The sequence below is a fragment of the Planococcus sp. TJ-301 genome, from assembly GCF_058268475.1.
In genome coordinates, this window is sequence record NZ_JBZDOH010000001.1 from 1,497,618 (window position 1) to 1,555,288 (window position 57,671).

Here is a 57,671-nt window from a genome sequence, read left to right on the forward strand (position 1 = left end):
TGGCGGGCGCAGCCGAGCAGCCAGCTGAAAATGCTGGCGGAAAAACGCTCACCGGCGCAATGGACGCAGATCATCAAAAGCGTCTGGCGCGATCCGATTCCTGATTACACGACGCGCAATTACTTCTATTTTGAGCAGATGTTCGAAGGGCGTTTGAAAAATGCCTTGTCGTTCGTGCCTCTTGAACGGGAATGGAAAGTGTTTTACCGCACTTATGCCCATTTGATTTCCTTGATGGAAGTCTGGGATACGTTTATTTCCGGCACCGAAGAAGTCCATCATTCGTTTTTCAAAACTTGGTTCGAAGACGAATTACACGCCTTGCGCGATTTGCTCGATCAATTGCGCGTTCAGCACCGGACATTTGAGGCGGATGCCTTTTTGGACCATTTAAGAAAACTCGTTCGTTCATTCATTGAAACCAAAAACGGGTCGTTTTCACAACGTTTTACCGTGTACCGGCTTTTCTGGACTGCATTGTTCACTTCGGATAAATTGCGCAGCACCGAAGCGGCCGCTTTTGCGAAGCCCGACCACCGCATCACCGCGTTTTTTGCCATCTTGTCCGGTGATGACGTTGTTGTCCAAAAAACCGCACCCGGTGAGACTGCAGATTGGGTGCAGCTCGCGATCCAGGCGGAGACCGAGCAGCATCAACAAGCACTGACTGCTATTTTAATGGCAATCAAACCACATGTGAAAACCTATTTGTTCGAAGGCCTCTATACCCAGTATCGCCACCAATATGTGCGCATACTGAGCCGCCTTTTCTCACAGATCCATTTGAGCGAAGAGGATTGGGAAGACCTGTTCAAGCAATTCGGCCATTATGGGTTGCCGGCCTATTCAACTTACCTGATTGAAAAACAATTATATAAACAATGGGCAGAGCTTCATCATCTCCATAATTCGCCGCTCTATTTCGTCGAGGAATGCGGCTTGAAAAACGTGCAGGACGCCGCACCTGACTTTGTTCTTCCGCTATACCACCGTTTTGCGATGGATTTTCTGGAAGAGCGCAACCGCCCCGGCTATAAACAAGCCGTGCGGATTTGGAAAAAGATGAAAGCCGCCTGCAAGAAAAGCGGTCAACTGGAGTTCTGGAACGCTTACATGACCGAAGTGCGTACACAGAACAAGCGCCTGCGGGCACTGCAGGAAGAGATCGAGAAAGGACATCTTTTATGAATCAGTTTCAGACAGAAGGAAGCAAAACCTATTATTTAAAGATCAGCCGCGCTGAAGAGTTCCGCATTCAGGCGACCAACGAAGCGGGGAACCGCATTCCTCCTGAAATCTGGAAACCTTATCTCTATTTTTTAGACAAGGCGAGTTTTTACGGTTTGACGTCGCGTATCGACGGACTGGACTTGCTCCTTACACCAGCTGATTTCGTGCGCTTATTTCAGCAGAAACCTCATCATTACGTGTCGTTTCTCGGGCAAAGCCCTGCAGATGATGTCTGGCTCAGCCTTGCTTCACGGGTCTCCGATTCACTAAACGATCCCGAATTATGGAATCACGTCGAAGTCGATGGCGATGACATCGTCATCCGAGATTCTTACGGCGACGCGGAAATTCTGTCGTTCCTAGCAGATACCATCCGCCATCAGCTGCGCCAAAAAGGCTTGTCGCCGGCTCAATTGCCGTTCATCAGCCATTTCGTCCAGCAAGTTGGCTGGGACGGATTGCCTGCTGCCGACGATTATGTGCTGGCCGCTCAATTGAGCGAACCTGATGAAGACGCGTTTTGGTCCTTTAAAGTCGTACTGCGCACGAAACGCGGAGCCGTTTATTGGTCCCCTTCGAAGCGCCGCATGAACGAACCGTTCGAAAAAGTGCTGCCTGAAAAATGGCGCACCCATGCAAGCGAAATCCAGGAAAGGCAGTCTCTGCTTCTAAGCCTCTGCCCTGCTGTTGAATATTTTGAAAGCGACCGCTTTTATCAAGCCGAATGGACCGATGCGCAAGTGCTCGACTTTTTGCGCAACGATGCAGAGATTCTGCAATCGTTCGGCATCGAAGTATCAATCCCTTCGTGGCTGAAAGCAGTGCAGGAATCCAAAGTGCGTGTCAAAGCGAATGTCCATTCTCCGATCAAAAAAGCATCGGTTGTCGGACTCGACCAGATCATCCGCTTTGACTGGCAGTTTTCGTTGAATGGCCATGAGCTCAGCATGCAGGACTTTAACCAGCTCGTCTCCGAGAACAAGGAATTCATCCGGATCGGAAATGAATGGGTGCGCGTTGACTCCGCATTGCTCATGCAGCTCCGCAAGATGATCGAAGAAGCGGAGGACGCGGATTGGACCATCAAGGACATGCTGTTCCAGAACGTCCCTGAAATCATGCTGGAAGAAAATATCGAAGAAGACGATCCACTTGTCGAGTACCACCTGAACAAGTCGCTGCGTACACTACTCGATAAGCTGCTGGATAAGCGCGACTTGCCGCCGACTCCGGTTCCAGCCAATCTCCTTACTACGCTGCGCCCCTACCAAAAGACCGGTTTCGATTATTTGGTTTTCATGCGCGAGGAAGGCTTCGGCCTGTGCTTGGCCGACGATATGGGCCTTGGGAAAACGGTTCAGCTGATTGCATATTTGCTGCATGTCCACAGTAAAAATCCTGGACAGCCGTCGCTTATCATCTGCCCGACTTCGGTGCTCGGCAACTGGCAGAAAGAGCTCGAACGTTTTGCGCCTGACTTGAAAGTGGGTATGCATTACGGCAGTACCCGCCCGAAAGGCGAGCAATTCACGAATTACCTTGAAAGTGAGCGCCCCGATGTGCTGTTGTCCACTTACGGCATCGCCTCTTCGGATGCTGAAGAAATCCAAAGCATCAATTGGACCAGCATCACGCTTGATGAAGCACAGAATATCAAGAATATGTACACGAAACAATCGCGCACGATCCGTAAATTCAAAGGCGGCCATCACATCGCTTTGACTGGGACTCCGATTGAAAACCGCTTGTCTGAGCTATGGTCAATTTTTGATTTTATCAATAAAGGCTACCTCTATCGGATTAAGCAATTCCAGGAAAACTTCATGATTCCGATTGAACGGGATGATTCCGAAGAGCATAAAGAAAAATTGCGTCAGCGGATTCAACCGTTCCTGCTGCGCCGCACCAAGAAAGATCCGGATCTGCAGTTGAACCTGCCAGAAAAATTGGAGCAATTGGAGTATTGTCCGCTTACGCCTGAGCAAGCTGCGCTTTATGAAGGGCTTGTACAGGATACGGTGCAGAAAATGGAGACGCTCACAGGCTTCGAGAAAAAAGGGCTTGTGCTGAAGATGCTTAGCAAACTGAAGCAATTATGTAATCATCCGTCTTTATACTTGAAAGAGCCGTATACCAACGCGGATGAAATTCTGCCTCGTTCACAGAAGCTGGAGCGTATAGTGACTCTCGCCGGAGAAATAGCGGAACGCGGGGAACAATGTTTGATCTTCACTCAATATATCGGTATGGGGCATCTTCTGCAGCAGGCCATCAATGAGCTTTATGGCCACGAAGTGCCGTTCTTGACCGGCAGCATGCCAAAAAATCAGCGCGATTCGCTGGTGGCTGCTTTCCAAGCGGGTAAATTCCCAATCTTTATCTTGTCATTGAAGGCAGGTGGTACCGGCCTTAACTTGACCGCCGCAACGCATGTTCTTCACGCGGATAGATGGTGGAATCCAGCTGTCGAGAATCAGGCAACTGACCGGGCTTATCGCATCGGGCAGACGCAATTCGTGCATGTCCATAAATTTGTGACGATCGGGACCATCGAGGAAAAAATCGATTCACTTCTGACACAAAAACAATCGATGTCGGAACAGTTTATCCAGTCAAGCCAATGGATGACCGAGCTGTCTGACAACGAACTGAAGGAATTGTTCACTTATAATCTTTAAAATGATTCGGCCAGGCCCCCACCTGGCCGAATTTCCTTTTTAGACGGAAAAACCTTCACCCTTTTTCAGCGGAACGGAAAATCGCTTTCATTTCACTTAGTTCCCGTTCCGCCTCGCTCAATCGCTGATGAAGCAAGGCGGTCAGCCTGATCAACTGCTCCATATGCACTTCCAATTGCAATTGCACGTCTTTCGGCATCGCTAAGTGCCTCCCTTTTCATGTTATACGGTTACTTTATCCGTCGCTGGCGGCGGGAAGTCAAAATCTGCTGCAGATTCTGGTTCCCTTTGGACGGCCTCCGTTTTCTCCTTCTTTTTGTCGAGAAACCGGATCTGGTCCCCCAGTATTTCTGTGACATAGACGCGCGTGCCGTCTTCTTTGTCGTAAAAGCGGGATTGCAGCCTGCCGCTCACCGCAACAAGCGCACCTTTATGGCAGTATTTGTGGATATTAAGCGCTGGCCGTCCCCATGAGGAACACAGCACAAAATCCGTTTCCACTTCTCCTTTCTGATTTTTGTAATTCCGGGAAACTGCCACGACGAATGACGTATGTACGCGCCCTTCAGGCAATTCCCGCATCACCGGATCTTTTGTCAAACGCCCTACAATACCGACTTGGTTCATGTATTCACCTCCTTTGGATTACCCAAATCATAGATCGAACAGCGAATATTGCGCAAAAGGGCAAAAATAGGATTTGGGGGATATCTGGGCTCGATATTTTATTTTTCAATAAATGCAAAAGAATTCTACGTTTATTTTCACTAGAACTAGCGGGAAAAGCACTGATTTTCCTCTTTTTTAAAATTTCGAATTTTGCATAATGCGCATGAAAATTTCTAGTGTATGCACTGAAAAATAATGGCTGTGATATACTGGAAAAAAGTGATGTTTGGAGTGAGATTCGTGAAAACATTTAAAATGCTATCGCTCGGGGTTGTCGAAAATGATGTAGTGACAGATTACCCGCTTGAAGATGGAATCATCATCAATCAGGAAAATAGCCATCGTTCGTGGGTGATGGAAATGCTGATGGACATCCGCTATTTGGAGACATTCAAAAGAATGATGGAAACCGGCCATATCTACGACGTCAAAGTCGTCATCTCCTACCCGGAAAATGAACCGGCCACATTCGAAGTAGCCATATATGGAGTGAAAGTCATCGGAGAACAAATTTCCGTGCTACTGAAAGGCACCCTGAAACGGGCGCGCAGGAAGTACGCTGAGACGCTTCTATCAGAATTGCTGGAAGACGGCCTTGAAGGTGAAGAATTGCTCGAGCGTTTTGAACACGATATGCGTAAACGTCCAAGCTTGAGAAAAGACGAAGCAAAACAATAAAAAAAGCTGGAATCCAGGGATATTCCCCGGATTCCAGCTTTTTTGCTCCTTCATTTCGTTTCAGCAACCGGCCCTAGTGCGAAAAGGATATCGCATTCGCAGACAAGTTCGCCGTCAACAGTGGCAATGGCACGCCCTTTGCCCATAGAACCGCGCAATTTCGTCAATTCCACTTCCAGCTTCAATTGATCACCCGGTACAACTTGGCGCTTGAATCGGCAATTGTCGATGCCAGTGAAGAACGCCAGCCGTCCTTTGTTTACATCAAGCTGAAGAACCGCTGTTGCTCCGACCTGTGCCAAGGCTTCAACGATCAAAACGCCTGGCATTACCGGATAACCCGGGAAATGGCCGTTAAAAAACTCTTCGTTTGCTGTTACATTTTTAAGTCCGACCGCTCTTTTTCCCGCTTCGATTTCCAAAATGCGGTCCACCATTAGAAATGGATAGCGGTGCGGCAAGATTGCCTGAATCTGTTCTACTGTCAACATGGTTCCAACCCCTTTGAATTCTTTTCGCAGTTGAGCGGCTGCGGAATAAACTCATCTCCAGCAGCCTTCAACTAATCCTTGCAGCTAAAAAACAAGAGCGGAAATTATTTCTTTCCGCTCATGATATCGATAATATGCTGCCACGTTTCCCATTTCAGTGCATCTTTCGCGTTGCCGTCACCGATCACGCCATAACCAATCATTGATCCCAGCGCAGCTGCAATAACGATTAGTAGCAATACGATGATAATGCGGAGCCAAATCGGAAACATGCGGATTTGCACCCAGCGAGTCTTTTTCACTTCCTTTTTTGCCACAGCTGCATCTCGTTCCGGAGCTTTTCTTGTTTCTTTATGAAAAAGAATTTTCTTATTTGTTTCAGCCATTTACTCAGTCAACCTTTCCATTGATGCATCCGCCCTCCAAGCTTGGGCTGTTTGTCGCCGAAACTCTACTGTTATGTATATTTTCCGCGCGCATCTGCATTAGTTGTCATTATACTAAAAATATGCGGATTTGCCATATGCCATTCGTCATAAACCTTGCATACAGCCTAGCTTCCAGCAATCCACTTAACGGCGCTTCGACAAACGTCCCATATTGTCCAGCATGATGCCGGTTCCTAAAGCCACGCAATCCATTGGGGTTTCCGACACAGTTACAGGCACTTTCAACTCGTCAGCCAATAATTTCTCCATGCCATGCAGCATTGCACCGCCGCCTGTCAAAATGATCCCGCGGTCGATTATGTCTGCGGATAGCTCAGGCGGTGTTTTCTCCAGAACATTTTTTGCTGCTGTGACAATCATGCCGATTGATTCTTTTAAGGCCTCTTCTATTTCAGAAGAATGGACTTTGATGACGCGCGGCAAACCCGTCACCATATCACGGCCGCGCACTTCCATTTCTTCTTTTCGGTTGCCTGCTAAAACCGAACCGATCTGGATTTTGATGTTTTCTGAAGTGCGTTCACCGATCAATAATTTATATTGGCGTTTAATGTATTGAAGAATGTCGTTATCAAATACATCGCCTGCAACTTTGATCGATTCGCTCGTGACGATGTCACCCATTGACAGCACGGCTACATCTGTCGTACCTCCGCCGATATCGACTACCATATTACCGCTCGGCTGGTATATATCCATGCCCGCGCCAATGGCTGCGACTTTCGGTTCTTCTTCCAGATAAACTTTTTTGCCTCCTGATTTTTCCGCAGCTTCCCGAATTGCTTTTTGCTCGACACTTGTTACGTTTGTCGGACAGCAGATCAAGATTCTCGGCTTCGTCATAAAGCCTTTCACCTTCAAGCGGTTAAGAAAATATTTCAGCATGATTTCTGTGACATCGAAGTCCGCAATAACGCCATCTTTCAATGGGCGTACAGCGACGATGTGTTCCGGTGTGCGGCCGATCATTTTCCGTGCCGCTTCCCCTACCGCAAGCACTTGATTTGTTTTACGGTCCAGAGCTACAACAGATGGCTCATTCAATACGATGCCTTTGCCTTTCACATGAATCAGGACGTTAGCCGTCCCTAGGTCTATTCCTATATCTTTTGAAAACATTTAAACCGTTTCCCCTTCCAAATCTAGCACAACAATTATTGAGCCTGAAAAAGACTCTCCTAACTGAACATTTTATCATAGGTATGAGATAAAAGAAAAAGAATTTTCAAGGAATATAGTCCTCTTTTGGAAGAAGCCGTTCTCTTTTCCCGTTGCAACTGCTAAGTCTTTTAGTTTATTGGCATAATATTTTGCGCTGGCTTACCAAAGATTTCAGGCATATAAAAAGCCTGCCGGCATATAACCGGCAGACTTGAAATATAAATGAGATTAGACCATTTGCTCTTCTTTTACTTCTGTTTCCACAGTCGTAACACGTTCGATATCAGCACCTAATGCAGCTAATTTTTTATGGAAATTCACGTAGCCGCGATCCAAGTGATACAATTCGTTAACGCGAGTGATGCCCTCAGCAGCCAATCCTGCCAATACAAGCGCCGCTGCTGCTCTTAAGTCAGTTGCAGCCACTTCTGCTCCTTGAAGCTTAGAAGGCCCTTCCATGATCACTGAACGCCCTTCAATTTTAACAGACGCGTTCATGCGGCGGAATTCTTCAACGTGCATAAAACGGTTTTCGAAAACTGTCTCTGTCAGAATGCCGCTGCCTTGAGCTGTCAGCATCAATGACATCATCTGGGACTGCATGTCTGTCGGGAATCCCGGGTGAGGCATTGTCTTAATATCGATCGAACGAAGCGGACGGTTTGAACGGATGCGCAAACCTTCTTCTTCTTCTTTCACATCAACGCCCATTTCCTCCAATTTGGAGATTAAAGCCGCCATGTGTTCTGGAACTGCATTTTCAATGATGACGTCGCCTTCTGTGATAGCGGCCGCAACCATGAACGTTCCAGCTTCAACGCGGTCAGGGATGATGTAATGCTCTGTGCCACTCAATACTTCCACGCCTTCGATGCGCAATGTATCTGTGCCAGCGCCAATGACTTTGCCGCCCATTTCGTTGATGTAATTTGCCAAATCAACGATTTCTGGTTCTTTAGCCGCGTTTTCGATAATCGTTACGCCGTCAGCCAAAGCTGCTGCCGTCATGATGTTTTCAGTTGCGCCGACGCTTGGGAAATCTAAATAAATTTTAGCGCCGCGCAGACGGCCGTTAACGGTCGCTTCCACGAAACCATTGCCGAAAGTGATTTGTGCGCCCATCGCTTCAAACCCTTTTAAATGCAATTCAATCGGACGTGATCCGATTGCACAGCCGCCTGGAAGAGCAACTCGAGCGAATCCATTACGTGCAAGCAACGGCCCCATAACCAAAATTGAAGCGCGCATTTTACGAACGTATTCGAATTGCGCTTCGCTTGATAAGGTGTTTGATGCATCAATCACCATTTCATTTTTTTCCGGGAAGTATTCAACTGTTGCGTTCAAACTTTTCAAAACTTCTTGAATCGTGTAGACATCCGCCAAGTTTGGAACTTCTTTGATAACGCTTTTGCCATTCGAAGCCAGCAAAGATCCTGCCAATACTGGCAAAACTGCATTCTTCGCCCCTTCGACACGTACTTTCCCTTTAAGTTGTTGGCCGCCTTTTACAATAATTTGATCCACTGATATGCCCTCCATCTATAATGTGATTTATCTATATGTACACTCTGTACGTTAAAGTCCTATGTCATAATTTAGAAACAAAACCTTTCTCATAATACCTGTATTTTACTAAAATAACAAGTATCTATGGAAAGTTTTTAATAACAATTATGTTTTATGGCTATAATTTTCGCAAAACTGACAAATTTTCTGCCCTTCGCTAGAAAGAGTACTGCACTTTCATGACAATGTTATTTTTCCCTTTTATTTCTAAACTAAACCTTAATCCCTATTTTATTTCCCGGGAAATAAAAAATTTGCTTTGCTGCCATGAGAACATTTGTCCATGTGCAGCAAAGCAAACTTAGAAAAGATAGGGCAATTGCCTAGACCATACCGAGATATTCAAAAAGAAGGTCGATACGGCCAATCCGATTGATATGCTTAAAAAGATATATAAAATTTGCGCTTGCAGCACGTGTTCCTTGCGGATCCATTTTTCAAACATAACTGCCCGCATAGCGAAAAATGCTACACCCGTAAAAAAGATATGGCTGAATATCGAAATCAAGGCCTGCTGCCCAATCATAGTCTCCATTTTATTCACTCCTTTGCGCGAATGTAGGCTGTATAAGTAGAACTAAAGAAATTAAAGTTTACATACCGCTTCGGACGCTTTGGGCTTCGCGCTCGCCAACGGCAAGCCCAGATATTTTGCGGAATATGACAATAAAAAATTATTAGCTCCACTTATTTAGCTAATAAAAAAAGCGGACAAAAGTCAAAAGCCCTTCTGTCCGCTCATTTTCTTTTAGTCTAGCTTTAGCAGCTGAACAGCCGCTTACGCTTTTCTTATTGTCCAGCTTCAGCGACCAGATTCTTGGGTCATAAGCCACTCTGGCTGTGCGGCTGAAAACATGCCGCTTCGCCAGTGCGTCTTATGCCCGTCGAATCTACACGGTCGCTTACGCTTTTCTTTAAATGTTACCCTCATAAACGTTGATACGATTCATCGCACGTTTTAACGCTAATTCTGCTCGTTTAAAGTCGACTTCATCTTTATGCGCCTGAAGCATCGCTTCTGCACGTCTTGCAGATTCTTGTGCACGCGCCAGATCAATATCTGTCGCAAGCTCTGCGGATTGTGCAAGAATTGTTACTTTATCAGGGCGAACTTCCAAGAATCCACCGCTCACAGCTGCCAATTCAGTCGAGTTGTCTTTTTTCAATCGGACTGCGCCGATTCCAAGGGGGGCAACTGTCGGAATGTGGCCAGGCAAGATACCCATCTCACCGGTCGCTGTAACTGCTATTACCATAGAAACTTCTGAATCGTATACTGGGCCGTCGGGAGTGACAATATTGACTTTAATGGTCTGCATTTTTTTCCCTCCTGGTCCCTGGTTTTAGACTTGTACGCCCATGCCTTTGGCTTTTTCGATTACTTCTTCAATACGCCCTACCAAACGGAAAGCGTCTTCAGGCAAGTGATCGTATTTGCCGTCAAGAATTTCTCTGAATCCTTTGATCGTTTCCTGTACTGGCACGTACGAACCTTTTTGGCCCGTGAACTGCTCAGCTACGTGGAAGTTCTGAGATAGGAAGTTTTGAACGCGGCGCGCACGGTTAACCGTTAGCTTATCTTCGTCGCTCAACTCATCCATACCTAGGATTGCAATGATATCTTGAAGTTCACGGTAACGCTGAAGCGTTTCTTGAACTTCACGGGAAACTCCGTAATGCTCTACTCCAACAATTTCAGGCGACAATGCGCGAGAAGTCGAAGCCAAAGGATCCACGGCTGGGTAGATACCCATTTCAGAAAGTTTACGCTCAAGGTTCGTTGTTGCATCCAAGTGAGCGAAAGTTGTTGCAGGAGCTGGATCCGTATAGTCATCGGCTGGCACATAGATCGCTTGGATCGATGTTACTGAACCGGCGCTAGTTGTCGTGATACGCTCTTGCAATTGGCCCATTTCTGTAGCAAGTGTCGGCTGGTAACCAACCGCTGAAGGCATACGGCCTAAAAGGGCTGAAACCTCAGAACCGGCTTGTGTGAAACGGAAAATGTTATCGATGAAGAGAAGAACGTCAGCGCCCTGCTCGTCACGGAAGTATTCTGCCATTGTCAAACCACTTAAAGCTACACGCATACGTGCGCCAGGCGGCTCGTTCATCTGGCCGAAGACCATTGCTGTTTTCTTGATAACGCCGGATTCGCTCATCTCGTGGAATAAGTCATTTCCTTCGCGTGTACGCTCACCAACTCCAGCGAATACTGAAAGTCCGCCGTGCTCTTGAGCGATGTTGTTGATCAATTCCTGGATTAGAACTGTTTTACCTACACCAGCACCACCGAAGAGACCGATTTTACCGCCTTTGATGTAAGGGGCAAGCAAGTCAACAACTTTGATACCAGTTTCAAGGATTTCGATTTCAGTGGAAAGATGTTCGAAAGTCGGCGCTGAACGGTGAATCGGGTTACGCATTTCTGTAGCCGGAATTTCTTCGCCTAAATCGATAACTTCGCCAAGTACGTTGAATACACGGCCTAATGTTACATCTCCGACTGGAACAGTGATAGCGCTGCCCAAATCAGTTACTACTGAACCGCGTTGCAATCCATCAGTAGACTCCATTGCAATAGTACGTACAGTGTCGTCACCAAGGTGAAGAGCTACCTCCAACGTCAATTTTACTTGAGGTTGGTTTGGACGATTAATTAATACTGTTAGGGCGTTGTAGATCGCTGGAAGATGGCCATCGGCAAACTTAATGTCTACAACCGGTCCCATAACTTGAAGAACGTGTCCTGTGTTCATGCTGTTCCCTCCTGTCTTACTTTTTTCTTTATACAATTTAACGAACCGCATGACTCCCGCTTTGATGGCAGGAGCTTGGCTGATCGTTTGATGTTTTGTTTTATGTCTAGCTTCAGCGCCCAGCCCCTCGAGTCGCTTCAGCCTTACCAACAATGGCAGAGAACGCTATTACTGGCAAGGCTTCCAGCGCTTGTCGGTGCTAGACGGGCGCTTACACTTTTCTTTATTATTCTAAAGCCGCTGCTCCGCCGACGATTTCAGTGATTTCCTGAGTGATCGCAGCTTGTCTCGCACGGTTATATGAAAGTGTCAACCCATTGATCAAGTCAGTCGCATTATCTGTTGCGCTCTTCATTGCGGTCATGGACGCAGCGTGTTCACTTGCCTTGCCGTCAAGGACAGCACCAAAAATCAAGCTTTCTGCGTATTGCGGAAGAAGCACTTCTAAGATGGCTTCAGCTGATGGATCGAACTCGTAAGAAGCAGTTGCTCCAGTCGCTTGGATATCCGTAAGAGGCAGGACTTTCTTTTCAGTGACGTCTTGCTGAATTGCAGAGGCGAAGTGATTGTAGTACATATAAACTTCGTCATACGTACCGTCTGAGAACATACCAACAGCTTTGCGCGTAATTTCTTTGATGTCTGCAAAAGTCGGATGATCTGGAAGTGCGATTGCACTTTCAAGAATCGTCATTCCTTGTTTGGCAAAGAAATCCCGACCTTTACGGCCAACGCTTAGGATAACAAACTCATCATTGGATGTATGGCGTTCGTTGATTCTAGCCATTACTGTCCGCAGGATGTTGCTGTTATATCCGCCGACTAAGCCGCGATCCGATGTGATCACAAGGTAAGCCGTTTTCTGCACAGGGCGTGTCATCATCATTGCATGCGTCTCGTTTGAGCCAGCTGCAATTGATGCTACAACGTCCTGAATTTTCTCCATGTAAGGAACGAATGCTTTCGCATTCATTTCCGCACGGTTCAATTTCGAAGCAGAAACCATCTGCATTGCGCGGGTGATCTGGCTTGTTTTCTTGGTTGACGTAATTCGGTTCTTTATATCGCGTAAAGATGCCACTGGTATTTCACCACCTTATTATTTTTTGTTCTAATCCGGACTGGTCGGAAATTACTCTGATTTTGCGAATGTGCGTTTGAAATCGTTGATCGCTGCGCCAAATGCGTCGTCAGAAGGCAATCCTTGAGTCGTGCGAATAGTATCCAAAACTTCAGTGTGGTTCGTATCCAACCAGCTTGTCAATTCTGCTTCGAAACGAGTGATGTCTTGAACTGGGATATCGTCAAGGAATCCGCGTGTCAATGCATAGAAAATAACAACTTGTTTTTCAACTTTAATCGGGTTGTTCAAATCTTGCTTCAAGACTTCAACTGTGCGTTTACCACGCTCAAGTTTTGCTGCAGTAGCTGCATCAAGGTCTGAACCGAACTGGGAGAATGACTCCAATTCACGGTAAGCTGCCAAGTCAAGGCGCAAAGTACCAGCAACTTTTTTCATTGCTTTGATCTGAGCTGAACCACCAACACGTGATACAGAAAGACCGGCGTTGATCGCTGGGCGAACACCAGAGAAGAATAGATCAGACTGAAGGAAGATTTGTCCGTCAGTGATCGAAATTACGTTTGTTGGAATATAAGCAGAAATATCGCCAGCTTGTGTTTCAACGAATGGAAGGGCAGTGATTGATCCTGAACCTAATGTTTCGTTCAGTTTCGCAGCACGCTCCAACAACCGTGAATGCAAGTAGAAGACATCCCCTGGGTAAGCTTCTCGGCCTGGTGGACGGCGAAGCAATAGTGAAAGTTCGCGGTAAGCAGATGCTTGTTTCGTCAAATCATCATAAACGATCAAAACGTGTTTGCCGTCAAACATGAATTCTTCAGCCATTGTGATACCTGCGTAAGGAGCAAGGTACAATAATGGAGCCGGCTGTGAAGCTGAAGCCGTTACTACGATTGTGTAATCCAAAGCACCGTTTTTGCGGAACGTTTCAACTACGTTACGTACTGTAGATTCTTTTTGTCCGATTGCAACATAGATACAGATCATGTCTTGGTCAGCTTGGTTCAAGATCGTATCGATTGCTACAGACGTTTTACCTGTCTGGCGGTCACCGATGATCAATTCGCGCTGTCCGCGGCCGATTGGTACTAATGCGTCAATCGCTTTGATGCCTGTTTGAAGCGGTTCATGAACCGATTTACGGGCCATAACGCCTTGGGCAGGGCTTTCGATTGGGCGTGATTTAGTTGTGTTGATCGGTCCTAGACCGTCAACAGGCATGCCTAGTGGATTTACTACGCGTCCGATAAGTTCTGATCCTACCGGTACTTCCATAATGCGGCCAGTACGACGTACTTCATCGCCTTCTTTAATGTCTGCGAATGGGCCAAGGATAATAATACCAACATTGTTGGCTTCCAAGTTTTGCGCCATACCAAGGACACCAGTTGAGAACTCTACAAGTTCTCCAGCCATGACGTTGTCGAGGCCATGAACACGAGCGATACCGTCACCGACTGTGATTACTGTACCAATATCGTCAACTTGCATTTCAGATTGATAATTTTCAATCTGCTGTTTAATCAGGACACTGATTTCTTCAGCTTTGATGCTCATGTATGTCACCCTCTCTTAATTTCTTAGATTAACCGATCAATTGACGCTGCAGGCGCTCTAGTTTCGCGCTGACTGAGCTGTCGAAAATGCGGTTTCCGATTTGAAGACGCAGCCCGCCGATTAGGGACGGGTCAATGATGTTTTCAATTCGCAATGCTTCTTTGCCGATTTTTTTCGCAAATACAGAAGAGATGGATGCGCGCTGCTCGTCAGTCAATGGGCTGACCGAGTAGACTTTCGCGTCTTCAATTCCTTTGTCTGCGTTATCCAGACGGATATATTCGTCGACGATTGGAGAAATTTCTTTTAAACGTTTGCGGTCAGAAAGCAATTGCAATGTGTTTAGAACATATACATTCGCCTGTCCGAAAAGGTTGGAAATAACGGTTTTCTTTTCAGTTGCTTCCAATTTCGGGGAACTTAATAGTTCCAGCAGTTCTGGGTTTGCTACGAAAGCTTTTTGCACTTCGCGAAGATCCAGTTCCACTTCCACTGAAGCGCCGTGTTTTTTAGCGATTTCGAACAATGCTAGTGCGTAGCGTTCTGAAGCTTGGCTCATTGCACTTCGCCTGCCTTCGCAATCGTTTCGTTAATCAATTGGCGGTTGTCTTCTTCAGAAATTTCTTTGTTGAGAACTTTAGATGCTGCAAGCAATGACAATGCCACAACTTCTTCGCGCACTGCTGCCATCGCTTTATCTTTTTCGTTTGCAATTTCTTGAACTGCAGACTCTTTCATGCGGCCAGATTCAGCACGCGCAGTTGCGATCAGTTCCTGACGCGAAACTTCGCCTTGCTTTTTAGCATTTTCTACGATCTCTTGCGCTTGAACACGCGCTTCTTTTAACAAGCTGCGTTGTTCTTCAAGCAATTTAGCGGATTCTTGGCGGCTGTTTTCAGCCGTTTCGATTTCGCTGGCGATCAAATCTTCCCGCTGCTGCATGATGCCCATCAAAGGACCCCAAGCGAATTTCTTCAGCAAGAACAGCAATACTAGAAAGACGACAAGTGTCGCGATGATGTCTCCACCATTCAAAAATTCTGCATGTCCATCAGTTGCACCAAGTACAAGGTGATCAAAAAACACGATTGTTTCACTCCCTTCAAGAGCCTAAAATCCGGATTCTTCTATTTAGTAAAATCTATTGATTTCAAAGATGTTGTTTCAAGATCAAATGGTGTCATACAAACATAAATGGCGAAAAACATGCCGAAGCATTCCCGCCATTCTGCTTGATATTGACTAGATTGCTCACACCCCTTGAATTTAAACGGATGCTTGCGCTTTTCTTTGTCCAGCTGCAGTGCCCAGCCCCTCGAGACGCTTCAGTCTGACCAGCAATGGCAAAGTACGCCATTACCGATCAGACTTCCAGCGCTTGTCAGGGCTAACCAGGCACTTCCGCTTTTCTCTAATACTATTGGTTCATTACGATGAACGCGATTACTACAGCAATGATCGGCAATGCCTCAACCAAAGCTACCCCGATGAACATAGTTGTTTGAAGAACGCCGCGTGCTTCTGGCTGGCGAGCGATACCTTCTACTGTTTTTGAAACGATAAGTCCGTTACCAATACCTGCACCTAGTGCTGCTAAACCTACTGCGATTGCTGCTGCTAATAAACCTAATGAACCTGTCATTGTGATGTGTCCTCCTCAGGATAGTTGTTTTTTTGTTGCTCTGCTAGGAGCGTTTTATACTCAATGGTCTTCGCTGACTTTATGCGATAAATAAACCATCGTTAACATAACGAAAATGAATGCTTGGATTGCCCCAATAAAGATTGAGAATCCTTGCCATACCATCATCGGAAGGAATGCAGCGGCAAAACCGAATACACTTGCTCCGCCGAGTCCGGCCAATAGTGCAAGAAGAATTTCTCCTGCGTAAATGTTTCCGTAAAGACGCAGACCGAGTGTCAGCGTATTTGCGAATTCCTCAATGATCTTAAGCGGGAAAAGGAATGACATCGGTTTGAAGTAATCCGCACCGTACCCTTTCAGCCCTTTCAGCTTGATGCCATAATAATGGCTCAAGATGATAACCATTGCTGCCAGCGTCATTGTTACAATCGGGTCAGCTGTTGGTGATTTCCACCAAAGATTGCCGTTGACAATGATTGAGAAAGGGAGACCTAACATATTCGATACAAAGATGAACATGATTAGCGTTATTCCCAGCACATGGAACCTGCCGCCTGTTTTCCAGTCCATATTGCTTTTAATGATGCCCTTGACGAAATCCATGATCCATTCCATGAAGTTCTGCATGCCCGTAGGCTTCAGTTTCAAATTTCGTGTAGCGATAAAAGCAATGAGGAAAACGATAACAGCGGCTACAATTAGCATCAAAACATTCGACATGTTGAACCAGAGGCCGAATATCTCACGAGTTGGAGCGCCGTGATCCACGATAGTTTCACCTCTCTTTCACTTTTCTTAATGGTGTTTCACGTGATAGATAATCCGTTCTGCCAATAACAGAACATAAGGGATCATCAATCCAATTACTGTACTGACCAAGTGAACTTGCTCTGCGAAAAGAATAGCTATCGCAACAGCGGCAACACCTGATGCAAACCGTAATGCCGTTCCAAGCGAACGAACCTTCGAGCCTTCTGCCACCGCCCGGTCGAATTTTTCCATCCGGCGAACCAAAATCCACATATTATAAATGCCGAACAAGGATCCTATGATGAGGCCTGCAAAAATCGCTTGAAATGGGGTCAATCCCCAGCCTAAAACGAAAGCTGCCAGAATGAAATACATCATCTTTTTTAGCCGTTCATAAATTTCCCTAAGTCCATCCATTTTCTACTGGTCTCCTGATTCGAATTTTCGGACGGTCTGAAGCATTGCCCATACTCCGAGAGCTAATCCCGCAAGCAGGAAAATGATCAGAAATAGCGGGGCGGTTCCTAATTGTTCATCGAGCCACATACCTGTGAACAGACCGATGAGCACGGACCCGACAAGTTGTGAGAGGATGGCGCTATAAAGTGCCATCGCTTGTAAGGGACTTTTTGTTGGGCGCATGATAAACCCCTCGAGTTTCGTTTTGATTTGACTTAAACCCTTAAAAAAGAGCAGTCGCATCAGGCTTCCAGAACAACATCTTTATGTATGAAAACCCTCTCATGCATACCCTTTGTAAGCATACATTAGGGGTAAATTCATGTCAATTGGATGAAGTGAAAAACATCACAAGCGATTTAGAGCCGACATATTGTTGACAAATTTGAAAACAAATGTCCATAGCGTCTTCTAGTTCTTACTTCTTCTCAAAATACGCATGCAAAGCTTCCACAATCCGGCGGGACGCAAAACCGTCGCCATACGGGTTTGAAGCTTGCGACATGCGCTTATATGCTTCTTCGTCCGTCAGCAATTCTTTCGCCATGCGGTAGATGTCTTCTTCCTCCGTGCCGGCGAGCTTCAAAGTGCCCGCTTCAATTCCTTCTGGACGTTCAGTCGTGTCACGCAATACGAGAACCGGCTTGCCGAGCGATGGAGCTTCCTCCTGCACGCCGCCTGAATCTGTGAGAATGATGAACGAACGCGCTGCAAAGTTATGGAAATCCAATACTTCAAGCGGCGGGATCAAATGGATTCTCGGATCTTCGCCAAGCACTTCTTCCGCAACTTCACGGACAGCCGGATTCAAATGCACCGGATAAACCACTTGCACATCGTCATGTTCAGAAATGAGGCGTTTGATGGCGCGGAACATATTGCGCATCGGGTCTCCCAAATTCTCACGGCGGTGCGCAGTCAACAAAATCAGGCGGTCGCTGCCGATCTTATCAAGGATTGGATGGCTATACTGCTCTTGGACCGTCGTCTTCAATGCGTCGATTGCGGTATTGCCGGTGATATAGATCGATGCTTCTTTTTTGTTTTCCGACCGTAGATTCTGCGCGGACTTTTCAGTCGGCGCGAAATGGATATCCGTCAAGACACCCGTCAATTGGCGGTTCATCTCTTCTGGGTAAGGCGAATATTTATTGAACGTACGCAGCCCGGCTTCGACGTGGCCGACAGCGATCTGGTTATAGAACGCTGCAAGTCCAGCAACGAAAGTTGTGGTCGTATCGCCGTGGACAAGCACGATATCCGGTTTTGCCTCTTTCATGATGCTGTCCAAGCCTTCAAGGGCACGGGTTGTTACACCGCTTAGCGTCTGGCGGTCTTTCATAATATTCAAGTCGAAGTCCGGCGTAATCTTGAATGTCTCAAGGACTTGGTCAAGCATTTCCCGGTGCTGTGCAGTGACTGCCACTAACGGCTCGATTGTTTCAGGATGCTTTTGGAGTTCCAACACTAGAGGAGCCATTTTGATGGCTTCCGGCCGTGTGCCGAAAATCGTCATTACTTTCCACTTTTTCGTCAAGGTTTATCCCGCCTTTTCACTTCATTGTCCAGACTCGGGTGGCCAACCCCTCGAGGTCGCTTCGGTTTTGCCAACAATGGCAAAGTCCCCATTGCCAGCAAACCCTCCAGCGCTTGTCAGGGCTAAACGGCCACCTGCGCTTTTCTTGCTTACTTAGTTCCGAATAAACGGTCTCCGGCGTCTCCTAAACCCGGAACGATATAGCCATGGTCATTCAGCTTTTCATCAAGCGCCGCGATGTAAATATCGACATCCGGATGCGCTTGCTGCAATGCTTCCACGCCTTCAGGAGCGGCGATGATGCACATAAAACGGATTTTTTTCGCTCCGCGTTTTTTCAATGAATTAACAGCTTCAACTGCCGAACCGCCAGTAGCGAGCATCGGATCGACCACGATGAATTCACGTTCTTGCACGTCGGAAGGCAATTTCAAGTAGTATTCAACCGGCTGCAAAGTTTCTGGGTCACGGTACAAGCCGATATGCCCTACTTTTGCTGCTGGGATCAATTTTAAAATTCCATCGACCATGCCGATGCCGGCACGGAGAATCGGAACAACTCCTAGTTTTTTGCCTGACAACACATTGGACTTGGCCATTTGGACAGGAGTCTCGACTTCAATTTCCTCTAACGGAAGATCACGCGTGATTTCAAAAGCCATCAACGTAGCGATTTCATCGACAAGCTCGCGAAATTCTTTTGTGCCTGTTGATTTGTCACGGATGTAAGTCAATTTATGCTGGATTAACGGATGATCAAATACATGTACTTTTCCCACTGCAAACAGCTCCTTTTCAAACTTTATCCTATCTAGTATAACAGAATTTTTTTACAGCAACGCACTGCTCGGCGCATTGAGATTTTTCAGACTTTTTCTGGCCTAGGGCTTTAAGCTGCCTTTAAACTTTACCTTTCCCGGAACGGGAAGAGTTGCTGCTTGATAGACCCTGTTGCAAAACCGCAAAAAAACCGGAGCATGGATGCTCCGGCTTACAATAGATTCGCTTCATCGAGTGGCATTGGTCGATAGAAATAATAACCTTGCCCGACACGGCAGCCAAGAGCAATGAGCAGCTTCCGCTGTTCATCTGTTTCAATTCCTTCCGCCACTGCCATCATCTGAAGATTTTCTGCTAGCTGGATGATTGTACGGACAATTGCCATCGTTGCAGGCTCATGCATTTTGGATATGAACGAACGGTCGATCTTGATTTCGTGGACGGGCAGTTTCTGAAGATAACTCAGCGATGAATAGCCGGTTCCGAAATCATCGATGGAACTCGTAAAGCCGAAAACTTTCAAGCGGTTAAAGACTTTATAAGCGGTCTCGATATCGACAAATCCGATCCGCTCAGTAATTTCCAGCCGGATCCAGCTTGGTTCAATATCGTATTCAGTCGTGATGTCCACAAGGTATGGAATGAAAGAATGATGGAAGAAATGATCAGTCGAAATATTGACCGCCACTTGGCGCAACTCCATGCCAAGATCCCTCTGTTTTTGGAGCCAACTGAGCACTTTCTTCATTACAAACTGTTCCAGTTCACGGATTTTCCCGTTTTTTTCTGCCACCGGAATGAAGACTTCAGGCGATATTGTCCCCAGATCGGCGGAGAACCAGCGGGCAAGTGCTTCGAAACCAATGATTTTCCCGCTATCCAATTCCACTTTCGGCTGCAGGTGCACATCGATTTCCTCGCGTTTGATGGCGGCTGTCAGTTCATTTGCTATCCGCAAATCCCTCATCATGAATTCATCGTGTTCGTTTTCGTAATAGCAGATTGACTCTCCTGCCCGTAGCTTCGCTTTCGACAGCGCACTGTCCGCATGGCGGATCAACTCATCTGCATCGTGCTGTTTTTGGGTAACAATCGCGATGCCCATCTTCAGCGTCAGGAACAATTCCAGATCGTGCACTTTTACGGGCTCGGCAGCGCTTTGCGCCAGCACGCCCAGAATATCGGGTACTTTGGCAAGCGGCGTCAAGCAGAAAACAGCAATTGTGGAATCTGAAAAACGCGCCACTAAGCTTTCTAGCGGCAATGGCGGCAACAGGAATCGCTTACCGATTTCCTGGATTAAGGCGTCGCCTGCCCGGTGCCCATATTGGTCGACCACTTTGATGTACTCGTCTGCGGAAACGAAAGCCACAAAACCTTCTTTGTTTTCTTCCATCAGCGTTTGGGTTTCATTCATAAAATAATTGCGGTTCGGCAAATCCGTTTCTTTGTCCAGGAATGCCAAGCGCATCATTTCTTCCTGCTGGCGGAAATACTTAATCGTCAGCGACACAATCGGCGCAATCTGTTCAATGAACTCCCGATCTGCAGCTGCCAGCGCATTCTCTTCCTTGAAGTAGATTCCAAATGTGCCAATAGCGTCCCCGCCGGCATCCAGAATCGGTACTGACCAGCTCGAAAACAAACCGTAGCGCTCAACCAAATCCTGATGGTCCGACCATAACGGATCGGTCCGCATATTTTCCGCAACGACTGTCTCTTTCCGGAAATAGGCAGCGCCGCAAGTCCCAACTGTTGCTTCGACTTTGATTTCGCTGACAGCATCGTGGAAATGCTGAGGCATCGAATTGCCCGCGCCCGGTTTGAATTTCCCGTCTTCCCCAACTAATAAGACGGTGCATTTCGCGCCGTCCTGGAAGAACGATTCTACCGCCGTGCAAGCTTTTTGCAGCAGTGCACTAAGCATATAGCCTTTTTCCAAGTCATTATAGGTTTCCTGCTGCAGCTTGATGAGCGTCTCCGCCCGTTTTCTGTCCGTGATGTCCCGGTGCAGCATCAGCGTGAACTTCGCGTCAGTTTCATCGAGGGTAATCGGCTGTATTGTGATTTCGTTCCAGAAAGGCACACCGTCTTTGCGGTAATTGATGATTTCCTTAACGCAGGCTTTACCGGTGTCGATGCATTCGCGTATTTGCCGGCTGACTTCCCGATCCGTTTTCGAACCATGCATGAATTTGCCGTTTCTTCCGACCACTTCATTTACAGGGTACCCGCTCATTTCACAAAATGCCTCGTTGGCATAGATGATAGGATTATCTACTGCTTCAGGATTAGTAACGATAAAACCCGTTTGGAATTCTACTCCGAGACGCCGAAGCCAGTCGATAATTATGCGCGTTTCTTTATTTCTCTGATCGTTCTGCATATGCGGGTCCCCCATGTTATTCGGATGTATTTTTAGACAAAAAAACAGCTGCCTGTAATTAAACCTTTGGCAGCTGTATTCCCTTATTTGTACAACGGAAAACTTGCTGTCAGCTTTGCTGTGCGCTCCGCTGCTTCTTTTTTCACCGTTTCGTTTTCAGGGTCTTTCAACAAAGAAGCCATGATTGAAGCAATTTCTTTCATTTCAGGTTCTTTGAATCCTCTAGAAGTCACAGCAGGTGTTCCTAAACGGATACCTGAAGTAACAAATGGGCTTTCCGGATCGAATGGAATCGTATTTTTGTTTGTTGTGATGCCGACTTCGTCAAGTGCGTACTCAGCTACTTTTCCTGTCAAATTCAACGATCTCAAATCGAGCAGCAGCAAATGGTTTTCTGTGCCACCGGATACGATATTGACCCCTTCAGCCATCAGCGCTTCCGCTAATGCTTGCGCATTTTTGACTACTTGTTCGATATAAGTCTTGAATTCAGGCTGCTGTGCTTCTCCGAATGCCACCGCTTTAGCAGCGATTACATGCATCAAAGGTCCGCCTTGAATGCCAGGGAAGATGGTTTTGTCGATTTTTTTTGCGAATTCCTCTTTGCAGAGAATCAAACCGCCGCGCGGTCCCCGAAGTGTTTTATGGGTAGTTGACGTGACGAAATGTGCATGCGGAACTGGGTTCGGATGTGCACCCGTAGCCACTAAGCCTGCAATATGCGCCATGTCGACCATCAAGTATGCGCCTATTTCATCCGCAATTTCACGGAATTTAACAAAATCCAGTTGGCGGGAATATGCACTAGCGCCAGCTACGATCATTTTCGGCTTGTGTTCTAACGCCACTTCACGCACAACGTCGTAATCGATCAATTGCGTGTCTTTGTTGACGCCGTATTCCACGAAATTATACTGCATACCGCTAAAATTGACTTTGCTGCCGTGCGTTAAATGGCCGCCATGATTCAAGTTCATGCCGAGAATCGTGTCGCCTTTTTCCAAGACCGCCGTGTAAACTGCCATATTGGCCTGTGATCCTGAATGCGGCTGCACGTTTGCATGTTCTGCGCCGAAAATTTCTTTCAAGCGGTCGCGTGCAATATTTTCTACAATGTCCACAAATTCACAGCCACCGTAATAACGTTTGCCAGGATAGCCTTCCGCGTATTTGTTCGTTAAAACTGAACCTTGGGCTTCCATTACTGCTGGTGACACGAAGTTTTCAGAGGCGATCAGTTCAATGTTCGCTTCCTGACGCTGCTTTTCTGCTTCCATTGCTTCATAAACTGCCGGGTCTTGCGCTTTAATCAATTCCATCTCCATCTGTAAATCCCTCCTGTAAGTGAACAAGCTGACGATTGTAGCGCGCACGCTCCCCGCCGATCAATTTCGGCCGTGTTGTAGCGGCTGAGACAATCGCTTCTCCTATTAGTTTAACAGAAGTTCGGAGTGGAACGGCTACTCTTTTTAAATGCATGCCAATCATTGTTTGGCCGATATCGATTCCGGCATGTGCCTGAATCTCTTCAACAACGACCGGGTCGGTCATCGCGGTGAATGCGTATGCGCTCATCGAGCCCCCTGCTTTCGGCACAGGAATGACGGACACCGGTTCCAAACCGTATTTTTCCGCCGCCTGCCGCTCGATCGTGATTGCACGGTTAATATGCTCACAGCCTTGGAAAGCCAGAAAAATACGATGGCGCGCGGCGAATTTCTCCAGCGGCTGGAATAAACTTTCCGCGATATCGAGCCCGCCCCCTGTGCCGATGCGCTGACCGGCGACTTCAGATGTCGAACAGCCGATAACGAATACCTGTCCTTTCTTAAACTGGATCTGCTGCTCTAATTCACTGAGCACTTCTTCAAGCTGCAACTCCCATAAAGTCTGCATATCGCCCACCCCTTCGATTAGTTTTCGAGGTTAGAAATTTTCTGTATGCGGTTCTGGTGGCGTCCACCTTCAAATTCTTCCGCCAGCCATGTTTTGACGATTTCCCGTGCAAGGCCAGGTCCAACAACGCGTTCGCCCATGGCAAGAATATTGGAATCGTTATGCCCTCTTGTCGCTTTTGCACTAAAAACATCATGGACTAAAGCGGCGCGGATACCGTCCACTTTATTGGCTGCGATCGACATGCCGATTCCTGTACCGCAAATCAGGATACCGCGGTCGTATTCGCCACTCACAACTGCATCTGCCACTGGTTTGGCGTAATCCGGATAATCCACGGAATCATCTGTCTGTGGTCCGAAATCCTTGTATTCTATACCTGTTTCATCCAGTAAATTCATGATGTCTTTGCGCAGAACGTTGCCGCCGTGGTCTGAAGAAATAGCAATTTTCATGAAAAACCCTCTTTTCTGTTTTCTGTTTGAGCGGATCACCTAAAAACGCGGCTTCCACTTTTCTCTCATTCTAACATTATTGCGCTGAAAAACCTACAAAGCTGGCATGCAAGGAATATCGAGCAAGGCCAAATAAAAAAGCCATCCGCTTTTCGCAGATAGCCGGCTTTCAATATCCATTTAATTTATCCACAAGTTTATCAATCAGCTTTTTCAACTCGGTATATGTCTGTTGATAAGTATTCAAGGAACCGCCGTAAGGGTCGCTGACATCCGCCAGACGCCCTTCTGCAAATTCCTTCAGTGTGAAAATCTTGTCGCCTGCTTCTGGATGATTCTGCATCAAATATTGCTTATGGGTAGCGGTCATCGTCAATATTAGCGACGACCAGCGGATATCCCCCGGCAAAAGCTGCTTGGATATATGCTGAAAATCGATTCCGTCTTCCTCGAGTACGGTACGGGCATGGCTCGATAACGGTGCCTCGCCAGCAAAAATGCCAGCTGACCGCACTTCAATTCCAGGCAACTCTTTCGCAGCGAGCAAGGCCTGAGCCATCGGGCTACGGCACGTGTTTCCAGTACAAACAAAGAAAATTTTCATCCCATCCACCGCCTTGTCATTGGATTAGCAGAACCATTTGTGATCAGCCGCTTTTTCAAGCCTATTCATCATTGCATCGCCTTTTTCAACATTCGCCGATACTGCCGCCAAAATCATGTCGGCGTCCATTAAATCACATTTCCGCAAACTGGCATAAAGCGTTTCCGCAGTCAACGGAAAATGGAAGTCAGCGGTTTTAAATTCATGCTCACTTAAAACGGCCACTTTTTTACCGTTTTTCTGTACATACTCAATCGCTTTTTCAATCAACGCCGGGTCATTTTCAATCAAATAGACCGGAGCCTCCGGCGCGTAATGGATATACTTCATGCCAGGCGATTTCGGGGCATTTCCTTGGATTTCAGAAGACAGCCTCACTTTGCCGATCACGCTTTCGATCTGCTCTTGCGAAATGCGTCCCGGCCGAAGAATCACAGGCGGTTCCGACGTCATATCGAGCACCGTCGATTCCAGCCCGATAGCTGTCGCCCCACCATCCAGAATGAGTGGGATTTTCCCTTTCATGTCGTGATAGACGTGTTCCGCTAATGTCGGACTTGGTTTGCCGCTCGTATTAGCGCTCGGCGCTGCGAGCGGAAACGGCAGCCGTTTCAATAAATTCAACGCCACCGGATGGTCCGGCACGCGAATGCCTACTGTAGAAAGCCCGGCAGTAACATTATCTGCAAATTGGTCTGATTTCGCTTTGACAATCAAGGTCAAAGCGCCTGGCCAAAAAGCATCCATGCATTGGAGGGCCAACGGCGAAAGCTCTTCTGCATATTTTAAAGCACTGTCTTTTGAATCGACATGGACAATCAGTGGATTGTCCGCTGGTCGCCCTTTCGCTTCAAATATTTTAGCGACAGCATGTGGATTTGTGGCATCTGCGCCCAAACCGTAAACTGTTTCTGTCGGAAAAGCTACAATGCCTCCATCTTTCAATATTTCCACAGCCTGTGAGTAAGTTTCTTCTTTATTCACATTTTTATCCACAAGTATGGTTCCTGTCTGCATGTTAACAACTCCTATTTTAACAGGTTTTCTATCATTCTATCCACAAACAGTGGATAACTTCTTTGAATCTGCCTATAAAATGTTAGTAACTACGCGTTAATGCAAAAGACCATACGGTCATTTTTGTTGATATCTTTTTTGACGTATACTTCTGCCTGGGGATAAGCTTCTTTAAGCATGGTTTTTACTGCTTCTCCCTGTGCATGGCCGATTTCAAAACCGATAATGCCGGGTTTATTCAACAAAGCTGGCAATTCACGGGCCATTCGGCTGTATAAAGCAAGGCCTTTTTCGTCAGCAAATAAGGCAGTATGGGGTTCAAAATCACGTACCGTGTCGGACAGTTCCGCCTTTTCATCATACCCGATATAGGGCGGGTTGGATAAGACAATGTCCCATTTACGCCCACTGATCGGCTCTGTCAAATCGCCTAGCTTAAAATCAATTTTCGCTCCATGCTTCGTTGCATTGCGTTCCGCTGTAAAAAGCGCACTTTCTGAGATATCCACAGCGGCAACTTCTGAAGCCGGCAGTTCGCATTTCATCGTGATAGCGATGATTCCGCTTCCTGTACCAATATCAACAATCGAAGGATTGCCGGCAGGAAAATATCGCTGCACCAATTCGAGCGTTTCTTCTATTAGTTCTTCCGTTTCCGGGCGCGGGATCAGGACATCTTTATTAACTTCAAATTCGCGGCCATAAAATTCCTCAACGCCGGTCAAATGCTGTACCGGCACGCCTGCTGCATGCTGTTCGATATTGCGGCGGAAACGTTCATCCTGTTCCGGGTCCAATAGATCGCGAAGAGACGCAAGCAATCCGGCCTGCGACATCCCGAGTTCATGCTGCAGCAAGAGGCGCGCAGCATTTTCTTCGCGGCCTTTGTCTTTTAAAAAAGAAGAAGCCCAGTTAAGGGCCTCGTACACACGTCTCACATCAGTCATTATTCAATGCTTCCATTTTGGCAGACTGCTCTTCCACAATCAAAGCCTCCATGATTTCATCCATCTTGCCTTGCATGATTTGGTCCAATTTCTGGATGGTAAGGCCGATGCGATGGTCTGTTACACGGTTTTGCGGGAAATTATACGTACGGATCCGTTCAGAACGGTCGCCGGTCCCAACTGCCGATTTCCGGACAGCATCGTATTCAGCTTGCGCCTCCTGCTGGAACTTGTCGTAAACACGCGCACGAAGAACTTTCATCGCACTCGCTTTGTTTTTGATCTGGGATTTTTCATCCTGGCACGTTACGACTGTGTTTGTCGGAATGTGCGTCAAGCGTACCGCCGACATTGTCGTATTGACGGATTGTCCGCCTGCCCCTGAGGAAGCATAAGTGTCGGTGCGGATATCGTTGTCATGGATTTCCACTTCGACTTCTTCCACTTCCGGCAAGCAAGCTACAGTTGCAGTAGACGTATGGATACGGCCACCCGATTCTGTTTCTGGAACACGCTGAACGCGGTGTGCTCCGTTTTCATATTTCAACTTCGAATAAGCGCCTTTGCCGGAAATCATGAAGACGATTTCTTTGAAACCGCCGAGGCCTGTCGGGCTTGAATCCATGACCGTCACTTTCCAGCCATTCGACTCCGCAAAGCGGCTGTACATGCGGTAAAGGTCTCCAGCAAACAATGCCGCCTCGTCGCCGCCCGCAGCTCCGCGGATTTCCATGATGACGTTTTTGTCATCATTAGGGTCTTTGGGAATCAATAAAATATGAAGGCGCTCTTCAATCGTTTCTAATTGCTCTTCCAGTTCGGCCACTTCTTCTTTGACCATTTCGCGCATATCGGCGTCCAGCTTGTCGTCGAACATCGCTTTCGCGCCATCCAATTGCTCTTTGACGTCTTTATATTCACGGTAAGATTCCACCGTATCCTGCAAATCCGACTGCTCCTTGGAATACTCGCGGAGCTTGTTTGTATCGCTGACGATTTCCGGGTCGCTCAGCAATTCATTTAATCGGTCGTATCGATCTTCTACAGATTGTAATCGATCAAACATCCCGAATCACCTCTATTTCTATTTTCATTGTGTTATTATATAGGAAATTTTTTACCCAACGCTCCGGTCGCTCAGGGCATGACTCCCGCAAGAAGCCAGGCAAAGAACGCCTGTCTTCTTGCTTCGTCTAGCCAGTGTTCGCGCCTTCGCTTAGAGATTTAATTATCAATATGCGCCTTTTCTGCTTAGAAGACTAAGTTCAAAATTTCTCTTCTTATATAGAAGAGAAGCAAATGAACTTACTGTTATCTATTAACAGTAACGCCTGCTGGCACTTCGTGATGGTGGCGGCAGCGTGGTTCGTAGGCTTCGGACGCTCCGACTAAGATTGTCGGGTCATCTGAACCTGCCGGCCGGCCGTCGATGAGACGCTGTGTGCGGCTTGCGGGTGATCCGCATACGGTGCAGACTGCCTGTAATTTCGTTACTTGCTCTGCGACAGCTAAAAGATCCGGCATCGGGCCGAATGGACGCCCTCTGAAATCCTGATCAAGTCCCGCTACGATGACACGGAATCCGTGGTCTGCAAGTTTTTGGACATTATCAATAATTGCCCCATCGAAAAATTGGGCTTCGTCGATGGCAATGACGTCGAATTCGTCCGAAATGTAATTCCACAATTCCTCGGAATGTTCGATTGGCAATGCGATGACTGTTGTTCCATTATGCGATACGACCGCTTCTTCACTAAAGCGATTATCAATTTTCGGTTTAAATACGGCAATTTTTTGTTTTGCAAATTGTGCGCGGCGCACACGGCGGATCAATTCCTCCGATTTTCCTGAAAACATGCTCCCGCAAATCAGCTCTACCCAGCCTGACTGTTTCATGACGTACATATGTGAGACCCCTTTCAAACGCTTTTATCATTTATTATCATACCTAAAATTCAAGCTGATTACTGCTTTTTTATCTATATATTGCGTTCGGAATTGTATAAACCACCGCACTTAAAGGGTTTATAAACGAAAAAATACCTGCCTCGCGTTTTCGCGCTGGGCAGGTATATTTTGATCTTACTCGTTGATTTCTTCTTTGATGCCGTATTTTTTGTTGAAACGGTCTACGCGGCCGTCTGCAGCAGCAAATTTTTGGCGTCCAGTGTAGAATGGGTGGCACTCTGAGCAAAGCTCGACGTTGATGTTCTCTTTTACAGAACCTGTAGTGAAGCTGTTGCCGCAAGAGCAAGTTACTGTTGCTTGTTTGTAATCTGGATGAATACCTGTTTTCATGTGTTTTTCTCCTCTCGCCCTGAACCATCTGGAACAGAGTTCATAATCTATTTTGCTATTGCCTTACATGGCTCTTTAGGCCATATATGCAATAGTCATGTATTAATTCACTTTCATAATCATATCAAATGCTACTCGTTTTTGCAAGTAATTAAATCATCTTTTTGCTGCCGCGATGAGCTTTCATTTCGCTGTTCAGCTGTTCGAAAAATTCTTCATTAGTTTTTGTCTTGCTGAGCTTTTTCAGGAAACGTTCGCCGAAATCGGATGAATCCGAAAATGTCTTACGGATTGACCACAATCTTTCCAGCTGTTCCGGATCAAGCAGCAATTCCTCTTTGCGTGTGCCAGACCGGCGGATGTCGAGTGCTGGGAAAATACGGCGTTCTGCCAAGCTGCGGTCAAGATGCAGCTCCATATTGCCGGTGCCTTTGAATTCTTCGTAAATCACTTCGTCCATGCGTGAACCTGTATCGATCAACGCTGTCGCCAAAATCGTCAAGCTTCCGCCTTCTTCGATATTGCGTGCCGCTCCGAAAAATCGTTTTGGCCGGTGGAATGCCGCTGGGTCAATCCCTCCTGATAGTGTACGGCCGCTTGGCGGAATAACCAAATTATATGCTCGGGCCAGGCGTGTGATGGAATCCATCAAGATGATGACATCACGTTTGTGCTCAACAAGACGCATTGCGCGCTCAAGCACCAATTCCGCCACTTTGACGTGATTTTCCGGCACTTCATCAAACGTCGACGAAACAACGTCGGCATCGACGGAACGCTCGATATCGGTCACTTCCTCCGGACGTTCGTCGATCAGCAAGACGATCAATTCCGCTTCAGGATGGTTGGTCGTAATCGAATTCGCGATTTCCTTCAGCAGCATCGTCTTGCCGGCTTTCGGCGGAGCTACGATCAATCCGCGCTGGCCGAATCCGACAGGTGCAACAAGATCCATGATGCGCGTTGATAAATGGTCCGGCGTCGTTTCAAGCTTGATCTGGCGGTCCGGATAAAGCGGTGTTAAACCAGGGAAATGGACTCGCTCTTTTGCAACTTCCGGGTCTTCCCCGTTCACCGCTTCGACTTGCAATAAGCCGAAATAGCGTTCGTTTTCTTTCGGTGGACGCACTTTGCCGGAAACTTTATCGCCGTTCCGCAGATCGAATCTGCGAATTTGGGACGCGGAAATGTAAATGTCTTGCGAGCTCGGTGAATAGTTGATTGGGCGCAGGAAGCCGAACCCTTCCGACTGGATGATTTCAAGGACGCCTTCCATAAAGAAGAACCCCTCCTGTTCCGCCCGTGTTTTCAGAATCGCAAAAATCAATTCTTTTTTCGTCAATTTGCTGTAATTTGTCAGTTTGTATTCTTTCGCCAAATTATAAAGCTCTTTCAGCGTCATGTTTTCCAATGCGGAAATCGTAATCGTTGTCATTAATGGACACCACTCTTATTCATTTTTTAGGAAGCTATTTTGGGGATTGTTCGTTGAAAGTAAGGAAAGATTTTAAAGAAGGAGCCCGGCAATATGCCGGACTCATTTTGAAGTAGGGAAATTAATCGTTCATTACCAGGTTCGGTTTTTTCTTCAAGCTATGGCGACCCTCAACAAAGCGGACCGTGCCTGATTTCGCGCGCATAACCAGTGTGTGGCTTTCTGCAAAAGCGCCTTTCAACTGGACGCCGCGCAGCAATTCACCGTCTGTTACGCCAGTCGCCGCAAAAATTGCGTCGTCACCTTTAACAAGGTCTTCCATCATATAGACTTTGTTGACATCAAGTCCCATATCGATGCAGCGCTGCGCTTCTTCTTCGTTTTGCGGAAGAAGCTTCCCTTGGATTTCACCGCCAAGGCACTTCAAGCCTACCGCTGCGATGACGCCTTCAGGAGCACCACCGATGCCGAAAAGAATGTCAACGCCGGTTTTATCGAAAGCCGTATTGAGAGCTCCAGCCACATCGCCGTCAGTGATCAATTTGATGCGTGCGCCTGCGGCACGGATTTGGTCAATGACGTCTTTATGGCGCGGACGGTCAATGATTGTTGCAACCACGTCTTCAATATCCTTGTTTTTTGCTTTCGCGACAGCACGAAGATTATCAATAACCGATGCATTGATGTCGATCTTGCCGACAGATTCAGGGCCTACTGCAATTTTATCCATGTACATATCGGGAGCGTTCAGCAAGTTTCCGCGGTCAGCGATGGCCAGTACAGCAAGTGCGTTCCAGCCGCCAGCAGCTACGATATTCGTCCCTTCAAGAGGGTCAACCGCAACATCGACTTCCGGACCATTGCCCGTACCGAGTTCTTCGCCGATATAAAGCATTGGCGCTTCATCCATTTCGCCTTCGCCAATTACAACGACTCCACGCATCGGAATCGTATCGAATACGCTGCGCATCGCCGTTGTTGCAGCGTCGTCCGCTTCGTTTTTCAAGCCTCGTCCCATCCATTTCGCTGAAGCAATTGCAGCAGCTTCTGTAATCCGCACCAGTTCCATTGATAAACTTCGTTCCATAAGGTGAATTCCTCCTGTTTAGCTATAACTCAATTCCTTTAAGTGTAGCATAAATCGACAAGCTAAAAAGAAGTCAATTAGCGTTCTGGCTAAGGTCGGACTTTGCACTCGCGACCGGGTCAATCGTTTCTCTGCGGATATCTGCCCCAAGGCCCTGCAGCTTATCGATGATCTTCGAATAGCCACGTTCAATGTGATAGATTTCGCGGATTTCCGTTTCGCCTTCTGCCATCAAACCAGCAATGACAAGTGCAGCTCCTGCGCGCAAATCAGATGCTACGACAGTTGCAGCGGTCAGTGGCGTCGGCCCAGTGATAATAGCAGCACGCCCTTCGACACGTCCACTTGCGTTCATGCGGCGGAATTCGTCAATGTGTTTAAAGCGGGCAGAATAAATCGTATCTGTAATCATCGAGGAACCTGTTGCTTGCGTCATCAATGCCGAGAATGGCTGCTGCAAGTCTGTTGCGAAACCTGGATAAACTAAAGTCTTAACATCAATCGCCTTTAATTGCTCCGGTTTCGGGATATAAATCGATTCTTCGCCTTCCTGGACATCAACGCCCATTTCGCGGAGTTTCGCAGTCAAAGCTTCCATATGGAAAGGAATGACATTGTCGATTGTGATGCCGTCGCCGATGGCAGCCGCCATAATCATGAATGTACCCGCTTCAATGCGGTCAGGAATGATCGTATGATTGGTGCCGTGAAGCTCTTCGACGCCGTCGATGCGGATAACGTTCGTTCCTGCACCTTTGATTTTCGCACCCATATTCGTCAGCAAAGTAGCAACATCAATGATTTCCGGCTCTTTTGCCGCATTTTCAATGACTGTTTGCCCTGTTGCAAGAACTGCTGCAAGCATAATGTTGATCGTCGCCCCTACACTGACAACGTCCAAATAGATTTTCGCACCTTTTAGTTCGTCCGCGCGCAAGTAGATTGCACCGTGTTCGTTCGTCACTTTTGCACCCAACGCTTCAAATCCTTTGATGTGCTGGTCGATTGGCCGAGGGCCTAAGAAACATCCGCCGGGAAGCCCGATTGCAGCATGTTTAAAACGGCCAAGCATTGCGCCCATCATATAATAAGAAGCGCGCAATTTTTTGACGTTGCCGTTCGGCAATGGCATATCGATCATATTTGTCGGATCGATGTTCATTATGCCGTCTTCGAAAGACACTTCCCCGCCGATTTCTTCAAGAATATTTTTTAATGTCCAAACGTCTGAAATCTCCGGCAAGCCTTCAATTTGCACCGGTGAATTCGCTAAAATTGATGCGGGGATCAATGCTACCGCACTGTTCTTTGCCCCGTTTACTTTTATCGTGCCTGATAAGCGTTTACCGCCTTTTATTTTATAAACATCCATTAATTTAATTTCTCCTTTGTCATACTTCAGAAAGGCGGGCAGCTAAGTGTAGCCCTCCCCCTAAAAGTACGATTGGTTCTTCTAACATTCACAGGCTTAGAATTATTCGCTGAACGCAGATTCGCAATGCGCTGTTATTCAGCTGTACGCTTTTCCCAATCTGCAAGGAATGCTTCGATCCCCTTGTCCGTCAGTGGGTGTTTGAACATTTGTTTCATTACATTAATCGGCATCGTACCGATGTGTGCACCGTTCAATGCTGCATCCGTTACGTGTTGTGGATGACGAATCGATGCTGCAATGATTTCAGTCTTAATGTCGTGAATGTCAAAAATATCAGAAATTGTCGAGATTAAATCCATGCCGTTATGGCCGATATCATCAAGACGCCCAAGGAATGGCGATACGTATGCCGCTCCTGCACGTGCTGCAAGAAGAGCTTGGTTCGCACTGAAGATTAACGTTACGTTAACCTTTTTGCCTTCGCTGGCTAAAACTGCGCAAGCTTTCAAGCCATCCGGAGTCATCGGTAATTTAACCGTAATGTTCGGAGCAAGAGCCGCCAATTCGCGCCCTTCTTCGATCATGGCTTCTGCATCAAGTGCGATAACTTCGCCGCTGATTGAACCATCGACCAATGCCGCGATTTCTTTCAAGCGATCATGGAAAGAAACGTTCTTTTCTTTAGCCACTAGCGACGGGTTTGTTGTAACGCCTGAAAGAATCCCCCATGCGTGTGCTTCTTTAATTTCTTCAAAGTTTGCTGTATCGATAAAAAATTTCATCATTTATCCTCCTGGTTTATGGAAAAGAGAGAAGAGACCTATCGGACGCTTCCCTCTTTCATCCATCATGTATGATTTTATGCTTTGCCTGAACTTCCGAATTCGCGCATTTTGCCTGATACTGTCGCTTGGATTGCATCGCGTGCAGGTGTCATGTATTTGCGTGGATCGTACATTTCCGCATCTTTCGCCAATGCTTCGCGCACGGCTTTAGCAGAAGCGATTTGGCTTTCTGTGTTGACATTGATCTTCGCTGTGCCTAGAGAGACAGAGCGCTGAATATCTTTTGTCGGAATTCCAGTTCCTCCGTGAAGGACCAATGGAACGTCACATAGCTGAGAAATTTCTTCCATCTCTTTGAAGCCGAGGTTCGGTTCGCCTTTATAAGGTCCGTGTACAGAACCAAGTGCTGGCGCTAAGCAATCAATCCCAGTCGCGTCGACAAGGGCTTTGCATTCCTGCGGGTCTGCGTAGATGACGCCGTCAGCGATGACATCGTCTTCTTGCCCGCCGACGATCCCAAGTTCAGCTTCCACTGAAACATTGTTCTTGTGCGCGTATTCAACCACTTGCTTCGTGATTTCAATGTTTTCGTCAAATGAATGGTGCGATGCGTCGATCATCACTGAAGTGAAGCCAGCGTCAATTGCTTCTTTGCACTTTTCGAAGCTTGATCCGTGGTCAAGATGGATCGCGACAGGAACCGTGATTTTATAATCATGCATCAAGCCTTTTACCATGTGGACAACTGTCGTGAATCCGCCCATGTAGCGAGCCGCGCCTTCAGAGACACCTAAGATAACCGGTGAATTCTCTTCTTGTGCCGCTTTTAAGATCGCTTGAGTGAACTCAAGGTTGTTTAAGTTAAATTGGCCGATTGCATAGCCTTCTTTTTTACCTTTAATCATCATGTCTTTCATTGAAACCAATGCCATTGCATAATTCCTCCTCAGCTGTGACTCTAACCGAATATCCTTTTTACTATAACAAAAACCGCTTGCTTTCGCCACTTTCGTATATATCAATCTGTTAACAATTCCTTTACAGCGTCACGGATTTCGAAGACGTCAAACGGTTTTGTGTAATAACAGCATGCCCCGCTGACCATCGATTCCTTGATGAGATCTAGCTCGCCATAAGCAGTCATCATGATCACTTTGATATCCTGGTGCATCTTTTTCAGGTTCTTCAAGATCTCTATGCCGTCCATGCCAGGAATTTTCATATCCAGCAGTACAATATCCGGACAGTTTTCCTCCGCCTGCTTCAAAGCCTGCGGTCCATTTGCAGCCATCAAGGTATGAAACCCTTCTTTTTTGAATACTTCATTCAATAAAAGCCGGATACCCGTCTGGTCATCAACAATCAGTATCGTTTTCAAGAGTCTTCATTCCCTTCTGTACTTACTTTCCATTTTACTAAATTCAGGGAATTATTTCTACCATACTTCGTCTGCTATACTCAAATAAAGAGGTGAAACCATGAAAATGTTGGCAACTCAATTGGCCTGCCTGTTTCAGGAAATCGCTACACAGTCTGAAGCGATCGAAGATACCGCGCACCTGCTCGCCCAAGCAGCAGCTGGTGAAGGGACCATTTACCTGGCAGCCTTCGGAGAAATGAGCGCCGTGCTCACTGCTGCACTGGAAGGCGAAGAACCTCTGCGATGTGCAGCGAAATGGCATCCTGAGAGCATTGTTACGCATGCCGACCGCGTATGGATCCTAGCCGTGAACCGCGAAGGCGATGAATTGGCCGGACGCTTGAACGATGCGCAGCTGCCGTTCGCCATGCTCGCCGCACGAACGCGTGAACCGGTTGAAGCCGACGCGTTCATCTCGCTCCATATCGACAATGGCCTGTTGCTTCAGGACAACGGCAGCCGGACGGTGGTTCCCGATGCAATGGGGGCCTTATTCGCCTACTATGCAGTGAAGACAGCGATAGATGAAGTGCTGAAAGATTGAAACCTAAGACAAAAGCCTTCCCGAAAAAATCGGGAAGGCTTTTGGTTTGGCCATTATTATTCGCCGAGCGACGCGCGGATAAACTCTCTGAATAGAGGCTGTGGACGTGTCGGACGTGAAATGAATTCCGGGTGGAATTGGCAAGCCAGGAACCAAGGATGGTCTTCAAGCTCAATGATTTCCACTAGGCGGCCATCCGGGCTAGTTCCCGAGAACTTAAATCCGGCCGCTTCGAATTGCTCACGGTACTCGTTGTTGAACTCGTAGCGGTGGCGATGGCGTTCATACACTAATTCTTCGCCGTACGCTTCGTGGGCTTTCGAGCCTGGCTGCAATTTTGCAGGGTACAAGCCGAGGCGCAGCGTGCCGCCCAAGTCTTCAATGTCTTTCTGTTCAGGCAATAAGTCGATTACCGGATAAGGCGTTTTCGGATCAAGCTCCGAAGAATGCGCACCGTTCAAGTTCATGATGCTGCGTGCGAATTCGACAGAAGCCAGCTGCATGCCCAGGCAAATTCCGAAGAACGGCACTTTGTTTTCACGTGCATATTGCGTCGCGGCAATTTTGCCTTCTACGCCTCGGTCACCAAATCCGCCAGGGATCAAGATTCCGTCAACGTGCTGCAATTTCTCAGCAGCGTTTTCTGCGTTGATGTGCTCTGCATTGATCCATTCGACTTCAATTTCAGAATCAAATGCGAAACCTGCATGTTTCATCGCTTCCACTACAGAAATGTACGCGTCTTGAAGCTCTACATATTTCCCAACCAACCCGATGCGGACCGATTTAGTCAATGATTTCACTTTATCCACCAATTGGTTCCACTCTGTCATATCTGCAACCGGCGCTTCGATGCCGAAATGGTCAAGGACGATTTGGTCCATGTTCTGCTCCTGCAAACGAAGCGGCATTTCGTAAATTACATCTACATCACGGGATTCAATGACTTCTTCCGCTTTAATGTCGCAGAATAACGCGATTTTGTCTTTCATGTCCTGCGGCACTGGATGTTCCGTGCGGACAACAATCAAGTTTGGCTGAATGCCAAGGCTGCGCAGCTCTTTAACGCTATGCTGCGTCGGTTTTGTCTTCATTTCTTTAGCAGCGCCAAGATATGGAATCAATGTACAGTGGATGTACATGACTTCTTCGCGGCCTAGATCCGATTTCATTTGACGAATCGCTTCCAGGAATGGCAGCGATTCAATGTCGCCTACCGTCCCGCCAATTTCAGTGATGACTACATCCGCTTGAGCTGTTTTAGCAGCGCGCACCAAGCGGTCTTTAATTTCATTTGTAATATGCGGAATAACTTGGACTGTACCGCCCAGGTAATCGCCGCGGCGTTCTTTCTGAATTACTGTCGAATAGACTTTTCCCGTCGTCACATTCGAGTATTTGTTGAGGTTGATGTCGATGAAACGCTCGTAATGCCCCAAATCCAAGTCCGTTTCCGCGCCGTCGTCTGTTACATAAACTTCTCCGTGCTGATACGGGCTCATTGTACCCGGGTCAATGTTGATGTACGGATCGAATTTCTGGATTGTTACTTTCAAGCCTCTGTTTTTCAGCAAGCGGCCGAGTGAAGCGGCGGTAATCCCTTTACCAAGCGACGATACAACCCCGCCGGTTACAAATATATACTTTGTCATTCTGTTTTCCTCCTCTGATGATGAAAAATAAAAAGCGCTCCGCCTGCAAGGTGCAGGGGGAGCGCGTAGACTGTACGAATCATTTCTCCTATTTTAAGGAGCCCAATAAAATCTTATCCAGTCCAGCCTCATAAGTCAAGGTAAAAAAATGTTCAGACTACTTCAAATCCTCGTCGTCGTCTTCATCTTCGTCTTCTTCTTCATCGATGATATTGCCGTCCAAGTCTTCGACAAGCACGTCTACGTCTTCTTCATCATCGTCGACATCAAAATCGATAACTTCCACTTCAGGTGATTTCAATATATCATCTTCCGGTACAATATCGATATCGTCATCGTCGTCGTCTTCTTCAAAGTCATCGAACTCTAATTCGTCTTCCAGCTCGAGGTCCATATCATCAAAGCCATCATCCCCGGCAACTTTGGTCTTTTTCTTGCGGGCTTTTACAGTCGGCGCAGACTCTTCTTCGATTTGTTCAACCGGGTACCATTCACGCAGTCCCCAACGGTTTTCGCCAAGAATCAGAAAGCGGCCATCAATGTTCATGTCTGTATAGAACTGCACAAGGCGGGCTTTCATGTCCTCTTTCGTTAGTCCAAGCAAGTTCTCGATTTCTGCGATAAGCTCAGCATATGTTTTTGTTTCGTGCGTTTCTTCGAGCATTGCATATGTTAAGTCAACAAATGACTCTTCGATTAGTTCGTCTCTTGATAATTCGCGTAATTTCAATCTGTGCACGTCCCTTCTACTATCTTAACTTAATTCATTATATACAAAGTCGGTGCGCTCCGCTACCGTGTTTTCTTTTTTCTGTCCTTTAGCTGCATCCAACCGAAAAAAAACAAGTAAAACGACAAGATCAGAAATGGAATCGATCCAAGCGCTCTATTGTAAAGAAAGAAAATGAGCACGATGCAGAGGACCATTATGCTGTAGTGTACGTATTTCGGCATGGGCGTCCATCCTTTAGTGGCCAACATTGAATTTTCTCTCATTATACCGAAGTTCGGTGAGCAATGCGACACGCATCTTGCCGGAGAGCGGAATTCTACGTGCACGCTCGTAAATTCTCCCGAACGCGCATAAATCTCCGTCGCACCCTCTAATACTGAACTCTCCCGCTCCCTAACCTGCTGCACCGCTTGTTTTTCACATTTCGCCTGCGAAATGCATCCAATTTTCTTTTTTCACGCTGTCTTTCTCCAAAACTTATAGCGCTTACTCAAAAACTTTAAGTTCAAGAACGAAAAGCTTTTCATAAAAGATTTGGAGTTAATCTTTTTACAGAGAGTTATTATTAAATCTATTCTTCTATTTGGCACCGCGAGCGTAAATACTTCCGCACAAAAAACCGCTTGCGGATGTCGTCCGCAAGCGGTTTGCTTTGTTTGCTTACATGTTGCGGCGGTATTGCCCGCCTACTTCATATAAAGCCGTTGTGATCTGGCCGAGGCTCGCCACTTTGACGGTGTCCATCAATTCTTCAAAGATGTTGCCGCCTGATTTTGCGACTTGTTTCAGGTGCATCAATGCTTCTTCTGAAGCGTTGCGTTCCTGGAAAGTGCGCAAGTTGGCGATTTGCGTTTCTTTTTCTTCTGTTGTGGCACGAGCGATTTCCATTGCGTTGATTTCATCGTCTGTTTGCGGATTCGGATTCAAATACGTATTGACTCCGATAATCGGCAATTCGCCAGTGTGTTTCTTCATTTCGTAATGCATCGACTCTTCCTGGATTTTGCCGCGCTGGTATTGCGTTTCCATCGCGCCCAGGACGCCTCCGCGGTCGTTGATGCGGTCAAATTCAGAAAGCACCGCTTCTTCGACGAGCTGCGTCATTTCTTCGATGATGAACGCGCCTTGCAGCGGGTTTTCATTTTTGGACAAGCCGTGCTCTTTGGTGATGATCATTTGTATAGCCATCGCGCGGCGCACTGATTCTTCTGTCGGAGTCGTAATGGCTTCGTCATAAGCGTTCGTGTGCAGCGAGTTGCAGTTATCCTGAAGCGCCATCAATGCTTGCAATGTCGTGCGGATATCGTTGAAATCGATTTCCTGCGCGTGCAAGCTGCGCCCGGAAGTCTGAACGTGGTATTTCAGCTTCTGGCTGCGTTCGTTTGCGCCGTATTTATCGCGCATAACGACTGCCCAGATGCGGCGTGCCACGCGGCCGATGACCGTATATTCCGGATCCAAGCCGTTCGAGAAGAAGAACGACAGGTTCGGCGCAAAATCATCGATGTTCATGCCGCGGCTCAAGTAGTACTCAACGTACGTGAAGCCATTCGACAACGTGAACGCCAATTGTGAAATCGGGTTCGCTCCTGCTTCCGCGATGTGGTAGCCGGAAATCGATACCGAATAATAGTTGCGTACTTTATGGTCGATAAAGTATTGCTGGATGTCGCCCATCATGCGAAGCGCGAATTCCGTTGAGAAGATGCACGTGTTCTGCCCTTGATCTTCTTTCAGGATGTCGGCTTGCACCGTTCCACGGACGACTTGCAGCGTGCTTTCACGAACTTCAGTGAATTCTTCCAGCGTCAATGCACGGCCAAACTTCTCTTCGTTCAGCTTCACTTGCTGGTCGATTGCCGTGTTCATGAACATTGCCAGGATAATCGGCGCAGGTCCGTTGATCGTCATCGAGACCGAAGTGGACGGAGCGCATAAATCAAAGCCTTCGTATAATTTCTTCATGTCTTCAAGCGTACAGATCGACACCCCTGATTCGCCGACTTTTCCGTAGATGTCCGGGCGGTGGTCAGGGTCTTCACCGTATAGCGTCACTGAGTCGAATGCCGTCGACAAGCGTTTCGCGTCGTCGTCTTTCGACAGGTAATGGAAGCGGCGGTTTGTGCGTTCTGGAGTTCCTTCGCCCGCAAACTGGCGCTTTGGATCTTCGCCTTCACGTTTGAACGGGAATACTCCCGCTGTATAAGGGAATGAACCCGGTACGTTTTCTAAATAAACCCATTTCAAAATTTCACCGTAATCTTCGAATTTCGGCAGGACAACGCGTGGGATTTTCAAGCCTGCAAGGCTTTCTGTCCGCAGAATCGTGCGGATTTCCCGGTCGCGGACTGTCGTCACGAACTCGTCGCCGGCGTAGGCTTCTTTAATGGATTTCCAGTTTTCAAGAATTCGTTTGGATTCCGCTGTCAGCTCATCGCGCATGCCATCAGCAAGCGATTTGAGTGATGCCAAAAGTGCATCATCCGGCGCTTTTTCCTTCACAGTTTCCATGGCGCCTTCAAGCTGGTAGATCCGGCGCGCAAATGCAGCCTGTTCAATCGTTTTCGCATGGTAGCCACGGACCGTATCCGTAATCTCACGCAAATAATAACGGCGGTCGTTTGGAATGATCAAGTTCTCTTTTTGCGTTTTAGCGAATTGCTCGTAATCCGTTGTCCAGTCCGTGCCGCATTTTTCGTTGACGATGCCGACTAATGCCGCAAACAAGGAGTTTGTGCCTTTATCGTTGAACTGGCTGGCGATTGTACCGAATACCGGCATTTTTTCCAGCTCATCATCCCAGCGCAAGTGGCTGCGTTGGAATTGCTTCTGCACTTGGCGCAAAGCATCTTCCGAGCCTTTGCGCTCGAATTTATTGATCACGATCAGATCCGCGTAATCGATCATGTCGATTTTTTCCAACTGAGTCGGTGCACCGAACTCGCTTGTCATGACGTACATCGATACATCCGAGAAGTTCGCGATTTCCGCGTCTCCTTGACCGATGCCGCTCGTTTCAACGACAATCAGGTCGAAGCCGGCTGCTTTCACGACGTCAAGGACATCGCCGAGCGCGCGTGAAATTTCAGTGCGCGAGCCGCGAGTTGCTAAGCTTCTCATGAACACACGATTGTTGAAGATGGCGTTCATGCGGATGCGGTCGCCTAGAAGCGCGCCGCCCGTTTTCTGTTTGGTCGGGTCAATCGACAAAATGGCGATCTTTTTGTCCGGAAGTTCTGACAGGAAGCGGCGGATCAATTCATCCGTCAGCGAGCTTTTGCCCGCTCCGCCTGTACCTGTAATCCCGAGCACCGGTGTATTCTTCGATTTCGCGCGTACTGCCGCAAGCAGTGCATCCGTGTTGGTTTCACGCGTGTGTGCTTCTTCAGCTGCGGTGATGATGTGGGCCAAACCTACTGGATCCTCTGCAGATACAGCATCCGCTGGAAGATTTTCTTTCACTGTGGAGAAATCGCATTCTTCGACAATCTCCAGGATCATGCCTTGAAGGCCTTTTTTGCGGCCGTCTTCCGGTGAGAAAATGCCGGCGATGCCGTATTCTTCAAGTTCCTTGATTTCGCGCGGCAAGATTACGCCGCCCCCGCCTCCGTAGATGCGGATGGTGCCAGCGCCTTTTTCGGCCAGCAAATCGTGCATGTATTTGAAGTATTCCATGTGGCCGCCCTGATAAGAAGAAATGCAGATGCCCTGCACATCTTCCTGAATTGCCGCGTTGACTACTTCTTCTACGGAACGGTTATGCCCCAAATGGATGACTTCTGCTCCGCTCGCCTGCAAAATGCGGCGCATGATGTTGATTGACGCATCGTGGCCGTCAAATAGACTTGAAGCAGTGACGAAACGTACATGGTTCTTCGGCTTATAAGTCGATTGTTCTTGTATAGTTGCCATGTTTTATTTAACCCCCTGTATGTTGATTTTTTCCCCTGCCATCCCCTGCAACAGAAATTGAGTCTGTAATTCGATGAATTCTTCAATTGTGAAATCACGCAGCGCCCAGCGTCTGAATGCCCACATCTGTCCTTGGACGAATAAATGATGGGCCGCCAACGTGATTTCTTTCGGCGTCAACTTCAGCTCGCCGCTTGCCGCACAGTCTGCCAACAGGCCTTCGAATAAAGAAACCATTTCCATTTCTTTATTGAGGACATATTGCAGTGCATCTTTCGGCAGCGATTTCGATTCCTGGTACATGACCACAAACTCATCCTGCATATCGTCGATCAGCCCGTAATAATGGCCGATTGCCGTGACGAGCACTTCGAGCGATCCTTTGTCGATGTCGAGTGCGTCGAAGCGTGCATGCACTTCGTCGTAGATCGAGTCACAGACAAGATACAAGACGTCTTCTTTGGTCCGAATATATTCGTACAATGTCCCAATGCTAAAACCTGAAGCTTTTGCGATTTCTCTTGTTGTCGTCCGGTGAAAGCCCTTTTCTTTAAAAAGCGTGACAGCGCCCCGGATCATCTGTGCCCGGCGCTTAGCAATCAGGCTTTCGTCTTTCACGGAGGACTGGACTTCACGCTTTCTGTTCATGAGCGATCCCTCCGCTTACTTCGTGACCATACGGGAAATCACCAAACGTTGGATTTCCTGTGTGCCTTCGTAGATTTGCGTGATTTTCGCGTCACGCATGAAACGCTCAACCGGATAGTCTTTCGTGTAGCCGTAGCCACCGAATACTTGAACCGCTTCAACTGTGACTTTCATCGCTGTGTCGCCGGCCATCAATTTCGCCATTGCTGATTCTTTGCTGTAGGACATTTTGTTCGATTCAAGCCAAGCCGCCTGATACGTCAACAAACGTGAAGCTTCGATGGAAGTCGCCATGTCTGCCAATTTGAACGAGATGCCTTGGTTGGCTGCAATCGGTTTGCCGAATTGCTCGCGCTCTTTTGCATAAGTGATCGATGCGTCCATTGCGCCTTGTGCGATGCCGACTGCTTGTGCAGCGATACCGTTGCGTCCGCCGTCAAGCGTCTGCATAGCGATTTTGAAGCCTTGGCCAAGTTCGCCAAGCATATTCTCTTTTGGTACACGGCAATTGTCAAAAATGATTTCAGTTGTCGGGCTTGAACGGATCCCGAGTTTCTTTTCTTTTTTGCCGACAGAGAAGCCTTCAAAGTCTTTTTCGACGATGAACGCCGTCGTGCCTTTTTGCTTCGATTCCGGATCCGTTACCGCGAAGACGATGTAGATGTCCGCTATGCCGCCGTTTGTGATGAAGATTTTTGAACCGTTCAAGATGTAATGGTCGCCGTCTTCTTTTGCGTTCGTTTTCATGCCGCCAGCATCAGATCCTGAAGCTGGTTCTGTCAGGCCGTAAGCACCGATTTTCGTTCCTTCAGCCATCGGGCGCAAGTATTTCTGTTTCTGCTCTTCTGTGCCGAATGTATATACCGGCCATCCAGCAAGTGACGTATGCGCGGAAAGGGTTACGCCAGTAGATGCGCAGACGCGGGACAACTCTTCAACAGCGATGCAATAAGCCAAGTAATCCGAACCGATGCCACCGTATTCTTCTGGCCACGGAATGCCTGTCAGGCCAAGTTCCGCCATCTTGTCGAAAATTTCGCGGTCAAAACGCTCTTCTTCGTCGCGTTCTTCAGCAGTCGGCGCCACTTCTTTGTTCGCGAAGTCGCGTACCATTTTGCGGATCATTACATGTTCTTCACTCAATTGAAAATTCATTGTCAAATTCCTCCATTTTGTTGTTTTATAAGCTATTTATTTTACCAATTGTTTGCTGATGACCATTCGTTGGATCTCGCTTGTGCCTTCATAGATTTCCGTGATTTTTGCGTCGCGGAATAATCTTTCTACCGGATAATCTTCCGTGTAGCCGTAGCCGCCGAATACTTGAACCGCTTCGATTGCCACATCCATCGCCGCTTTTGAGGCGAAAAGCTTCGCAATTGATGCTTCTTTATTGCAATCTTTGCCGCGGGCATATAGGTCTGCTGCGTTGTAGACCAGCAATTTTGCCGCTTCGACTTGCGTCGCCATATCGGCCAATTTAAAGCCGATGCCTTGCTGCTGCGCAATCGGTTTGCCGAATTGGACGCGTTCTTTCGCGTAAGCCACTGAATGTTCATATGCCGCTTCCGCAATGCCGAGCGCCTGTGCTGCGATGCCGATGCGTCCGACGTTCAAGTTTGCCATGGCGATGCTGAAGCCTTTGTTTTCCTTGCCCAACAGGTTTTCAGCCGGCACTTTCATATTGTCGAACGTCAACTGGACGGTGCGTGAGCCGTGAAGGCCCATTTTCTTTTCGTCTTTCCCGACGATCAGGCCCGGGTAATCTTTTTCAACAATAAAAGCAGAAATGCCGCGTGAACCGGCTTCCGGTTTGGTCGATGCGAAAACGATGTATGTATCGGCTTCGCCCCCGTTTGTGATAAATACTTTTGAGCCATTTAAAACGTAATGATCGCCTTGGAACACGGCTTTGGTTTTCAAGCTTGCCGCATCCGAACCGGCTGACGGTTCAGTCAAAGCGAAAGCGCCCAGGTATTCGCCAGAAGCAAGCTTCGGCACGTATTTCTGAATTTGCTCTTCTGTGCCAAAGTTCAGGATCGGATTTGTGCCGACTGACGTATGGACAGAAAGAATGACACCGATAACGGCACTGACTTTTGATAATTCGTGGATGGCGATGATGTAAGACGTAAAGTCCATCTCAGAGCCGCCTACTTTTTCAGGAGCCGTGATGCCCATCAAGCCGAGTTCTGCCATTTTTTTTAGAATCTCTCTTGGGAAATGGCCTTCTTCCATTTTTTCGATATAAGGCGTGATTTCTTCTTTCGCGAAATCGCGTACCATGTTTCTCATCATCAATTGTTCTTCTGTAAATCGCAAATCCATTGCGGTTCCCCCTAAAGTTAGCTGTATTCGTAGAATCCGCGGCCAGTTTTCTTGCCGAGCCATCCGGCTTTAACGTATTGGCGCAACAACGGGCTTGGGCGGTATTTGCTATCGCCGAAACCTTCGTGCAGCACTTCCATGATGTAAAGGCATGTATCAAGGCCGATAAAATCAGCTAATTGCAGCGGTCCCATCGGGTGGTTCATGCCGAGGCGCATAATGTCGTCGATCGCTTCTTTTGAAGCGACGCCATCTTGCAGCGTGAATATCGCTTCATTGATCATCGGCATCAAGATGCGGTTGGAAACGAAACCAGGAAAGTCATTGCATTCCACTGGCGTTTTTGACAATTTCACTGTCATTTCTTCGACCGTTTTATAAACTTCATCCGTTGTCGCAAGTCCGCGAATGATTTCCACCAGCTTCATGACCGGTACCGGGTTCATGAAATGCATGCCGATTACTTGTTCCGGACGGTTCGTCGCTGCTGCGATTTCAGTGATTGGCAACGACGATGTATTCGATGCCAATATCGCATGTTTCGGAGCCACTTCATCAAGCGTTTTGAAGATGGTGTGCTTGATTGCCATGTTTTCGACTGCTGCTTCAATAACGATGTCTGCATCGTGTGCATCGTTCAAATCCAACGATGGCGTGATGCGCCTTAGAATTGCCGTTTTTTCTTCTTCAGACAAACGGCCCTTTTCGACGTTGCGCGCTAAGTTTTTAGTTATTGCCGCTATGCCGCGGTCAAATGCTTCTTGCTTCATATCATTCAATTTCACGTTGAATCCTGCTTGTGCACATACTTGAGCGATGCCGGAACCCATTTGTCCTGCCCCGATCACCATTACGATTTGAATCGACATTATTAGTTTGCCTCCTGTTTTGGAACTTCTATCATGATCGCATCGCCTTGTCCGCCGCCTGAGCAGATTGCTGCAATGCCGATGCCGCCTCCGCGGCGTCTCAATTCATATGCAAGCGTCAAAATGACGCGTGCTCCGCTAGCTCCAATTGGATGGCCAAGTGCGACAGAACCGCCATTGACGTTGACTTTCTCTGCATCCAATCCAGCAATTTTCGAACTTGCCAATGCAACTGCGGCAAACGCTTCGTTGATTTCGAATAAATCGATGTCTTCCAACGATTTGCCTGTTTTTTTCAGGATTTCGTTGATGACAATCCCAGGTGTTTCCGGGAAACGATGCGGCTCAACTGCCACTTCCGCGTGGGAAAGCACGTAAGCTAATGCCTTTTTGCCTTCTTTTTCAGCGCGTTCTTCGCTCATCAGCACAAGTGCGGCTGCCCCATCATTGATGCCAGGCGCGTTGCCGGCTGTGATCGTGCCGTCCTTGCCAAATGCTGGGCGCAATTTTGCCAAGGTTTCTGCTGTCGTGTCTTCGCGCGGCGCTTCATCTCGATCGACTTTGATTGGGTCGCCTTTGCGCTGTGGAATTTCAAGCACAACAATTTCTTCCGCAAAATGAGCGCGTGCAATGATGGCGCGTTCGTGTGATCGTGCTGACCAAGCGTCCTGCTGCTCGCGCGACAAGTCAAAGTCGGTTGCAGTCGAGTTGCCGTATGTTCCCATATGGACTTTGTCCGGGTGGAACGAGCAAGAAAGTCCGTCATGGACCATGCCGTCAATCATTTGCGCGTCGCCCATGCGAAGGCCCCAACGAGCTTTCGGCAAATAATATGGCGCATTTGACATCGATTCCATGCCGCCAGCGACAATCAATTCCTCATCGCCCAAGCGGATAAGCTGATCCGCCAATGTTACAGAACGCATCCCTGACGCACAGACTTTATTGATTGTTTCCGTTTTTACATGATATGGAATGCCTGCTTTTTTCGCTGCTTGGCGTGAAGGGATTTGCCCCTGGCCTGCCTGCAAAACGTTGCCCATAATGACTTCCTGGATATCTTCCGGATTGACGCCGGCGCGGTTCATCGCTTCTTTGATCGCCGCTGCCCCTAGATCGCTGGCGCTCAGCGAGCTCAAGCTTCCTCCGAATTTCCCAAATGCTGTACGTGCCCCATCAATGATGACTGTTTTTGCCATTGGTGTATTCCTCCTCTATTCTTTGTAAACGGTTTCAAAATGTGAAAAGCAGATAGTTTTCTTCTTTTAATTAGACTGTTTTGTCGTATCGCTAGCTTCGTCGCAAAACATTGCCTCTGCATCGCTTCGCTAGCTTCGAGGCAAACCATAATGCGCCATGATGTGGCGCATTATGGTTGACTGAACGCTCGCTCGGTTTGTTGCCGAACAAAAAGGGAGCTGTTAGACTCCCTTTCATTTTTCTTGCTTATAATATTATCTTATACAATTTTCACGCTTTTTGCAATTTTTATTGGGCGATTGTTTCTTCAACTACTGGTGCCTGTTTGCCGATAACTGCCATTTCAAGCAGTTCTGCGACGTCGTAGGTACCGACTGTTTCTTCGACTTCTTTTGCTTTCGTGCCATCGGACAGCATTGTCAAACAGTACGGGCAGCCAGAAGAAATGATTGTCGGGCTGACTTCAAGTGCTTGTTCTGTACGAGCCACGTTGACGCGATGCCCTGCATCTTCTTCCATCCACATTAAGCCGCCGCCTGCTCCACAGCACATGCCATCTTGGCGGTTGCGGACCATTTCGACAAGCTCGACGCCTTCGATCGCTTTCAGGATTTCACGCGGCGCGTCATAAACGTCGTTATAGCGGCCGAGGTAGCATGAATCATGGAAAGTAATTTTTTCATTGACCGGGAACTGCGGTTTCAAACGGCCCTCTTGCACCAGTTCGAACAGCATTTCGGTATGGTGGTAGACTTCCGCTTTAAAGCCGAAATCCGGATATTCGTTTTTGAAGATGTTATAAGCATGCGGATCAATCGTGACGATTTTTTTGATTTCCGCTTTTTCGAATTCCTGAATATTCGCTGTCGCCAGTTCCTGGAACAGGAATTCGTTGCCTAAGCGGCGCGGTGTATCGCCAGAGTTCTTTTCCTTATTGCCGAGAATCGCGAATTTCACTCCTGCTTCGTTCATCAGGCGGGCAAACGACAACGCAATTTTTTGCGAGCGGCTGTCGAATGATCCCATTGAACCTACCCAGAATAGGAATTCGAACTCTTCGCCGGCTTTGTTCATTTCTTTCACTGTCGGGATGTGGACGTCTTCACGTGCATCTCTCCAGTTTTCTTTTTCTTTGCGGTTAAGGCCCCATGGATTGCCTTGCTTTTCGATGTTTGTCATCGCGCGTTGTGCATCTTTGTCCATTTTTCCTTCCGTCATAACAAGGTAACGGCGAAGATCAATGATTTTGTCAACATGCTCATTCATTACCGGACATTGGTCTTCACAGTTGCGGCAAGTCGTACATGCCCAGATTTCTTCTTCTGTGATAACGTCGCCGATCAAGCTTGGGCTGTAAAGCTCATCGATCGAAATGCCCTCAGCTCCAGCAGCCATAGCAAGCTGGTTTCCTTGCGAATTATTAAATGCCATTGCCGGCACCCAAGGTTTTTGGCGCGTTACGACTGCACCAGTGTTCGTCAAGTTATCGCGCAGTTTCGTAATCAAGTCCATCGGCGACAGCATTTTCCCTGTGCCTGTTGCCGGACACATATTCGTGCAGCGTCCACATTCCACGCAAGCGTAGAAGTCGATCATTTGGGATTGTGTGAAATCAGTGATTTTGCCGACGCCGAATGACGGCATGGCGTCCTCGTCTTCTTCGTCTTCCATTTCTTCAAAATTAATCGGTTTCAAACGTCCGACGTGGTCTACTCGGTGGAACCAAGTGTTGACCGGCCCAAAAATCAAGTGGGCGTGTTTTGATTGCGGTACGTAAACCAGGAATGTCAGAAGGAACAATAGATGAGCCCACCACATAACGTAGAAAATGGCGGCCGCTGCTGTTTCAGGAAGACCTGCAAATAACATTGCGAATACCGAAGCGACAGGTTCAGTCCAAGCCGTTTCGTGGCCTTGCCAGATCATTGATGCTCCGTTGCCGACTAGAACCGAAACCATCAAACCGCCGATGAAAATCAGCACCAATCCTGATTTCCAACCGCGTTTCAGCCGGACCAGTTTTTCGATGTATCTTCTATAGAATGCCCAGACAACAGCAACGAGAATCGTCAGTGTCACAATTTCCTGGAAAAATGTGAAGGCCGGGTAAAGCGGCCCAAGCGGCAAATGCGCTCCAGGCACAAGCCCTTTGATGATAAAATCAATGGCGCTTGCCTGCACAAGCAGGAAACCGTAGAAGAACATGACGTGGATCGTTCCGCTTTTTTTGTCTTTCATCAATTTCTTCTGGCCAAAGACATTGACCATGACTTTGCGAAGACGTTCTTTGAAGTTGTCTTCGAACTCCACTTTCTTGCCAAGCTTGATGAAGTCATAACGCGTTTTCAGCAAATAGATGAATAAGTAAACTGCGTAACCCGTGATGGCCAAAAACAGAATCCAGTTAGCAATAAGCAATGGTTCCATTGTGAAATCCCCCTTTTATGTACAAATTCCAAATATTCCTTAAATAAATACTACGTGACCCTTGCATCAATGTCGATTGTTATTTCTATATTAGAATATGAATGAGCATTCAGTCAACCCGAAACTTGAAAGGGTTTTCATTTATTATTATACACATTGTATCTATTAAATATAGCCCTTATATTGACATGGGCTTTCTAGACACAAAAAAAGCATCGCGGCAAGGCGATGCGTTCAGTTTTTCCGTATCAAAGGGTACAGGCAGCTGCCGAAATGTGTTTCCAACGGCTTTCTTTCTTTAGAAAAAACACCGATTAACACGCAGCTGGCTGGTCCTGCAGAAGCAGCGGTGTCCACGATTTCCGAGACATCCACTTTCTGCCCGAAAAGCAATTCTGCTTCCTGTGCGATTCCTTTAGAGCCGACAGGCCAAACACGCCGGATCAGCCCATTCGTTAAAGCATCAGCTATCTTTTTCAAATCTGCTACACGTTCACTTTGCTCAAGAACATCCTTGCCGACTAGCGGGTGGCCATAAATATACCAGGAGAGCCCGCTTGGCTGAACGATTTTTCCCGTTCGCTTTCCAAGCATGGTCACTGCAATACCGGATTGCAACGTAGCCATATTGCTTTCAGAACTCCCAGCACATTGCGGCATCGGCCGGCCAAGTTCTGCAAATAATTCCTCGATCCCTTGCATATAACGCTCCCACTGGGCTTCCCCACTGAAATTGTGAATGAGAAGTGCTGCCGGCTCACTGCCGGCAGCCCATTGTTCAAGCAAGGCTACGCGTGCAGCAAATTTCGCCGTAACAGTATCAGAGGCAAATACAATATCGGCGGGCTTTTCGCCGATGGCGGCACTATTGTCTGAAGTTACAATCCAGTCGCCCAGCTCCAATTCATGTCTCATAAGAGCACCTTCTTTTTAATGCCCGCAAGGACTGGCATGACAACGCTCGCTGCTGCGGCATTCAGCGAAGACGCGATTAACAAGCCTGGAACCGTCGCATAGAAAAACGCCGGCGACAGCAAAAAATAGAATGGTATGGCTGCTGCTACCCCATTAACGGCAATGAATGCAAACCATTTACTTTTTCGCCAACCCGCATTATGCAGCTTTGCGAACAGCCAAACAGCTGCAAACATTTCCAGCGCAATCAGGCTGTGGAATGGCCCCAAAGGAAAGCCGCCCAACATCGCTGATATCAAATGGCCAACCGCCGCGATCAAGCCTGCGCCTCGTGCAGAGAAAAATAGCACGGCAGCAAGCGCCGGCATCGAGTCCATAGCAATGGAAGCAATGCCCAACGGAATTTTAATCATGCCGCCGACTGCCGACAAACTGATAAAAAATGCGAACAGCGCGATTTTTTTTGCTGGCATGTTATTCACTTTTCTTTCCGCGTCCGCCGTTCTTAAACACTTTTGCGCTTCGGACGTATTCATTGTCAGGCACCCCGGCCCGTGAGTTGGCCACACGTGCAGCCGCAAATAAATAATCCGATAAACGGTTTAAATACCGTTGAACGACCGGCGGGAAATCTTCGCCTTTTTTCATCAGTGTAACGGTCTGGCGTTCCGCCCGGCGTGTGATGGTCCGCGCAATATGCAAGGTGGCCGCTGCAGGCGAACCGCCTGGCAAGATAAAGCGTTCTAGCAACGGAGGCTCATCCATTAAGTCATCAATGCGCGATTCAAGAATAGCTACTGGCTGTTCAGTCATTTTATATTGCGGTTCTTTTCGTACATCCGCCAAATCTCCCCCGCAATCAAATAATTCATTTTGAATCGCTTCGAGGTCTGCAAGCAGATCTGCATAAATTTCTGGATCCAATTCAGTCATAGCTTTACCGATGAACGAATTGGCTTCATCGATCGTCCCGTATGCTTCGACGCGTGTATCGTCTTTATCCGCACGCGCACCAATCAAACCTGTTTGTCCTTTATCGCCCGTTCTTGTGTAAATTCTCATGCAAATCCGCTCCTTTTAAAGTTTCTGGTATGCCGTACCAAATCCGGGTAACCGACGCCGCTTGCGAAAACAATTGCTGGTACAAACGGCCAACCACATCACGCAATTCACGTTCAAGCGGGTCAGCCGGCACGATGCCTCGGTTGATGTCCGTTAAAATCCAGATTTGGCGGGGTACCTGATGCGCTATGGCATCCTGGACCATTCGATTAATGGCTTTTTCGTCCATATCTTTTTCCAATTGCCCTTTCACCCAAAGTTCCAATCCGGCTACAACGGTCCCTGGAACAGAATTGTGAGGCAATTCTCCTTCGAACCAAGCTGCTTCATTGCATCCCGTAAGCCCTCTTACAAATTGACGTTTGCCGTTAAAGGCGCCGCCGAATACGATATGCATTGCTGCCCCTCCTCATAAGCTTTCCTGCTTTGCCAAGTTATGCTATAGCGATGGCCATGAAGCGCAGTCTGCTGTTTAAAAGCAAGGCCGGTTGCTTTTGCTGCCAAACAGCGAACCGGTCCCCCGTGCGTCACGACCGTGAATTCATTTCCTTCCGGAAGCGAACGGACCGCTCTGTCAATGCGCATGGCAAGTTGCTCCAGGCTCTCGCCATCCGGCGGTGCAGTTTCTTCCGGGTCATCAATCCATTCCCGGTAGGCTCGGCAGTTCTTCAATTGCTCATAGGTTTTCCGCTCCCATTTGCCGAAATGGCATTCTCGCCAGTCCGGATCAGCATGGTAAACCGCATTTGGAAATAAAATTTCTGCGGTCTGCCGACAGCGCATCAAGTCGCTGCCCCATACTTTCCGAACAAAAGGATTGTTTGCGCCTTGAAATGGAAGCACCGGTTCATCAGTCCAGCCGATGTAACGCTTTTCTTTGTTGCCAGCTGTTGGTGCGTGGCGAATCAGATGAAGAATAAACACATCGTCCATAATAAGATTTCGGCTCCTTCCACATAAGCTCCGAAGAGATCTCCCGTAATGCCACCGAAGTTCCGTAAGCACCATCGCCGATATAAAAATAGGAAAAGCAGAAAAGCTACAAGAACTGCAAATGCCATTGACCAGCCGCCCACATACAAAAGCAATGTGCCCACAAGGAGCAGATAAATGGCAGAAGATCCTGCAATCCACCGTTTATCTGCTCCTTGTTGGAAGAAAGCAGCCAGCCCATCTTTTTTTGCGCTTTTCGTCCAATTGAATAAAATCAGCAAGCCGGTACGGGAAAGCAATGGAACAATCAGCAGCCATAACAGCGGAAGATCCGAAAACACTTCTGAAAGCACAATAATCTTTCCTGCGACTGCGAATAGAAGCGCCATCGTTCCAAACGCCCCGATTCTCGGATCTCCCATAATTTCTAGGCGTTTTTCCCGGTTCTGATACGAAAAGTAGGCATCTGCGGTATCGGCCACCCCGTCCAAATGGAGGCCGCCCGTTGCCGCAAAGAAAAAGAATACGAGCAAAAATGCACCTAGTAATGGGCTAGCATCAGTGTATTCCTGAAACAAAAACGCAAGGCCCATTGCAGCTGCACCCATCACCGCCCCTAGAAGCGGCAACGCCATGTACATGACCGTAATATCCCGCTTTTCCATGGGCAATGCTTTTTTCATCGGAACCACCGAAAAAAATTGAAAGGCGAGCGCAATTCCTGAAGCGATATGGCTCCTCATTTAAACACCTCAATCATTTGCCTTACCGCTGGCCAGTCAATATGGGCTTTTACATGCTCAGCCCACTGTCCATAGCGATCGACTTCCATCGCAGCTTCCGGTGTCGGCAAATTTCTCCTCTTTCGGATCGGCGCCAAAAATGCATTCCGGCATTCCACATTCGCAAAAAATCCATGGAGATGCGTTCCGAGAATCTTTCCCGAAAAATATCCTTCTGTACCGTCTGCAAAATGAATTAGCGGCGATGACGCTTCTGTCGTTCTGCCGACATGGATTTCATAGCCCTCCACGGCTGCTTCTTGACCAGAAAATCGCACTTTCCCGCTGCGCCTAGCGACAATCTTCTCTTCTTTGAAGACAGTCTCCATTCCAGCTATCAAGCCCAATCCATCTTCTACTTCTACAGCCGTTCCATCAAAGCCAGTTGGATCGCGCAAAAATTCCCCCATCATTTGATAACCTCCGCATAAGCCGACAATCCAGCATTCGTGCTGCAGCGATTGCAGCTTTTCTGCAAGTCCCTGCTGCTTCCAATGGTGCAAATCGGCAATTGTGCTTTTTGTGCCTGGAATGACCAAAATATCGGGTTGGCCGATTTCCTCCACCTTTTCAATCCACCGCAAAGCAGTGTCCTGTTCCATGAACAACGGCTCGAGGTCAGTGAAATTCGACAAGTATGGATGCTTCAACACCGCAATATCCACTGCATTTTCACGGGTTTGCCTCACTAGTTCACGAACTCCAAGCGAATCTTCCTGTTCGATTTGGTGATCCGGTAAGTAGGGAATGACTCCGAGCACCGGCAAACCGGTATAATCTTCTAAAAATTGGATGCCATCTTCAAATAACCGAATATCGCCCCGGAATTTATTGATCAGCAGGCCTTTCACTCGCTCTGGATTCGGAACAAGTGCCAGCGTGCCGATGATGGAGGCAAAGACCCCGCCCCGTTCGATGTCCGCAACAAGGATCACCGGCACATCGGCATATTCAGCTACGGCCATATTCACTAGGTCACGGTCATTCAGATTGACTTCCGCCGGGCTGCCTGCGCCTTCAATGACAAGATGGGTGAATTTTTTTTCCAAGTTGGCAAGTGCCTGGGCAATCGCCGCTTGTCCTTGTTCGTAAAACCGCTGCCGGTAATCCATCCCATCCATAACCATCGTTTTTTTGCCGAACAAAACTACTTGCGACTTCATGCTGCTTTCCGGCTTCAGCAAAATCGGATTCATGTCCACCGTCGCAATTATCCCCGCCGCTTCAGCTTGAACACCTTGAGCGCGCCCAATTTCTTCGCCTAACACAGTAACGTAAGAGTTATTGGACATGTTCTGCGACTTGAAAGGTGCCACTTTCTTGCCTTCATCAGCAAGAATACGGCAGAAGGCGGTGCAAATCATGCTTTTCCCGACATCTGATGAAGTTCCTTGGATCATTATGCCCTTCATGCAGTCACTTCCTTTTATAAGCAAATCCATTTTCCATTTCAAAAGCTTCTTCTGACTCAGCAACGAGCCAAAGGTGAATTCGGCCGAGCCAACGCTGATACGTTTCATCGCGAATAAAATCGTCCATGACTTCGTTCGATACCACAACCAGCACTTCAGAAACTGCCTGGATCTCTTGCAGCGTCTCTTGCAGCGCTGCCCATTTCTTCTCCATGCAGCCGGGCTCTGCCGCACAAGGCGTGCCGGTTTCCCAGCCCGCGTATAATTCATTGGCTAGCCAAGTCGTCACGCAATCCCACAGGACCGCATCTCCAGCCTTCAATTGATGCAAAGAATCTTCAAGATGCAGCGGCTGTTCGATGGTCATCCAGCCATCATAGACGCGGTCTTGCCGATGCCGCTCAATCCGCTCTTCCATTTCTTTGTCATAAGCTCTTCCACTAGCAAGGTAGATATTCCTTCTTCCTGTGGCGTGGAGAACCTTTTTTTCCGCCCATGCGCTTTTGCCGCTGCGGACGCCGCCGCTGATAAAAATCATTTTTTTTCCAGCCATGCGCTAATCGCCTCCCGCAGCTGAATCATCTGTTTTGGCGCTTTCATGCCAATGCGGAACCACTCGCCGTCCATCCCGCGGAACGATTTCGTATGTCTTAGTACCAGTCCCTTTGTCAGCATATCCATGAAAAACTGTTGAGGATTTTTTCCTTGCGGCAGCCGGAACGACAAGAAGTTCACTGCTGAATCAGTGACCTCGCAGCTATGCCCCATTAAAAATCGTTCCATTTGCTGCCGTTCCTGGTCCGCCGCTTCCACCACCCGCTGACGGTATTCCGCCTCTTTAAAGCAGTTTGATCCAAGATTTGCTGAAATCGCATTGACGTTCCAGTGGGCAGCACCTTGCTTGAGTTCAGCTATTATGGTTGGATCTGCTACGGCATAACCGAGGCGCAGGCCGGGAATCGCATACATCTTCGTCATCGACCGGACAATGATCAGATTCGAAAACTCTTTTTGCCGACCGATAAACGAATGCTGCTCCCCTGCAAAGTCAATAAATGCTTCATCCAATACCAGTTCACAGTTTGCTGCCTTGCAAGCTTCTGCCAGAAAGACCTGTTCTGGACGCTTAAGCATCCTGCCGGTTGGATTATGCGGGTTGCATATATAAAGCGCTGCGCTGCCTGCGAGCTCTGTCGCCACTCTTTCCAACTCCAAGCGCCAGCCATTGTCTGCGGTTAATTGCACCGTGATTATTTCAGCGCCTTCTGCCTCCAAGGTTTTCCGGTATTCGGAAAAAGCCGGTTCAATCAATATTACCCGCTTGCCGCGATAGCGACGCGAAAGCCAGGTGAAAATCTCCGCAGCGCCGTTTCCTGCTGCCACTCTGTGAGCTTCAATTTCGTGGTAAGCTGCTGCAGCGCTGCGAAACGGTTCCCCATCCGGATCCGGGTATCGGCGGATCTGTTCCAACAAGCCCGGCCAGGCTTGTTCCACAAAAGCCGGCGGCCCAAAAGGATGGACATTTTCACTGAAATCCAAAATCGAATGCGGCTGCTCCACGCCTGCTTGTTCAAATAACTTGTGTGGATTTGCTCCATGGTCAGGCAATTTCAATGAGGATCCCTCCTATTGCAAAAAGAATAAAAAACCAAATGGCCGCTGTTTGCATATGGCTGACGGCATCACGGATATGGGCAGCTTCCAGCCTGTAGGCCGGAACACCCATGCGAGCCCGTTCCGAAGAAATGCCTTTGTATGTATTGAGGCCGCCCAGCTCAATACCCAATTGAATCGCTGTTGCCGCTTCCAGCCAGCCGCTATTCGGGCTGGGATGCTTTTTGGCGTCTCTGCACCATTCGACAAAACGCTGGCGAAGCGACATGTTTCTTTTATTCTCCGTCAAAATCAGGATTAACCCACCGGTAATCCGGCTCGGGATGAAGTTTAAAAGGTCGTCCAGACGCGCTGAAGCAAAACCGAATTTTTCAAACTCTTGGTTTTTATAGCCCACCATCGAATCACATGTATTGGCCGCTTTGTAAAGCCACAACCCGGGAGCTCCAAGAAGGAACGCCCAAAACAACGGGGCCGTCACGCCATCGCTTGTATTTTCCGAAACGGTTTCGACCACTGCCCGCGTAATTTCACTTTCGTCCAATTTGTCTGTATCCCGACCGACAATCCAAGACAGCTTTTCTCTAGCCAGGTTCAAATCTTCTTCAACCAACGGCTTATAGACTTCTTCTGCAGCGTCCATTAAACTTTTTTGCGCCAATCCTGAAGCGATCAAAGCGGCTTCTACTAAAAATCCCAGCGCCCAATGAAAGGCATAAGCGCTTTTCACAAGCAGAAAGACGGTGGCGAATGTGATTGATACAACAGCCGCTGTCATCAGGAAGCCGTTGCGAAACGCATGAGGCTTCTGGTTCCAGCGTTTTGCTAACTGGGTTATCCCTTTGCCGATCCAGCGCACCGGATGCGGCCACTTTGGAGGATCACCCACAAGCCGATCAATCATCATCCCAAGCGCAATCGCGGAAAGATGGCCGATCATTGCATTTTCGCCTTTCTGTATAACGCGATCGCTTCAATCGTGCATTGGTATACACCCGATCCAATCAACCCGCCAAGCTCTGTAATCGGGCCGGCGTAGGGAAGGATCGCTCCTTGCTGAGTCGCTGCCACCAGACAGCTGTCTGTCGAGGTTCCAGTCGCAATCGTTCCTGTCAGCGGATCTTTGACGCCTTCTTGGTGCAGCGCTTTTGTTTTTGCTTCAGTAGCCGTAATCATAGCTTGGATGAAGGCTTCATCCGACAAAGCACCATTGACCAAAATCCAGGTGTTGATCGTTCCGACTCCCAATGGCCGCTCGATCGCTTTTGATACATCCACTGCATTGCCGACGCCAGCTGTCACCGCAATGACGACAGAACCGAACGAAGAGGGAAATTCTTTGATGATGACATGCTCCGTCTTTATAGCGGTCATCATGCCGACAGTATCGGTCGGTTTAAAGCCCCGCTCTTCGATAAAGCGGGTCATCTCGCTTAAGC

General features: G+C 47.8%; 59 protein-coding genes (2 of these 59 cut by a window edge). 4 read left to right on the plus strand and 55 right to left on the minus strand.

Features of this window, described 5'->3' with window-relative positions; genetic code table 11:
* Nucleotides 1-1,188, plus strand: partial view of a hypothetical protein gene (locus AC4EHJ_RS07375; protein WP_490974914.1) — the 3' portion only. Its footprint begins 345 nt before the window's first position; only the last 1,188 of its 1,533 coding nucleotides appear in the window; the start codon falls outside the window, past its left edge; the stop codon is at nt 1,186-1,188.
* Nucleotides 1,185-3,908 (plus strand): DEAD/DEAH box helicase, encoded by a 2,724-nt coding sequence (locus AC4EHJ_RS07380; RefSeq protein ID WP_490974915.1) that lies wholly within the window; start codon nt 1,185-1,187, stop codon nt 3,906-3,908. The genes AC4EHJ_RS07375 and AC4EHJ_RS07380 overlap by 4 nt, the downstream gene beginning before the upstream one ends.
* Before the next feature lie 55 nt (nt 3,909-3,963).
* Here the strand turns inward: AC4EHJ_RS07380 and AC4EHJ_RS07385 are convergent, their stop codons facing one another.
* Nucleotides 3,964-4,107 (minus strand): hypothetical protein, encoded by a 144-nt coding sequence (locus tag AC4EHJ_RS07385; RefSeq protein ID WP_490974916.1) that lies wholly within the window; start codon nt 4,105-4,107, stop codon nt 3,964-3,966.
* A gap of 23 nt (nt 4,108-4,130) precedes the next feature.
* On the minus strand, nt 4,131-4,535 hold the full coding sequence (locus AC4EHJ_RS07390) for a single-stranded DNA-binding protein (RefSeq protein ID WP_490974917.1): 405 nt from the start codon (nt 4,533-4,535) through the stop codon (nt 4,131-4,133).
* Nucleotides 4,536-4,817: 282 nt separating this feature from the next.
* On the opposite strand from AC4EHJ_RS07390, the gene AC4EHJ_RS07395 reads away from it, so the two are divergent.
* A complete protein-coding gene (locus AC4EHJ_RS07395; protein WP_490974918.1) occupies nt 4,818-5,255 on the plus strand; it encodes a YwpF family protein in 438 nt (145 codons plus the stop codon).
* A 50-nt stretch (nt 5,256-5,305) separates the two neighbouring features.
* Here AC4EHJ_RS07395 and fabZ read toward each other — a convergent pair whose 3' ends face one another.
* The 33 genes from fabZ to AC4EHJ_RS07560 form a co-directional block, all read right to left on the minus strand.
* Nucleotides 5,306-5,746: a 3-hydroxyacyl-ACP dehydratase FabZ gene (fabZ, locus tag AC4EHJ_RS07400; RefSeq protein ID WP_490974919.1), complete on the minus strand. Its 441-nt coding sequence runs from the start codon at nt 5,744-5,746 to the stop codon at nt 5,306-5,308.
* 104 nt (nt 5,747-5,850) lie between these two features.
* A complete protein-coding gene (locus AC4EHJ_RS07405; RefSeq protein ID WP_490974920.1) occupies nt 5,851-6,132 on the minus strand; it encodes a DNA-directed RNA polymerase subunit beta in 282 nt (93 codons plus the stop codon).
* 186 nt (nt 6,133-6,318) lie between these two features.
* Nucleotides 6,319-7,314, minus strand: a complete 996-nt coding sequence (locus AC4EHJ_RS07410) for a rod shape-determining protein (RefSeq protein ID WP_490974921.1) — start codon at nt 7,312-7,314, stop codon at nt 6,319-6,321.
* A gap of 270 nt (nt 7,315-7,584) precedes the next feature.
* The gene (murA, locus tag AC4EHJ_RS07415; protein ID WP_490974922.1) at nt 7,585-8,883 is read right to left on the minus strand and encodes a UDP-N-acetylglucosamine 1-carboxyvinyltransferase; all 1,299 of its coding nucleotides are present in this window, start codon (nt 8,881-8,883) and stop codon (nt 7,585-7,587) included.
* A 343-nt stretch (nt 8,884-9,226) separates the two neighbouring features.
* Nucleotides 9,227-9,460 (minus strand): DUF1146 family protein, encoded by a 234-nt coding sequence (locus AC4EHJ_RS07420; RefSeq protein ID WP_135500198.1) that lies wholly within the window; start codon nt 9,458-9,460, stop codon nt 9,227-9,229.
* 379 nt (nt 9,461-9,839) lie between these two features.
* Entirely contained in the window at nt 9,840-10,244 is a 405-nt protein-coding gene (locus tag AC4EHJ_RS07425) for a F0F1 ATP synthase subunit epsilon (RefSeq protein WP_135500197.1), read from the minus strand.
* A gap of 24 nt (nt 10,245-10,268) precedes the next feature.
* On the minus strand, nt 10,269-11,684 hold the full coding sequence (gene atpD / locus AC4EHJ_RS07430; protein ID WP_490974923.1) for a F0F1 ATP synthase subunit beta: 1,416 nt from the start codon (nt 11,682-11,684) through the stop codon (nt 10,269-10,271).
* A gap of 226 nt (nt 11,685-11,910) precedes the next feature.
* Nucleotides 11,911-12,765 carry an ATP synthase F1 subunit gamma gene (atpG, locus tag AC4EHJ_RS07435; RefSeq protein ID WP_135500195.1) on the minus strand — a complete coding sequence of 285 codons (855 nt, stop codon included), beginning with the start codon at nt 12,763-12,765 and terminating at the stop codon, nt 11,911-11,913.
* 51 nt (nt 12,766-12,816) lie between these two features.
* The gene (gene atpA, locus AC4EHJ_RS07440) at nt 12,817-14,325 is read right to left on the minus strand and encodes a F0F1 ATP synthase subunit alpha (RefSeq protein WP_490974924.1); all 1,509 of its coding nucleotides are present in this window, start codon (nt 14,323-14,325) and stop codon (nt 12,817-12,819) included.
* A gap of 28 nt (nt 14,326-14,353) precedes the next feature.
* Nucleotides 14,354-14,884, minus strand: coding sequence for a F0F1 ATP synthase subunit delta (locus AC4EHJ_RS07445; RefSeq protein WP_490974925.1), 531 nt, complete (start codon nt 14,882-14,884; stop codon nt 14,354-14,356).
* Complete coding sequence (gene atpF / locus AC4EHJ_RS07450) at nt 14,881-15,411, minus strand: F0F1 ATP synthase subunit B (RefSeq protein WP_490974926.1); 531 nt, start codon at nt 15,409-15,411, stop codon at nt 14,881-14,883. The genes AC4EHJ_RS07445 and atpF overlap by 4 nt, the downstream gene beginning before the upstream one ends.
* 331 nt (nt 15,412-15,742) lie before the next feature.
* Complete coding sequence (gene atpE, locus AC4EHJ_RS07455) at nt 15,743-15,967, minus strand: F0F1 ATP synthase subunit C (protein ID WP_006829234.1); 225 nt, start codon at nt 15,965-15,967, stop codon at nt 15,743-15,745.
* Between the two features lie 60 nt (nt 15,968-16,027).
* Nucleotides 16,028-16,738, minus strand: a complete 711-nt coding sequence (atpB, locus tag AC4EHJ_RS07460; RefSeq protein WP_490974927.1) for a F0F1 ATP synthase subunit A — start codon at nt 16,736-16,738, stop codon at nt 16,028-16,030.
* Between the two features lie 27 nt (nt 16,739-16,765).
* On the minus strand, nt 16,766-17,137 hold the full coding sequence (locus tag AC4EHJ_RS07465; protein WP_490974928.1) for an ATP synthase subunit I: 372 nt from the start codon (nt 17,135-17,137) through the stop codon (nt 16,766-16,768).
* 3 nt (nt 17,138-17,140) lie between these two features.
* A complete protein-coding gene (locus AC4EHJ_RS07470; RefSeq protein ID WP_490974929.1) occupies nt 17,141-17,362 on the minus strand; it encodes an AtpZ/AtpI family protein in 222 nt (73 codons plus the stop codon).
* 235 nt (nt 17,363-17,597) lie between these two features.
* Nucleotides 17,598-18,716, minus strand: coding sequence for a non-hydrolyzing UDP-N-acetylglucosamine 2-epimerase (gene wecB / locus AC4EHJ_RS07475; protein WP_490974930.1), 1,119 nt, complete (start codon nt 18,714-18,716; stop codon nt 17,598-17,600).
* A 149-nt stretch (nt 18,717-18,865) separates the two neighbouring features.
* The gene (gene upp / locus AC4EHJ_RS07480; protein WP_490974931.1) at nt 18,866-19,495 is read right to left on the minus strand and encodes a uracil phosphoribosyltransferase; all 630 of its coding nucleotides are present in this window, start codon (nt 19,493-19,495) and stop codon (nt 18,866-18,868) included.
* A gap of 212 nt (nt 19,496-19,707) precedes the next feature.
* Entirely contained in the window at nt 19,708-21,882 is a 2,175-nt protein-coding gene (locus tag AC4EHJ_RS07485; RefSeq protein ID WP_490974932.1) for a putative bifunctional diguanylate cyclase/phosphodiesterase, read from the minus strand.
* Nucleotides 21,883-21,965: 83 nt separating this feature from the next.
* Nucleotides 21,966-23,207 carry a serine hydroxymethyltransferase gene (gene glyA, locus AC4EHJ_RS07490; protein ID WP_490974933.1) on the minus strand — a complete coding sequence of 414 codons (1,242 nt, stop codon included), beginning with the start codon at nt 23,205-23,207 and terminating at the stop codon, nt 21,966-21,968.
* Nucleotides 23,188-23,778: a TIGR01440 family protein gene (locus AC4EHJ_RS07495; RefSeq protein WP_490974934.1), complete on the minus strand. Its 591-nt coding sequence runs from the start codon at nt 23,776-23,778 to the stop codon at nt 23,188-23,190. Before AC4EHJ_RS07495 ends, glyA begins: the two co-directional genes overlap by 20 nt.
* Nucleotides 23,779-23,795: 17 nt before the next feature.
* Entirely contained in the window at nt 23,796-24,233 is a 438-nt protein-coding gene (rpiB, locus tag AC4EHJ_RS07500) for a ribose 5-phosphate isomerase B (protein WP_490974935.1), read from the minus strand.
* A gap of 169 nt (nt 24,234-24,402) precedes the next feature.
* On the minus strand, nt 24,403-24,837 hold the full coding sequence (locus tag AC4EHJ_RS07505) for a low molecular weight protein arginine phosphatase (RefSeq protein ID WP_490974936.1): 435 nt from the start codon (nt 24,835-24,837) through the stop codon (nt 24,403-24,405).
* A gap of 24 nt (nt 24,838-24,861) precedes the next feature.
* Nucleotides 24,862-25,854, minus strand: coding sequence for an L-threonylcarbamoyladenylate synthase (locus AC4EHJ_RS07510; protein ID WP_490974937.1), 993 nt, complete (start codon nt 25,852-25,854; stop codon nt 24,862-24,864).
* An 89-nt stretch (nt 25,855-25,943) separates the two neighbouring features.
* Nucleotides 25,944-26,801, minus strand: coding sequence for a peptide chain release factor N(5)-glutamine methyltransferase (gene prmC / locus AC4EHJ_RS07515; RefSeq protein WP_490974938.1), 858 nt, complete (start codon nt 26,799-26,801; stop codon nt 25,944-25,946).
* Nucleotides 26,794-27,867: a peptide chain release factor 1 gene (gene prfA, locus AC4EHJ_RS07520; RefSeq protein WP_490974939.1), complete on the minus strand. Its 1,074-nt coding sequence runs from the start codon at nt 27,865-27,867 to the stop codon at nt 26,794-26,796. The genes prmC and prfA overlap by 8 nt, the downstream gene beginning before the upstream one ends.
* A gap of 245 nt (nt 27,868-28,112) precedes the next feature.
* Complete coding sequence (locus AC4EHJ_RS07525; RefSeq protein ID WP_490974940.1) at nt 28,113-28,706, minus strand: thymidine kinase; 594 nt, start codon at nt 28,704-28,706, stop codon at nt 28,113-28,115.
* A 177-nt stretch (nt 28,707-28,883) separates the two neighbouring features.
* Nucleotides 28,884-29,099, minus strand: coding sequence for a 50S ribosomal protein L31 (gene rpmE, locus AC4EHJ_RS07530; RefSeq protein ID WP_074510520.1), 216 nt, complete (start codon nt 29,097-29,099; stop codon nt 28,884-28,886).
* A 151-nt stretch (nt 29,100-29,250) separates the two neighbouring features.
* Nucleotides 29,251-30,534 (minus strand): transcription termination factor Rho, encoded by a 1,284-nt coding sequence (gene rho, locus AC4EHJ_RS07535; protein ID WP_490974941.1) that lies wholly within the window; start codon nt 30,532-30,534, stop codon nt 29,251-29,253.
* 121 nt (nt 30,535-30,655) lie between these two features.
* Entirely contained in the window at nt 30,656-31,621 is a 966-nt protein-coding gene (gene glpX / locus AC4EHJ_RS07540) for a class II fructose-bisphosphatase (RefSeq protein ID WP_490974942.1), read from the minus strand.
* A gap of 73 nt (nt 31,622-31,694) precedes the next feature.
* On the minus strand, nt 31,695-32,993 hold the full coding sequence (gene murA / locus AC4EHJ_RS07545) for a UDP-N-acetylglucosamine 1-carboxyvinyltransferase (protein ID WP_490974943.1): 1,299 nt from the start codon (nt 32,991-32,993) through the stop codon (nt 31,695-31,697).
* 134 nt (nt 32,994-33,127) lie between these two features.
* Nucleotides 33,128-33,778, minus strand: a complete 651-nt coding sequence (gene fsa, locus AC4EHJ_RS07550; protein ID WP_490974944.1) for a fructose-6-phosphate aldolase — start codon at nt 33,776-33,778, stop codon at nt 33,128-33,130.
* A 77-nt stretch (nt 33,779-33,855) separates the two neighbouring features.
* Nucleotides 33,856-34,713 (minus strand): class II fructose-bisphosphate aldolase, encoded by an 858-nt coding sequence (locus AC4EHJ_RS07555; protein WP_490974945.1) that lies wholly within the window; start codon nt 34,711-34,713, stop codon nt 33,856-33,858.
* Nucleotides 34,714-34,799: 86 nt separating this feature from the next.
* Entirely contained in the window at nt 34,800-35,159 is a 360-nt protein-coding gene (locus AC4EHJ_RS07560) for a response regulator (protein WP_490974946.1), read from the minus strand.
* 100 nt (nt 35,160-35,259) lie between these two features.
* Here AC4EHJ_RS07560 and AC4EHJ_RS07565 point away from each other — a divergent pair, with 100 nt between their 5' ends.
* Entirely contained in the window at nt 35,260-35,745 is a 486-nt protein-coding gene (locus AC4EHJ_RS07565) for a DUF2529 family protein (RefSeq protein ID WP_490974947.1), read from the plus strand.
* Between the two features lie 56 nt (nt 35,746-35,801).
* Here the strand turns inward: AC4EHJ_RS07565 and pyrG are convergent, their stop codons facing one another.
* The 20 genes from pyrG to AC4EHJ_RS07665 all read right to left on the minus strand — a co-directional run.
* Nucleotides 35,802-37,397, minus strand: coding sequence for a CTP synthase (gene pyrG / locus AC4EHJ_RS07570; protein ID WP_490974948.1), 1,596 nt, complete (start codon nt 37,395-37,397; stop codon nt 35,802-35,804).
* 157 nt (nt 37,398-37,554) lie between these two features.
* Nucleotides 37,555-38,127: a DNA-directed RNA polymerase subunit delta gene (gene rpoE / locus AC4EHJ_RS07575; protein WP_490974949.1), complete on the minus strand. Its 573-nt coding sequence runs from the start codon at nt 38,125-38,127 to the stop codon at nt 37,555-37,557.
* Nucleotides 38,128-38,790: 663 nt separating this feature from the next.
* Nucleotides 38,791-42,042 (minus strand): fused isobutyryl-CoA mutase/GTPase IcmF, encoded by a 3,252-nt coding sequence (gene icmF / locus AC4EHJ_RS07580; RefSeq protein WP_490974950.1) that lies wholly within the window; start codon nt 42,040-42,042, stop codon nt 38,791-38,793.
* Between the two features lie 3 nt (nt 42,043-42,045).
* The gene (locus tag AC4EHJ_RS07585) at nt 42,046-42,690 is read right to left on the minus strand and encodes a TetR/AcrR family transcriptional regulator (RefSeq protein ID WP_490974951.1); all 645 of its coding nucleotides are present in this window, start codon (nt 42,688-42,690) and stop codon (nt 42,046-42,048) included.
* 15 nt (nt 42,691-42,705) lie between these two features.
* Entirely contained in the window at nt 42,706-43,845 is a 1,140-nt protein-coding gene (locus AC4EHJ_RS07590) for an acyl-CoA dehydrogenase (RefSeq protein ID WP_490974952.1), read from the minus strand.
* A gap of 36 nt (nt 43,846-43,881) precedes the next feature.
* Complete coding sequence (locus tag AC4EHJ_RS07595) at nt 43,882-45,018, minus strand: acyl-CoA dehydrogenase (RefSeq protein ID WP_490974953.1); 1,137 nt, start codon at nt 45,016-45,018, stop codon at nt 43,882-43,884.
* Between the two features lie 17 nt (nt 45,019-45,035).
* Nucleotides 45,036-45,887 (minus strand): 3-hydroxybutyryl-CoA dehydrogenase, encoded by an 852-nt coding sequence (locus AC4EHJ_RS07600; protein ID WP_490974954.1) that lies wholly within the window; start codon nt 45,885-45,887, stop codon nt 45,036-45,038.
* 2 nt (nt 45,888-45,889) lie between these two features.
* Nucleotides 45,890-47,086 carry an acetyl-CoA C-acetyltransferase gene (locus tag AC4EHJ_RS07605; RefSeq protein ID WP_490974955.1) on the minus strand — a complete coding sequence of 399 codons (1,197 nt, stop codon included), beginning with the start codon at nt 47,084-47,086 and terminating at the stop codon, nt 45,890-45,892.
* 289 nt (nt 47,087-47,375) lie between these two features.
* Nucleotides 47,376-49,514, minus strand: a complete 2,139-nt coding sequence (locus AC4EHJ_RS07610; RefSeq protein ID WP_490974956.1) for a (Fe-S)-binding protein — start codon at nt 49,512-49,514, stop codon at nt 47,376-47,378.
* 234 nt (nt 49,515-49,748) lie between these two features.
* Nucleotides 49,749-50,429 (minus strand): alpha-ribazole-5-phosphate synthase, encoded by a 681-nt coding sequence (locus AC4EHJ_RS07615; RefSeq protein ID WP_490974957.1) that lies wholly within the window; start codon nt 50,427-50,429, stop codon nt 49,749-49,751.
* The gene (locus tag AC4EHJ_RS07620) at nt 50,426-50,902 is read right to left on the minus strand and encodes an ECF transporter S component (protein WP_490974958.1); all 477 of its coding nucleotides are present in this window, start codon (nt 50,900-50,902) and stop codon (nt 50,426-50,428) included. The genes AC4EHJ_RS07615 and AC4EHJ_RS07620 overlap by 4 nt, the downstream gene beginning before the upstream one ends.
* Nucleotide 50,903: 1 nt before the next feature.
* The gene (locus AC4EHJ_RS07625) at nt 50,904-51,491 is read right to left on the minus strand and encodes a cob(I)yrinic acid a,c-diamide adenosyltransferase (protein ID WP_490974959.1); all 588 of its coding nucleotides are present in this window, start codon (nt 51,489-51,491) and stop codon (nt 50,904-50,906) included.
* Nucleotides 51,463-51,888, minus strand: coding sequence for a bifunctional adenosylcobinamide kinase/adenosylcobinamide-phosphate guanylyltransferase (locus AC4EHJ_RS07630; RefSeq protein WP_490974960.1), 426 nt, complete (start codon nt 51,886-51,888; stop codon nt 51,463-51,465). The genes AC4EHJ_RS07625 and AC4EHJ_RS07630 overlap by 29 nt, the downstream gene beginning before the upstream one ends.
* Nucleotides 51,840-52,424, minus strand: a complete 585-nt coding sequence (locus AC4EHJ_RS07635; RefSeq protein ID WP_490974961.1) for a histidine phosphatase family protein — start codon at nt 52,422-52,424, stop codon at nt 51,840-51,842. The genes AC4EHJ_RS07630 and AC4EHJ_RS07635 overlap by 49 nt, the downstream gene beginning before the upstream one ends.
* Nucleotides 52,397-53,167, minus strand: a complete 771-nt coding sequence (gene cobS / locus AC4EHJ_RS07640) for an adenosylcobinamide-GDP ribazoletransferase (protein WP_490974962.1) — start codon at nt 53,165-53,167, stop codon at nt 52,397-52,399. Before cobS ends, AC4EHJ_RS07635 begins: the two co-directional genes overlap by 28 nt.
* Nucleotides 53,164-54,618 carry a cobyric acid synthase gene (locus AC4EHJ_RS07645; protein WP_490974963.1) on the minus strand — a complete coding sequence of 485 codons (1,455 nt, stop codon included), beginning with the start codon at nt 54,616-54,618 and terminating at the stop codon, nt 53,164-53,166. Before AC4EHJ_RS07645 ends, cobS begins: the two co-directional genes overlap by 4 nt.
* Nucleotides 54,619-54,622: 4 nt before the next feature.
* Nucleotides 54,623-55,171 carry a bifunctional adenosylcobinamide kinase/adenosylcobinamide-phosphate guanylyltransferase gene (locus AC4EHJ_RS07650; protein WP_490974964.1) on the minus strand — a complete coding sequence of 183 codons (549 nt, stop codon included), beginning with the start codon at nt 55,169-55,171 and terminating at the stop codon, nt 54,623-54,625.
* Complete coding sequence (gene cobD, locus AC4EHJ_RS07655) at nt 55,153-56,232, minus strand: threonine-phosphate decarboxylase CobD (protein ID WP_490974965.1); 1,080 nt, start codon at nt 56,230-56,232, stop codon at nt 55,153-55,155. The genes AC4EHJ_RS07650 and cobD overlap by 19 nt, the downstream gene beginning before the upstream one ends.
* Entirely contained in the window at nt 56,219-57,172 is a 954-nt protein-coding gene (cbiB, locus tag AC4EHJ_RS07660) for an adenosylcobinamide-phosphate synthase CbiB (protein WP_490974966.1), read from the minus strand. Before cbiB ends, cobD begins: the two co-directional genes overlap by 14 nt.
* Nucleotides 57,169-57,671, minus strand: partial view of an adenosylcobinamide amidohydrolase gene (locus AC4EHJ_RS07665; protein WP_490974967.1) — the end only. It continues 958 nt past the right edge of the window; the window shows 503 of its 1,461 coding nt (coding positions 959-1,461); its start codon lies beyond the right edge, outside the window; the stop codon is at nt 57,169-57,171. The genes cbiB and AC4EHJ_RS07665 overlap by 4 nt, the downstream gene beginning before the upstream one ends.

Coding starts and splice junctions, on each gene's coding strand:
- AC4EHJ_RS07380 (WP_490974915.1), top strand. CDS start 1,185: ATGAATCAGTTTCAGACAGAAGGAAGCAAAACCTATTATTTAAAGATC.
- AC4EHJ_RS07385 (WP_490974916.1), bottom strand. CDS start 4,107: ATGCCGAAAGACGTGCAATTGCAATTGGAAGTGCATATGGAGCAGTTG.
- AC4EHJ_RS07390 (WP_490974917.1), bottom strand. CDS start 4,535: ATGAACCAAGTCGGTATTGTAGGGCGTTTGACAAAAGATCCGGTGATG.
- fabZ (WP_490974919.1), bottom strand. CDS start 5,746: ATGTTGACAGTAGAACAGATTCAGGCAATCTTGCCGCACCGCTATCCA.
- AC4EHJ_RS07405 (WP_490974920.1), bottom strand. CDS start 6,132: ATGGCTGAAACAAATAAGAAAATTCTTTTTCATAAAGAAACAAGAAAA.
- AC4EHJ_RS07410 (WP_490974921.1), bottom strand. CDS start 7,314: ATGTTTTCAAAAGATATAGGAATAGACCTAGGGACGGCTAACGTCCTG.
- AC4EHJ_RS07420 (WP_135500198.1), bottom strand. CDS start 9,460: ATGGAGACTATGATTGGGCAGCAGGCCTTGATTTCGATATTCAGCCAT.
- AC4EHJ_RS07425 (WP_135500197.1), bottom strand. CDS start 10,244: ATGCAGACCATTAAAGTCAATATTGTCACTCCCGACGGCCCAGTATAC.
- atpD (WP_490974923.1), bottom strand. CDS start 11,684: ATGAACACAGGACACGTTCTTCAAGTTATGGGACCGGTTGTAGACATT.
- atpA (WP_490974924.1), bottom strand. CDS start 14,325: ATGAGCATCAAAGCTGAAGAAATCAGTGTCCTGATTAAACAGCAGATT.
- AC4EHJ_RS07445 (WP_490974925.1), bottom strand. CDS start 14,884: ATGAGCCAAGCTTCAGAACGCTACGCACTAGCATTGTTCGAAATCGCT.
- atpE (WP_006829234.1), bottom strand. CDS start 15,967: ATGACAGGTTCATTAGGTTTATTAGCAGCAGCAATCGCAGTAGGTTTA.
- AC4EHJ_RS07465 (WP_490974928.1), bottom strand. CDS start 17,137: ATGGATGGACTTAGGGAAATTTATGAACGGCTAAAAAAGATGATGTAT.
- AC4EHJ_RS07470 (WP_490974929.1), bottom strand. CDS start 17,362: ATGCGCCCAACAAAAAGTCCCTTACAAGCGATGGCACTTTATAGCGCC.
- AC4EHJ_RS07485 (WP_490974932.1), bottom strand. CDS start 21,882: ATGCAGAACGATCAGAGAAATAAAGAAACGCGCATAATTATCGACTGG.
- glyA (WP_490974933.1), bottom strand. CDS start 23,207: ATGGAGATGGAATTGATTAAAGCGCAAGACCCGGCAGTTTATGAAGCA.
- AC4EHJ_RS07495 (WP_490974934.1), bottom strand. CDS start 23,778: ATGCAGACTTTATGGGAGTTGCAGCTTGAAGAAGTGCTCAGTGAATTA.
- rpiB (WP_490974935.1), bottom strand. CDS start 24,233: ATGAAAATTGCTATTTCTTCAGACCACGGCGGCAACGTTCTGCGCAAA.
- AC4EHJ_RS07505 (WP_490974936.1), bottom strand. CDS start 24,837: ATGAAAATTTTCTTTGTTTGTACTGGAAACACGTGCCGTAGCCCGATG.
- AC4EHJ_RS07510 (WP_490974937.1), bottom strand. CDS start 25,854: ATGCAGACAGGAACCATACTTGTGGATAAAAATGTGAATAAAGAAGAA.
- prmC (WP_490974938.1), bottom strand. CDS start 26,801: ATGACTGATGTGAGACGTGTGTACGAGGCCCTTAACTGGGCTTCTTCT.
- prfA (WP_490974939.1), bottom strand. CDS start 27,867: ATGTTTGATCGATTACAATCTGTAGAAGATCGATACGACCGATTAAAT.
- AC4EHJ_RS07525 (WP_490974940.1), bottom strand. CDS start 28,706: ATGTACGTCATGAAACAGTCAGGCTGGGTAGAGCTGATTTGCGGGAGC.
- rpmE (WP_074510520.1), bottom strand. CDS start 29,099: ATGAAAACAGGTATTCATCCAGATTACAAACAAGCAACAGTAACTTGC.
- rho (WP_490974941.1), bottom strand. CDS start 30,534: ATGACAACGATTACGATTTCCGCATTGGAAAACATGACGCTGAAAGAG.
- glpX (WP_490974942.1), bottom strand. CDS start 31,621: ATGGAACGAAGTTTATCAATGGAACTGGTGCGGATTACAGAAGCTGCT.
- murA (WP_490974943.1), bottom strand. CDS start 32,993: ATGGATGTTTATAAAATAAAAGGCGGTAAACGCTTATCAGGCACGATA.
- fsa (WP_490974944.1), bottom strand. CDS start 33,778: ATGAAATTTTTTATCGATACAGCAAACTTTGAAGAAATTAAAGAAGCA.
- AC4EHJ_RS07555 (WP_490974945.1), bottom strand. CDS start 34,713: ATGGCATTGGTTTCAATGAAAGACATGATGATTAAAGGTAAAAAAGAA.
- AC4EHJ_RS07565 (WP_490974947.1), top strand. CDS start 35,260: ATGAAAATGTTGGCAACTCAATTGGCCTGCCTGTTTCAGGAAATCGCT.
- pyrG (WP_490974948.1), bottom strand. CDS start 37,397: ATGACAAAGTATATATTTGTAACCGGCGGGGTTGTATCGTCGCTTGGT.
- icmF (WP_490974950.1), bottom strand. CDS start 42,042: ATGGCAACTATACAAGAACAATCGACTTATAAGCCGAAGAACCATGTA.
- AC4EHJ_RS07585 (WP_490974951.1), bottom strand. CDS start 42,690: ATGAACAGAAAGCGTGAAGTCCAGTCCTCCGTGAAAGACGAAAGCCTG.
- AC4EHJ_RS07590 (WP_490974952.1), bottom strand. CDS start 43,845: ATGAATTTTCAATTGAGTGAAGAACATGTAATGATCCGCAAAATGGTA.
- AC4EHJ_RS07595 (WP_490974953.1), bottom strand. CDS start 45,018: ATGGATTTGCGATTTACAGAAGAACAATTGATGATGAGAAACATGGTA.
- AC4EHJ_RS07600 (WP_490974954.1), bottom strand. CDS start 45,887: ATGTCGATTCAAATCGTAATGGTGATCGGGGCAGGACAAATGGGTTCC.
- AC4EHJ_RS07605 (WP_490974955.1), bottom strand. CDS start 47,086: ATGGCAAAAACAGTCATCATTGATGGGGCACGTACAGCATTTGGGAAA.
- AC4EHJ_RS07610 (WP_490974956.1), bottom strand. CDS start 49,514: ATGGAACCATTGCTTATTGCTAACTGGATTCTGTTTTTGGCCATCACG.
- AC4EHJ_RS07615 (WP_490974957.1), bottom strand. CDS start 50,429: ATGAGACATGAATTGGAGCTGGGCGACTGGATTGTAACTTCAGACAAT.
- AC4EHJ_RS07620 (WP_490974958.1), bottom strand. CDS start 50,902: ATGCCAGCAAAAAAAATCGCGCTGTTCGCATTTTTTATCAGTTTGTCG.
- AC4EHJ_RS07625 (WP_490974959.1), bottom strand. CDS start 51,491: ATGAGAATTTACACAAGAACGGGCGATAAAGGACAAACAGGTTTGATT.
- AC4EHJ_RS07630 (WP_490974960.1), bottom strand. CDS start 51,888: ATGCATATCGTATTCGGCGGCGCCTTTAACGGCAAACGTCAATTTGTA.
- AC4EHJ_RS07635 (WP_490974961.1), bottom strand. CDS start 52,424: ATGGACGATGTGTTTATTCTTCATCTGATTCGCCACGCACCAACAGCT.
- cobS (WP_490974962.1), bottom strand. CDS start 53,167: ATGAGGAGCCATATCGCTTCAGGAATTGCGCTCGCCTTTCAATTTTTT.
- AC4EHJ_RS07645 (WP_490974963.1), bottom strand. CDS start 54,618: ATGAAGGGCATAATGATCCAAGGAACTTCATCAGATGTCGGGAAAAGC.
- AC4EHJ_RS07650 (WP_490974964.1), bottom strand. CDS start 55,171: ATGGCTGGAAAAAAAATGATTTTTATCAGCGGCGGCGTCCGCAGCGGC.
- cbiB (WP_490974966.1), bottom strand. CDS start 57,172: ATGATCGGCCATCTTTCCGCGATTGCGCTTGGGATGATGATTGATCGG.